The following is a 55,673-nucleotide window of genomic DNA, read 5'->3' on the forward strand; positions in this document are numbered from 1 at the left end:
GGGCGCGGACCGCAGACTGGCCTGGCAGGCGGGTCACGCTGTGCACGGCTGAGGGCCAGGGTGGGGCGGCGGAGTGAGCGGGACGCGTACGGGTCCGCACGGCCGGCTCGGCGGTGCGGACGGGAACGGCGGGTGCGGCGTCGAGGGGACACGGAGTGAACGGGATGCAGGGGGTCGACGGAGTTCGCGGCGCGGACATAGCTCGCGGGACGGGATGCACGGGTGAGCGGGACGCACGGGACGGGTCAGGGTGGGCGGGAGGCCGTTGTCTGGCGTAATCGGGCGCTGACCTTGTTCGACCGGGTCGCGGTGCCGGTCGCGGTGTGTGATGTGTACGGTGCTGTGCTGCTCGCCAATCCGGCGATGGCGGCGGAGTGCGGCACGTCGCCGGGGCGGCTTCGGGGGCGGGACGTGCTCGACCTGTTCCGCCCCGAGGAGGCGACGCAGGTGGACCGCATCGCCGAGGCCCTGCGCCTGCGGCACCGGTCGCGCTACCAGGTGTCGGTGCGCTGGCCCGGCCCCGACGGCGTGGAACGCCACGGTGAGCTGACGGCGGACCCGGTGAGCGACACCGTCGACGCGACGCCGGCCCTTCTGGTCATGCTGCGCGTCCTCGGCGACCGCGAGCCCCCGCCCGAGCCCTCCGCCTCCCCCGCCACCCCGACGGAGGCCCGCATCCTGGCCCTGCTCGCCGGCGGCGCGACGACCGCCCGAGCCGCCCGGGACACCGGGCTCACCCCGGACGGCGTGACGTACCACCTGCGCCGCCTGTCCACCCGCTGGAACGCGGCGAACCGGACCGAACTGGTCGCCCGCGCCTATGCGTTGGGCGTACTGACCCCGGGCGTCTGGCCCCCGGCCGCAGCCAAGGGGACGACGGAGCCGACGTAGGAAGCACCGCCCCCCTCCCCCGTCGGCAGCCGCGCCCGCCGGCGCCCCCGGCCTGGCGATCGCGCGGGTATGGGGGTTATGTAAATTCACTGGTTCTCTAATCTCTAGCCTACATATGCTTCACGAAAACCTAGCCTTCCTAGGCTAGGGCGGTATCGATCGCCGGTTCCGGCGTCCAGGAGGCTCCCCCATGAAGTCGCTCAGCGAGCGTGACATCCGCGGGTCGTTCGTCAACTGTTCCAAGGGGGAGGCCAAGCGGCTGGCCGTGCCGCGGGATCTCGGCGAGCGGCCGTGGGAGGACCTGGACTTCCTGGGGTGGCGCGATCCCGGCGCTCCCGACCGGAGTTATCTGGTCACCGAGCGGCGCGGGCGGCTCGTCGGCCTCACGCTGCGCTTCCCGGCCGCCCAGCGCGGCTTCCTGCACCGCAGCATGTGTTCGCTGTGCCTGACCACCCACCCCGGCGGCGGCGTCTCGCTGATGACCGCGCGCAAAGCCGGCGCCGCGGGCCGTGAGGGCAACTCGGTGGGCCTGTACATGTGCACCGACCTGGCCTGCTCCCTCTACGTGCGGGGCAAGCGCATCCCGGACGGCGGCCGCCGGTTCGAGGAGAGCCTCACGCTGGAGGAGCAGATCGCGCGCACGACCGCGAACCTCTCCGCCTTCCTCGACAAGCTGGACGTCTGACGTCCGGCCCGCGCGGCCGGATCCTTTCGGCGCCCGCCCCCATCAGGTCGCCGAAGAGACGTTCGAGGTACGTGAGGAACGGGAACTGGCCAAAGGATGGAAGAAGTACGTGAGCGCACCGCGCCGCTCGCACGGTTCGTCAAGCGCCATCGGGAACCCGTGGTCGTCAGGGCCCTGCGGTCCGCCGCCGCGGCGACGATCGCCTACGTCATCGCACTCCGGCTCAGCCCTGAGCCGGCCCCCCTCACCGCGCCGCTCACGGCGCTGCTCGTCGTCCAGGTCACCCTGTTCGCGACGCTCACCAACGGGGTGCGGCGCGTCAACGCCGTGGTGGCGGGCGTGCTGGTGGCCATCGCCTTCAGCCTGCTGGTCGGGCTGACCTGGTGGAGCCTCGCGCTGGTGATCGTGGCCTCGCTGGCCGTCGGGCATCTGGTGCGGGTCGAGGAGTACGTCCAGGAGGTGGCGATCAGCGCCATGCTGGTGCTGGGCGTGACCACCATCGGGAACACCGCGTGGGCGCGGGTGCTGGAGACGCTGATCGGCGCCGTCGTCGGCCTCGCGATCAACCTCCTGCTGCCGCCTCCGGTGTGGGTGGAGGAGGCCGGCCAGTCGATCGAAGGACTGGCGCGCGGCGTACGACAGTTGATGCTGCGCGTGGGAGAGCAGGCCGCCGGCCGTACGCCCGCCGAGGAGGCCGCCGCCCGGCTGCACGAGGCGCGCCGGCTCGACCACGACATCGTCGAGGTGGACGCAGCCCTGCGGCAGGCCGAGGACAGTCTGCGGCTGAACCCCCGGGTGCGGGAGGGCGTGCTGCACCGGGTGGTGCTGCGCACGGGCCTGGACACGCTGGAGATCTGCACGGTCGTGCTGCGGGTGCTGGCCCGCACCCTCACCGACCTGGCCAAGGAACGCGAGCCCGACCCCTTCACCGCGCCCGACGCGGAGCCGGAGCCGCTCTTCCCGCCCGAGACGGGCGCCGCCCTGGAGCGGCTGCTGGCGGAGATCGCCGACGCCGTGGTCAGCTTCGCCGTGCTGGTCACCACCCAGGTCAGCGCGAACGCGGACGCCGCCGAGGCCCGTCTGACGGCCGAGCTGCGGCAGGCCGCCGCCACCCGCGACAAGCTCGCCCAGCTCCTCCTCGAGCAGCTCCAGCAGGACGCCCGGCAGTGGCAGCTGCACGGCGCGGTGCTGACCGAGGTGAACCGCATCCTCGACGAGCTCGACACCGAGCACCGCTCCCGCCGGCTGCTGGAGGAACTCGACCGCGCCACCCGCGAGCAGCGCGGCCGCATGCCGTGGCTGTACCGGGCCCAGGACCGGCTGCACCGCGTGCTGCGCGTCCCCGACCGCCTGCGGCGGACCCGGACGAACGCGGCACAGCGCCCCGAATGACCGGCGCCCTCCCGGACGGCGTACCGCGCCCGTGGTGAGCCGTTCGCGTCACCCGTCGCCGTCCGTGCGCTGCCACTGAAGGGCGCGCGGGCACGCGGCGGCGGCCTGGCCGAGCAGGGCGTGCAGGCGCTCGGTGAGCTGGCCCAGGTCGTCGGCGGGCGCGTGGAAGGGCAGTCGTACGTCGCCGTGGGCGCGGGTCCGCTCGATGCGCAGCGTCAGTCCGTGCCGGTCGACGGCGAGCGGCTGGACGCGGACGACGCCGTGCAGGCTGTCGCTGCCGACGAGCCGGGTGAGCCGTTCGACGGCGTCCGGGTGCGCGTCCGCGAGATGCGTGAGCAGGTGGGACTCGGCGGTGGCGAGCGGGTCGGGCGCGGCCGCGGCGAACTCGTCGAGGTCGACGACGACCGCCCCCGAGGACTGCTTCAGTACGACGCGGGTGGCGTGGAAGGCGAGCCGGTCGCCGTCGGGAGCGAACCAGCCGGCCAGCCAGAGCCGGGCGCGGATCCGGCTGCGGACGGGAACGGGTGCGACGTCGGCGAACTCCAGCACGGCGGACGGCTCGCCGCGCGGCGCGCAGATCGCCGCCGTGAGCAGGGCGCTGTCCTCGGGCGGCCGCAGCAGGACCCGTCCGTCCTCGTCGACGGTGTGCGCGCCGACGAACTCCTCGCGTCCGCCGTCCGCGGTCACCGTGCAGGACCACGAGGCGGCGAGCACCGACCGGACCCGCTCGGCCGTGGCGGGCGCCGCGGCCCAGCTGTGGCTGTCACCCATCCCGAACCTCCTTAGGTAAGGCTTGCCTAAGCTATCGGAGATCCGGGCGTACGCCAACCAGGGGGGCCTCGGGGCCTCCTCGGAGCCCTGCGACGCCCACCCCGCAACCGTCCCTCATCTCAGTCCGCGATGACCCCGAGCAGCGCCCGCGCGCACAGCTCCCGCACCTGCTCACGCGAGGGCGACGGCGACGGCGACGGCCCCTGTGACTCCCCGCGCAGCCACTCCAGGCACACCGCCGTGATGAAGGCGAGCCAGCCCCGCACCGCCAGCCGCACGTCCGGCCGCTCCCCGAAGAGCGGCCCGAACTCGGGATCGGCGGCGAGCGCCGTCAGGATCTGCTCCTCCTGCGCGGCCAGGGCGCGCCGGTAGACGCGGCGCACCGCCAGGTCGCCCGCCGCGTCCGCGCGATGGAAGGCGCGGTAGCCGTGGGCGTGGGCGCGGACGTACTCCAGGTAGGCGTCGAGGCCGGCGGCCAGCTGCTCGCGGACGGGGACGCCGGGCACCGCCGCCGTCAGACGCAGCATGCGCTCGCTCTCCCGCTCGACGACCGCCGCGAAGAAGTCCCGCTTGGTCGGGAAGTAGTGGTAGAGCAGGCCCCGCGAGACCCCGGCGATCTCGGCCACCTGCTCGATCCACACCTCGTCGTAGGGGCTCTCCGAGAACAGGCGCGCGCCGACCGACAGGAGCTGTTCCCTGCGCTCCTCGGTGCTGAGCCGACGCCGTGCGCGCTGCCCCTGGTTGGCGGCCATGTCCGCACTTTACTTGACGCCGGTTCAGCGGCGGGACGACACTGAGCGCGCTATTGAACTCACGTACAACACGCTCGACCTGCCGCTGGATCAAGGGAGATCGCGTCATGGCGGAGACGACAGCAGGGGTGACCGGCGGGGCCGGGCCGACCGGGGGCGGGCCGGCCGGGGCCGGGCCGGCCGGGGCCGGGCCGGCCGGGGGCGCTCCGCCGACGGGGTTCCGCGGCGCCGAACTGGGGTGGCCCGAGCTGGACCGCCTCCCGCATCCGCCCTACCGGCTCCCGCTGCTCGGTGACGTGATCGGCGCGAGCCTGCGCACACCGCTGCAGGACTCGATGCGGCACGCCCGCCGGCTCGGGCCGGTCTTCCGGCGCCGTGCCTTCGGCCGGGAGTTCGTGTTCGTGTGGGGCGCACGCTATGCCGCCGACATGGCGGACGAGAAGCGGTTCGCCAAGCATGTGGGGCTGGGCGTCGCCAACCTGCGGCCGCTGGCGGGCGACGCGCTGTTCACGGCGTACAACCACGAGCCCAACTGGCAGTTGGCGCACGACGTGCTCGCCCCGGGGTTCAGCCGGGAGGCCATGGCGGCCTACCACCCCATGATGCTGGACGTGGCGGAACGGCTCACCGGCCACTGGGACCGCGCACTCGACGCGGGCCGACTCGTCGACGTGCCGGGCGACATGACCAAGCTGACCCTGGAGACGATCGCCCGCACCGGCTTCGGGCACGACTTCGGCTCCTTCGAACGCTCCCGCCCGCATCCGTTCGTGACGGCGATGGTGGGCGCGCTCAGTTACGCCCAGCGGCTCAACACCGTGCCCTCTCCCAGGCTGTTGAGAGGGGCCACGCGCCGCAACGAGGCGGACATCGCCTATCTCGACCGCACCGTCGACGACTTGGTGCGGGCCCGCCGCGACAGCGGTCCCGGCGGCGGTGACCTGCTGGACCGGATGCTGCAGACCGCGCACCCCGAGACCGGCGAACACCTCTCCACGCGCAACGTGCGTCGGCAGGTCGTCACCTTCCTCGTCGCCGGCCATGAGACCACCTCCGGCGCGCTCTCCTTCGCCCTGTACTACCTCGCCCGCCACCCCGACGTCGCCGCCCGCGCCCGCGCCGAGGTGGACCGGGTGTGGGGCGACGCCCCGGTGCCCGGCTACGACCAGGTCGCCAAACTCCGTTACGTCCGCCGGGTGTTGGACGAGTCGCTGCGGCTGTGGCCCACGGCGCCCGCGTTCGCGCGGGAGGCCCGCGAGGACACCGTGCTCGCCGGGGAGCATCCGATGCGGCGCGGCGGCTGGGCGCTGGTGCTGACGCCGATGCTGCACCGCGACCCCGAGGTCTGGGGCGAGGACGCCGAACGGTTCGACCCGGACCGCTTCGACGCCGGGGCGGTCCGCGCGCGTGCCCCGCACACCTACAAGCCGTTCGGGACCGGGGCCCGGGCCTGCATCGGACGGCAGTTCGCGCTGCACGAGGCCACGCTCGTGCTGGGGCTGCTGCTGCGCCGCTACGAGCTGCTGCCCGACCCGGACTACCGGCTGCGGGTCACCGAGCGGCTGACGCTGATGCCGGAGGGACTGCGGCTGCGGCTGGATCGGCGGTCCGCGCCCCGGCCCGTCGTGTCAGGGCCGCCCGGTCCAGTGGGCGGGCCGGGCGAGTGACCCCGGCAGCCTGGTGCCGGCGCTCCCCCGGGCCGCGTCGACCTGCGGCTGGGTCAGGAAGAGCGCGTCGGTCAGATCGGCGTCCGTCAGGTCGGTGTCCCGCAGGTCGGCGCCTATGAGGTCCGCGCCGCGCAGGTCGGCGGAGGTGAGATCGGCGGCTATCAGACAGGCGCCGCGCAGGTTCGCCCCGCGCAGGTCGGCGCCCTTGAGGCGGGCGCCCATCAGATCGGCGCCCCGGCGTTCCCGCCCGGCCCGCCCGGGTATGCCGGCACGCGCCAGCTCGCTGGTCCTCAGCAGCAGCACGTTGACGTCCTGCCGGTGTGCGGGGACGTCGAGGACGGCCAGTTCCTCGGGCGACAGCCGGGTGAGGTCGTCGATCGTCGTCAGCAGGGCGCGCAGTTCGCCGTGCACGGGGCGGGCCGCCGGGTGGGCGAGCGCCTCGGTCAGGTACCACAGCAGCTCGTGGAGCTGCCGGACCACGGGGAACGTCTCGGTCATACGGCGGATCTGCTCGCGCCCGCCCGTGCGCCAGTCCCGGCCGCCGAAGGTGACCTGGGAGACCTTCTGCCCCGCGCCGAAGCAGTCGTAGACCGTGCAGCCGGTGAAACCCTTCTGCCGCAGGCGGTCGTGGATCCCGCAGCGGTGGTCCTCGGCGAGGTTGGGGCAGGGCTTGCCGGCGTCCTTGTCGAGCGCGAAGTCCGAGGAGCGGGCGAACGGCAGGGCTACGCAGCACAGGCCGAAGCAGTTGGCGCAGTCGCCGCGGAGGTGTGCGCCGGGCGCCGTGTCTTCTCGCATTCGCCCGACTCTATAAGAGGCGGTTCCGGCAGCGCCGCCCGCGCCGGTGCTGCCGCCCCCCGCGCGACGCCATGCCCTCGCCGGCGCGCGCCGAAGCGCCGTCGTCCGCCGACCCGCCGTCGTGGCCGGTCGCGCAGTTCCCCGCGCTCCCTCACCGGCACCGCCGCACCCCGCCACTCAGCACCCTCGCCGCCCTTTCCTGCGGCGCCGGTCAGCGGGGGAACAGTTCGAAGGCCACCGCTGGGCGGTTGTGGAAGCGCTCGCCCACCGACTGGGCCACTTCCGTGAGGAAGTTGCGGGCGTAGGTTTCCGCGTCCTCGTCGGTCAGCGCCTTGATGTAGGAGCGGTGTTCCAGCAGGGAGGCCACGGCGCGGTCCAGGCCCGGTGCGGCGTCGACGGCGTGGGTGGGGGACGCGGAGCCCGCCACCGCGACCCAGCGGACGCCGTTCCAGGGTTCGAGGCCCTGCTCGACGAGGTCGGGGAAGATCCAGCGGTTCCCGGCGTCGCCGGCCGCGTCGAGCGTGGCGCGGCCGACGGCGACGTGGTCGGGGGTGTTCCACGCGATGCCGCCCCACGTGTCACGGTGGTTCAGCGTGATGACCAGCTCGGGGCGGTGCCGGCGGATCGCGGCGGCGATGTCGCGGCGCAGCGCGGTGCCGTACTCGATCACGCCGTCCCGGTGGTCGAGGAAGTCGACGGCGGTGACGCCGACGACGGCGGCGCTCGCCCGCTGCTCGCGCTCGCGCAGCGGGCCGCACTCGGCGGGCGGGACGGTGTCGATGCCCGCCTCGCCGCGGGTCGCCAGCACATAGGCGACCTCACGGCCGGCGTCGGTCCAGGCGGCGATCGCCGCGGAGCACCCGTACTCCAGGTCGTCCGGGTGCGCGACGACGGCGAGCGCGCGCCGCCAGTCCTCGGGCATGGGCTTGAGCTGGACGGTCGTCGGCTCGGTCATGTCCGCACACTAGACCTCGTCGCGTGCCAGGGCGAGGAGGCGGTCCAGGACGCGGGGTCCGCCGGCGCGGACGCCGTCGTGTTCGAACTCGTCGGTGACCCAGGTGCGCAGGCCGCGCACCGCGCGGGCCGTCCGCAGGGAGTGCGCGGTGTCGACGTACAGGTCGTCGTGGTAGATCGCCGCGGCCACCGGGACCTCGTTGGCGGCGAGGCGCGCCGTGTCGTACAGGGGCGTCCAGTCGGTGCGGGCGGCGAGCAGGCCGGCGGTCTCGCGCAGCGGGCGCAGCGCGGGGTCGACGTCGAACAGCCAGGGGTGGACGGTCTCGCCGGTGAGCGGCAGCGGGCCGTCGCCGGCGAGCGCCTTCGCCGCGTCGAACTGCGGGAACTCCGCGCGCACCCGCTCCGCCGCCCAGGCGGTGGGCCGGCTGTCCTGCCCGTAGATCGACTCGTGGACGAGGGCGTACAGGGGGTGGCTCGCGTACGACAGCAGGCCCTGGAGCTGTTCCTGGAACGCGTCGGACAGCTCCGGGCCCTGCGGGGTGGGGACGAAGGCGTCCTCCAGGAGGTGGTGCAGACGGTGGCTGCCCTCACTGCCGCCGAGGAGGGAGCCGAGGGTCTGGAAGGCCTCGACGGTCAGCCGGTAGCCGCCCGGGAGGGTCACCTCGTGGGTGAGGAGGTGGTCGGCGATCCGGCGGGCGCGTTCGACGTCCTGGGGGTAGCGGGCGTAGTGCGCGGCGGTCTTGCGCTCCATGCGCGGGTACGCGGCCCGGTAGACCTCGTCGGCGTGGGCGTCCAGGGAGGGCAGCCCGCCGGTGATCAGGGCGGCGGCCAGGCCCTCGGGGGCGAAGGACAGGTAGGTGACGGCGCAGAAGCCGCCGTAGCTCTGCCCGAGGACGGTCCAGGGGGCGCCACCGGTGACCTCGCGGCGGACCAGCTCGCAGTCGCGGACGATGGAGTCGGCGCGGAAGCGGGTGAGGTGGTCGGCCTGTTCGGCGGGGCCGCCGCGCAGCGGGAGCGTCTGGCGGTTGACGGGGCTGGAGTGGCCGGTGCCGCGCTGGTCCAGGAGGAGCACGCGGAACTCCTTCAGCGCGCGGCCGAGCCAGCCCGGCTTGCCGACGGAGCGGTCGGCGCCGAAGCCGGGGCCGCCCTGGAGGTACAGCAGCCACGGCAGGTCCTGGTGTTCCTTGTCGCTCGCGACGACCTCGCGGGCGTACAGCCCGATCGTCTCCCCGTCCGGGTCGGCGTGGTCGAGGGGCACGGTGAAGCGGCGGTCGGTGAGGACGACGCCGGGCTGACGGTAGCGGTGGGACAACAGGGGCTCCAGGGACGCTCGGTGTGTCTGGCCGCGACCCAGTTCAGCACACCGCCGGGCGTCGCCGGAGCCCAGGGATCACCGGCCGCCGCCGAAACGGCGCGAACACCGCTGCTGAACGGCCGGTCAGCGGGCCGAGAGGCTGGAGCGGCGGACGACCAGCTCGGGCTGCAGCACGACCCGGCGGTGTTCGTGACCGCTCCCGTCCTCCTCGGTCTCCTCCAGGAGCATCTCGGCGGCCAGGGCGCCCATGGTGACGGCGGGCTGGCGGACCGAGGTCAGGGGAACGGCGGCGGCGGCCGCGAACTCGATGTCGTCGTAGCCGACGATGGCCAGGTCGTCGGGGACGTTGACGCCCGCCGCGTACATGGCTTGCAGCACGCCCAGGGCGAGCAGGTCGTTGGCGCAGAACACGGCGGTCGGGCGGTCGGCGAGGCCGAGCAGGCGGGCGCCCGCGTCCCGGCCGGCGGCGACGTCGAGCCGCTCGGTGGGCAGCTCGCGCAGGTGCTCGGGGCCGAGGCCGGCTTCGGCGAGGGCGGCGAGCGCGCCGGTGCGGCGGTCGCGGACCTGGTTGAAGCCGGGCGGGCCGCTGACGTACGCGATCGAGCGGTGCCCGGCGTCGACGAGGTGCCGTACGGCGAGCGCGCCGCCGGCGACGTCGTCGACGGAGACCGAGCATTCGGTGGTGCCCTCGGAGACCCGGTCGACCAGCACGAAGGGGATGCCGTGCCGGCGGAAGGAGTCGATGTTGCGGCCGGTGGCGTCGGCCGGGGTGAGCAGCACGCCCCGCACGCGCTGCTCGGCGAAGAGGGAGAGGTACTCGGCTTCCTCGCCGACGCTCTCGGCGCTGTTGCAGACCATCACGCCGAGCCCCGAACGCCGGGCGGCCCGCTCGGCCCCGCGCGCGACGTCCACGAAGAAGGGGTTTCCCATGTCGAGGACGAGCAGCCCCATGATCCGGCTGCGGCCGGCGCGCAGTTGGCGGGCGGACTCGCTGCGCACATAGCCGAGCCGGTCTATCGCGGAGAGCACCCGGGCCCGGGTCTCGGTCGCGACGGTGTCCGGGCGGTTGATGACGTTGGAGACCGTGCCGACGGAGACTCCGGCGGCACGGGCGACGTCCTTGATACCCACCGACTGGGCCATCAGGCGGGGACCTCCAGGGGAAGGAAAGCGAGCGGGTGCGGCGGGAAGGCCTTCACAGTACCGTCCTCCCGCCGCGCTCCCGACCGGTCAGGCGGGCAGCCGGAAGTCGGCCACGTGGAGCGCCGAAGGGGTGGTCCCGGTCGACTTCTCCTGGTACATGAAGGACAGGACGCCGTCCTTCGCGACGCGGGTCTCGTCGACGACGACCTCGCCGAAGGCGTTGAGGCCGGCGCCGTCGAAGAGCAGCTTCCAGTCGGTGTACCCGGAGGCCTTGGACGCGCCGGCGATCCGCCCGAACGGGAAGATCGCGTAGGCGTTGTCGTACCGGTCCAGGACCAGCTTGGTGCGCTGGCTGGAGCCGAGCGGGACGGGTATCTCCGTCTTGCGCCAGCCGCCCGAGGCGTCCTTGCGGAGGTGGAAGGCGCGCCCGCTCGCGGTGCGGTCGGCGACGTAGTTCGTCGTGCACTGGCCGAAGCGGCCGGGGACGTAGGAGATGATGCCGTGCGGCCGACCGGCGGAGTCGGTGAACTGGCTCTCCTGGTTCATCAGGGAGTGGTCCGGGTTCAGCGGGTCCACGACCAGGCCCGCGTCGGTGACGGCCACCTTGTCGGCGCCGCCGGTGACGCCGACGACCGTGCCGGCGTCGTTGCGCCAGGTGCGGCCCCGGTCGTCGGAGTAGACGTAGCCGGTGTCGTGGTTGGTGATGCCGCCGCCGGAGCACATCACGGCGCCGTTCTGCTCGCGCCAGGTGAAGAGGGCGTGCAGCCTGCCGCCGACGCCGTAGTCGATGCCGTGCAGGTACATGTTGCGGGCGGTGCTGGAGCCGTGCTCGCTGGTGTAGGTGCCGGTGGAGCTCGACCACTCGCCCAGGTTCGTCCACTTGGCGCCGTCGTACTCGGCGAGCGCGTTGCGGCCGTTCCCGGAGACCGCGACGCGGTAGCTGAGCTGGAGTCTGCCCTCGGGCGTGGAGACGAACTGCGGGTAGGTGAACTGGGAGGTGAGGGCGAGGCCGTCGAGGGTGGACTGCGGTGCGCCGAAGCGGCTCGCGGTCCAGCTCAGCCCCGCGGGGTCGTCCATCAGCCCGGCGGCCGACTTGACGTACGTGAAGCCGTCGCTGTGCGAGTCCATGGTGAGGTGGAGCCGGCCGTCGGCCTTGGAGACGCCCATGGAGATGACGTTGTGGGAGTCGTCGTAGCGCAGGGTGTGGCCGACCTTGACGGTGGACCAGGTGGTGCCGCCGAGCACCCGGCGGCCGACGACCGCGTTGCGGTCGGCGGTGTACCAGACGGCGTACTGGTAGCCCTTGTACGTCAACAGCCCGTTCTTCTGGAAGGAGTTGTTGTTGACCAGTCCGTCGTAGGAGACGAAGAAGAGGGCCTGGCCGTCGAGGGTGGTGGTGCCGATGCGGGTGAGGGAGGGGCCCGGGTCGGCGGCCCGGGCGGTGCCGGCGGCCAGGGCGGGGGCCGCCACGGCCCCGGCGAGGGCGGCGCCGAGCAGGGTACGTCGGTTCATCGCGGGGACCTTCGTCGTCAGGCGAGGTGGAAGACCTCGGTGAGCGGTTTCATGGCCTCGTCCGGGCGGGAGCCGTCGAGGGATTCGAAGAACGGCGCCATCTCGGCCTGCCAGCGGGCGTTGACCTCGGCGGCCTCCATGCCGGCCAGCGCCGCCCGGAAGTCCTCCGTCTCCAGATAGCCGACCAGCAGTCCGTCCTCGCGCAGGAAGAGCGAGTAGTTGCGCCAGCCGGTGGCCGAGAGCGCCTGGAGCATCTCGGGCCACACGGCGGCGTGACGTTCGCGGTACTCGGCGATCCTGTCCTGGCGGACCTTGAGCAGGAAGCAGACGCGCTGCATGAAGTGCCGTCGCCTTCCTAGAAGTTGAACTGGTCGATGTTCTTGGCGTCGAAGACGGTGGGCTTGCCGAGGCTGATCACGCCGTCCTTGCCGATGGTGTACGAGGTCGTGCCGGCCTTGAAGGTCTCGCCCTCCTTGCCGGTGATCTGGCCGGAGACCAGCGCCACGGCCGTCTGCGCGGCCAGCGCGCCGAGCTTCGCCGGGTCCCACAGCTCGAACGCGTCGACGGTGCCGTTCTTGACGTACTTGCGCATGTCGTCGGGGGTGCCCAGGCCGGTCAGCTTGACCTTGCCCTTGTACTTGGAGCCCGACAGGTACTGGGCCGCGGCCTTGATGCCGACGGTGGTCGGGGAGATGATCCCCTTCAGGTTCGGGTGCTCTTGGAGCAGGCCCTGGGTCTGCTGGAAGGACTGCTGGGCGTCGTCGTTGCCGTACGCGATCTTGACGAGCTTCATGTCCTTGTACTTCGGGTCCTGGAGCTCCTTCTTCATGTAGTCGATCCACACGTTCTGGTTCGTCGCCGTCTGCGCGGCCGACAGGATCGCGATCTCGCCCTTGTAGCCGATCTGCTGGGCGAGCAGTTGCACCTCGGTGCGGCCGAGGTCCTCGGCGGACGCCTGCGAGACGAACGCGTTGCGGCACCCGGGGTTGGTGTCGGAGTCGTAGGTGACGACCTTGATGCCGCTGCTCATGGCCTGCTTGAGCGCGGTGCACAGGGCGCCCGGGTCCTGCGCGGACACGGCCATCGCGTCGACCCGCTGCTGGGTGAGCGTGTTGACGTACGACACCTGCCCGGAGGTGTCCGTCGCGCTGGACGGGCCCACCTCCTTGTAACCGGATCCCAGCTCCTTCAGGGCCGCCTCGCCGCCCTTGTCGGCGGAGGTGAAGTACGGGTTGTTGACCTGCTTGGGCAGGAAGCCGACGGTCAGGCCCTTCTTGGTCGCCGCGTTCGGGTCGGCCTTGCCGGCGGAGACGGCGGCGCCGGTGCTCTCGTTCTTCACGTCCTCCTTGGTGGTGCCGCCGCAGGCGGTGGCGGCGAGCGCGAGCGAGGAGACGGCGGCGAGGGCCGCGCAGGCACGAGGGAGGGATGACTTGCGCATGGTGGGTCCTTTACGGGAGGGAGCGGAGGTGAGCGGGGTTCTCAGGCCGTCGGAGCCGAGGCGGCGGCTCTACGGCCCGCTCGTGCGACGGAGATCTGGCGTGCGACCCGGGGGCCGAGCACGGAGACGACGAGCAGTACGCCGGTGACGACGATCTGCGACTGCGCGGAGACGTCCTGAAGGCTCATCACGTTCTGCAGCACGCCCAGCAGGAAGACTCCCGCGATCGCGCCGCCGAGGGTGCCCTTGCCGCCGTCGAAGTCGATGCCGCCGAGCAACACCGCGGCGATGACGGACAGTTCGAGGCCGGTCGCGTTGTCGTAGCGGGCGCTCGCGTAGTGCAGCGCCCAGAACACCCCGGTGAGGGACGCCACCAGGCCCGTCAGCGTGAACAGGATCAGCTTGTGCCGCTTGACGCGGACACCGGCGAACCGCGCGGCCTCCTCGCTCGCGCCGATCGCGAACAGCGACCGCCCGAACGGTGTGGCGTGCAGGACGACCAGGGTGATCGCGAGCAGCGCCAGGAAGGGGAGGAAGGCGTACGGGACGAACGTGTCGCCGATGCGTCCGGCCGCGAAGTCCAGGTACTGCGCGGGGAAGTCGGTCACCGCGTCGGAGCCCAGCACGATCTGCGCGATGCCCCGGTAGGCGGCGAGGGTGCCGATGGTGACGGCGAGGGACGGCAGCCCGAGCCGGGTCACCAGCAGCCCGTTGACGAGACCGCAGATCAGCCCGAGGACCAGACAGATCGGGATGATCGTCTCGATCGTCATGCCCTCGTTCCACAGCTTGCCCATCACCGCGCCGGACAGCCCCGCAGTGGAGGCGACCGACAGGTCGATCTCGCCGGCGACCACGAGCATCGTCATCGGCAGGGCGATCAGCGCGACGGGCAGGGCGCTGCCGATCAGGAACGACAGATTGAAGGCGTTGCCGAAGCCGTCGACGAAGGTGAAGGAGAACAGCAGCAGGACGATCAGGAGGGCGCCGACGGCCCCGTCCCACCGCATCGAGGCGGACCTCCGGATCGCGCGGCTCACCGGGGATCGGGAGTCAGGCATGGCGGGCGCTCCTCTTCTTCAGGGCCGACGCCACCCGCAGCGCGACGACGCGGTCCACGGCGATGGCGAGGATGAGCAGGATGCCGTTGATGGCGAGCACCCAGACGGAGCTGACGCCGAGGGCGGGCAGGACCCCGTTGATCGAGGTCAGCAGCAGAGCGCCGAGCGCCGCTCCGTAGACGCTGCCGGAGCCGCCGGTGAAGACGACGCCGCCCACCACCACGGCGCTGACGACGGTGAGTTCGTAGCCGGTGCCGGTGCCGGAGTCGACGTTGCCGAACCGGGCCAGGTACATCGCTCCGGCGAGGCCGGCGAGGGCGCCGCAGAAGGTGTAGGCGACGAGGATCCGCTTGCGGACCGGGATGCCGGCGAGGCGGGCCGCCTCCGGGTTGGAGCCGAGCGCGTACAGTTCGCGGCCGCCGCCGAAGTGCTTGAGGCAGTAGGCGGTGACGATCAGCACGGCGAGGGCGATCAGCGCCAGGTAGGGCACGGCGGAGACGCCGCCGGAGCCGAAGTCGACGAAGCCGCCGGGCAGGTCGGCCGCGGTGATCTGGCGGGAGCCGACCCAGATGGAGTCGACGCCCCGGATGATGTACATCGTGCCGAGGGTGACGACGAGGGCGGGCACCTGGCCGAGGCTGACCAGCAGGCCGTTGAGAAGCCCGACGCCGATGCCGAGGAGCACCGCCAGCGCGATCGCGACGACCGGGTCGCCGCCGCCGTTCAGGTAGGCGCCGGCGGCGAAGGCGGTGATGCCGAGCGTGGAGCCGACGGACAGGTCGACGTTGCGGGTGATGACCACCAGCGACTGTCCGGTGGCGACCAGGACCAGGATGGTCGCGTTCAGCAGCAGGTCCTTGACGCCCTGCTCGGAGAGGAACTGGCTGTTGCCGGCCTGGGTGATCGCGATCATCGCCAGGAAGACGACCAGGATGGCGAGTTCGCGCATCTTGAAGACGCGGTCGACCAGCCGGGTGCCGCTGGACGTGGTCACCTCGGCGGCGGGGGCGTGGTCGGGGGCGGTCACCGTCATGCGGCGGCCCTCCCCGTGGCTGCGGCCATCACGGTTTCCTCGGTGGCTCGGGAGCGGGGGATCTCGGCGGTGAGCCGGCCGTCGTGCATCACCAGCACGCGGTCGGCCATGCCGAGGACCTCCGGCAGATCGGAGGAGATCATCAGGACGGCGACCCCGTCGGCGGCGAGCTGGGAGAGCAGCCGGTGGACCTCGGCCTTGGTGCCGACGTCGATGCCGCGCGTGGGCTCGTCGACGATGAGCACCTTGGGGCCGGTGGCCAGCCACTTGGCGAGGACGACCTTCTGCTGGTTGCCGCCGGAGAGCGTGTTCACGGTGTCGGCGATCCGGGCGTATTTCACCTGGAGCTTGACGGCCCAGTCGAGGGACCGACTGCGCTCGGCGCCGCGGTCCATCAGCCCGGCCTTCACGGTCGTCCGCAGGCCGGTCAGGCCGATGTTGCGCTCGATGGACATGTCCATCACCAAGCCCTGGGCGCGCCGGTCCTCGGGGACGAGGGCGAGACCGGCGGCCATGGCGGTGGAGGGGGCGCCGTTCGTCAGCCGCCGCCCCTGGACCTCCACCTCCCCGGCGTCCCAGCGGTCGATGCCGAAGACCGCGCGGGCGACCTCGGTGCGGCCGGCGCCGACGAGTCCGGCGAGGCCGACGATCTCGCCGCACCGGACGTCGAAGGAGACGTCCGTGAAGACGCCCTCGCGGGTGAGCCGGCGGACGCTGAGGGCGACCTCGCCGGGCTCGACGTCCTGCTTCGGGTAGAGCTCGTCCAGGTCGCGGCCGACCATGCGGCGCACGAGGTCGTCCTCGGTCATCCCCTCGACCGGCTCGCTGGCGATCCAGGCGCCGTCACGCAGGGTGGTGACCCGCCGGCAGATCTCGAAGATCTCCTCCAGGCGGTGCGAGATGAACAGGACCGCGGCGCCCTGCTCGCGCAGGGTGCGTACGACGCCGAAGAGCCGGGCGACCTCGCTGCCGGTGAGGGCGGCGGTCGGCTCGTCCATGATCAGGACGCGGGCGTCGAAGGAGAGGGCCTTGGCGATCTCCACGATCTGCTGGTCGGCGATGGACAGGCCTCGGGCGGGCCGGTCGGGGTCGAGGTCGACACCGAGGCGCCGCATCAGGGCGGCCGTGGCCGCGTGGGTGGCCTTGTGGTCGATCCGGCCGAGGGCGCGGCGCGGCTGGCGGCCCATGAAGATGTTCTCGGCGATGGAGAGGTCGGGGAAGAGCGTGGGCTCCTGGTAGATGACGGCGATGCCGGCGTCGCGGGCGTCGCCGGGGCCGTGGAAGACGACGGGCTCGCCGTCGAGCAGCACCTGGCCGGCGTCCGGACGGTGCACCCCGGCGAGTGTCTTGATGAGGGTCGACTTGCCCGCGCCGTTCTCACCGGCGAGGGCGTGCACCTCGCCGGGGAACAGCTCCAGGGAGACGCCTCGCAGGGCGCGTACGGCGCCGAAGGACTTGGAGACGTCCTTCAGTGCCAGCACCGGGGCGGGTCCCGTGTCGGACGGGTGGGTCATGGGTGGCTCCTCGACGACGCTCGCGATCCGCTCCCGCCAGGGGCCGTCACGACGTCGTGAAAGGTTTCAATCGGATGGCCGGGACGTTAGGCACGGCGGCCATGTCACGTCAATGGGTCGACCTCGAAAAGTTTTCGATACTCGAAGGTCACGCGACGATCACGGAAGACACCCCTGGGCAGAGGGGTTGACACTCCCCCGGCGGCCTCATAACTTCCCCTTCTGAATCGTTTCATACGGTCGCTTCCGCTGAACACCTCACGGGCGCCTCCGCGGAAGCGTTCAGGACATGTCTTCCGACAGAACCCGACGTCACAGGAGCCCGAAGTGACCGACCTCGCCGCGGTGAAAGCCGCGCTGAAGACCCAGGCCGTCGAGACGCCGTCATGGGCGTACGGGAACTCGGGGACCCGCTTCAAGGTGTTCGCCCAGCAGGGCGTGCCGCGCACTCCGCAGGAGAAGCTGGACGACGCGGCGAAGGTGCACGAGTTCACGGGCGTGGCGCCGACGGTGGCCCTGCACATCCCCTGGGACAAGGTGGAGGACTACTCCGCACTTGCGAAACACGCCCGGGACCGGGGCGTGGGGCTCGGGACGATCAACTCCAACACCTTCCAGGACGACGACTACAAGCTGGGCAGCATCTGCCATCCGGACGCCAAGGTGCGGCGCAAGGCCGTCGACCATCTGCTGGAGTGCGTCGACATCATGGACGCGACCGGCTCCACCGACCTGAAGCTGTGGTTCGCCGACGGGACGAACTACCCCGGCCAGGACGACATACGGGGGCGGCAGGACCGGCTGGCGGAGGGGCTCGCCGAGGTGTACGCCCGGCTCGGGGACGGGCAGCGCATGCTGCTGGAGTACAAGTTCTTCGAGCCGGCCTTCTACACGACGGACGTGCCGGACTGGGGCACGGCCTACGCGCACTGCCTGAAACTCGGCCCGAAGGCGCAGGTCGTCGTCGACACCGGGCACCACGCGCCGGGGACCAACATCGAGTTCATCGTCGCCACGCTCCTGAGGGAGGGCAAGCTCGGCGGGTTCGACTTCAACTCCCGCTTCTACGCCGACGACGACCTCATGGTGGGCGCGGCCGATCCGTTCCAGCTGTTCCGGATCATGTACGAGGTGGCGCGCGGGGGTGGGTTCACCTCCGAGGTGGCGTTCATGCTGGATCAGTGCCACAACATCGAGGCGAAGATCCCGGCGATCATCCGTTCCGTGATGAACGTGCAGGAGGCGACGGCGAAGGCGCTGCTGGTCGACCGGTCGGCGTTGGCCGCGGCTCAGGTTTCCGGGGACGTGCTGGAGGCCAACGCGGTGCTGATGGACGCGTACAACACGGATGTGCGGCCGCTGCTCGCGCAGGTGCGGGGGGAGATGGGGCTGGACGCGAACCCTGTCGCCGCGTACAAGGCGTCCGGGTGGGCCGAGAAGATCGTCGCTGAGCGGGTGGGAGGGGAACAGGCGGGTTGGGGCGCGTAAGCGTCTGCCGGTTTCTGTCTTCTGCGGGGTGCGCGCCGTGTGCGGTTGATCGCGCAGTTCCCCGCGCCCCTGAGTCGGTGCACTCACCGCTCCTCTATGAGTAAGGAACGTTCATGTCCACCCATCCCGAAGCCGCTGCACTCCTGGCCCGGTCGAACCGGCTCGGCGCCGACCCCCGTAACACCAACTACGCCGGCGGCAACGCGTCCGCCAAGGGCACCGACGTCGATCCCGTCACCGGCGGCGATGTGGAGCTGATGTGGGTCAAGGGGTCCGGTGGGGACCTCGGGACGCTCACCGAGGCCGGGCTCGCCGTGTTGCGGCTGGACCGGATGCGGGCCCTTGTCGACGTCTATCCCGGTGTGGAGCGCGAGGACGAGATGGTCGCCGCGTTCGACTACTGCCTGCACGGCAAGGGCGGTGCCGCGCCCTCGATCGACACCGCGATGCACGGTCTGGTCGACGCCGCGCACGTGGATCATCTCCACCCGGACTCCGGCATCGCGCTCGCCTGCGCCGCCGACGGGGAGAAGCTGACCGCGGAGTGCTTCGGGGACACGGTCGCGTGGGTGCCCTGGCGCAGGCCCGGGTTCCAGCTGGGGCTGGACATCGCCGCGATCAAGGAGGCGAACCCGCGGGCCGTCGGCTGTGTGCTGGGCGGGCACGGGATCACCGCCTGGGGTGACACCGCCGAGGAGTGCGAGCGCAACTCGCTGCACATCATCCGCACCGCGGAGGCCTTCCTGGCCGAGAAGGGGAGGCCGGAGCCGTTCGGCCCCGTGATCGAGGGGTACGGGGCGCTGCCCGAGGCCGCACGCCGGGAGCGGGCCGCCGCGCTCGCGCCGTACGTCCGGGCGATCGCCTCGAAGGACAGGCCGCAGGTCGGGCACTTCGACGACTCCGACGTGGTCCTGGACTTCCTGGCGCGGGCCGAGCACCCCCGGCTCGCCGCGCTCGGCACCTCCTGCCCCGACCACTTCCTGCGCACCAAGGTGCGTCCGCTGGTGCTGGATCTGGCGCCGGACGTGCCCGTGGAAGAGGCGGTGACGCGGCTGAAGGAGCTGCACGCCGGATATCGCGAGGAGTACGCCGCCTACTACGAACGGCACGCCGGGCCGGACTCCCCCGCGATGCGCGGCGCCGATCCGGCGATCGTGCTGGTGCCCGGCGTGGGCATGTTCTCCTTCGGCAAGGACAAGCAGACCGCGCGGGTCGCCGGCGAGTTCTACGTCAACGCCGTCAACGTGATGCGGGGCGCGGAAGCCGTGTCCACGTACGCGCCGATCGAGGAGTCGGAGAAGTTCCGCATCGAGTACTGGGCGCTGGAGGAGGCCAAGCTCCAGCGGATGCCCGAGCCGAAGGCGCTGGCCACGCGGGTGGCGCTGGTGACCGGTGCGGGCAGCGGGATCGGGAAGGCGATCGCCCGCCGGCTGGTGGCGGAGGGCGCGTGCGTCGTCGTCGCCGACCTGAACGCGCAGAACGCGGCCGTGGTCGCCGAGGAGCTGGGCGGGTCGGACAAGGCCGTCGCCGTGACCGTCGACGTGACCTCCGAGGAGCAGATCGCCGAGGCCTTCCGGGCCGCCGCGCTCGCCTTCGGCGGAGTGGACCTCGTCGTCAACAACGCGGGGATCTCCGTGTCCAAGCCGCTGCTGGAGACCTCGGCGAAGGACTGGGACCTCCAGCACGACATCATGGCCCGCGGCTCGTTCCTCGTCTCGCGTGAGGCGGCCCGGATGATGATCGCTCAGGAGCTGGGCGGGGACATCGTCTACATCGCCTCGAAGAACGCCGTGTTCGCCGGGCCCAACAACATCGCCTACTCCGCGACCAAAGCCGACCAGGCGCATCAAGTGCGTCTGCTGGCAGCCGAGTTGGGCGAGCACGGCATTCGCGTGAACGGGATCAACCCGGACGGTGTGGTGCGCGGTTCAGGCATCTTCGCCGGCGGCTGGGGCGCGAAGCGGGCGGCCGTGTACGGGGTGGAGGAGGAGAAGCTGGGCGAGTTCTACGCCCAACGCACCATCCTCAAGCGGGAGGTGCTGCCGGAGCACGTGGCCAACGCCGTGTTCGCGCTGACCGGCGGCGAGTTGACGCACACCACCGGTCTGCACGTCCCGGTCGACGCCGGCGTCGCGGCCGCCTTCCTCCGGTGACCGCCGTGCGCTCGTACGCCGCGGTCGACCTCGGCGCGTCCAGCGGGCGCGTGATGGTCGGCCGGGTGAGCCCCGACTCGCTGGAGCTGACCGAGGCGCACCGGTTCGTCAACCGGCCGGTGCGGGTCGCGGAGGGGCTGCGCTGGGACGTGCTGGCGCTGTACGCGGGCGTCCTGGACGGGCTGCGGGCGGCGGGTGTGCGCTGCGGCGGGCGGCTCGACTCCGTCGGCGTGGACAGCTGGGCCGTCGACTACGGCCTGCTGGACGCCGACGGGGCGCTGCTCGGCAACCCGGCGCACTACCGCGACGCGCGCACGGACGGCGTCGCGGAGAGGGTGTGGGCCACCGTCCCGGCGGCGGAGCTGTACGCGGCGACGGGGGTGCAGTACGCGCCGTTCAACACCCTGTACCAGCTGGCCGCGGCACGTGACACACGTCAACTCGCCCACGCTGAGCGGCTGTTGCTCATTCCCGATCTGCTGACGTACTGGCTGACCGGCGAGCAGGGCACCGAGCTGACCAACGCCTCCACCACCCAGCTGATCGACCCCCGGACCGGGGACTGGGCGTACGACGTGGCCGCCCGGCTCGGCGTCGACCTGAGCCTGTTCGCGCCGCTGCGCCGGCCGGGGGATCCGGCCGGGCTGCTGCGGGCTCAGGTGCTGGAGGAGACGGGACTGGCCGGGCCCGTGCCGGTGACGGCCGTCGGCTCGCACGACACCGCGTCGGCGGTGGCCGCCGTGCCGGCGACGGGCGAGCGGTTCGCGTACATCTGCACCGGCACCTGGTCGCTGGCCGGGCTGGAGCTGGACGCGCCGGTGCTCAGCGAGGAGAGCCGGGCCGCCAACTTCACCAACGAGCTGGGGCTGGACGGCACGGTCCGCTATCTGCGCAACATCATGGGCCTGTGGCTGCTCCAGGAGTGTGTACGGGCCTGGGGTGACCCGGATCTGGGCGTGCTGTTGCGGGAGGCGGCCGGGGCGCCGGCACTGCGGTCGGTGATCGACGCCGGTGACGCGGCGTTCCTCGCCCCGGGGCGGATGCCGGAGCGGATCGCCGAGGCGTGCCGGGCGTCGGGGCAGCCGGTGCCGCGGACGCCCGGCGAGATCACGCGGTGCATCCTGGACTCGCTCGCGCTGGCCCATCGGCGGGCGGTCGAGGAGGCGCAGGAGCTGGCCGGTCACCCGGTGGACGTCGTGCACATCGTGGGCGGCGGCACGCGCAACGCGCTGCTGTGCCGGCTCACCGCCGACGCGTGCGGGCTGCCCGTGGTGGCCGGTCCGACGGAGGCAGCCGCGCTCGGCAACGTGCTGGTCCAGGCACGGGCGCACGGCCTGGTCGGCGACCGCCACGCCATGCGGCGGCTGCTCGTGCGCACCCAGCCCCTGACCCGCTACGAGCCGCAGGGCGACACCGGCCGCTGGCGCGAGGCGCAGGCCCGGCTCGACGCGTGACGGGACGGGGTCCCTCCGAGGGGACCCGCCCCACTACGCTGCACTCATCCGATGACAGACCCAGAGGAGCCGCGATGCGTGTCGCACTGTTCCTGACCTGTGTCAACGACACGCTGTATCCGGACACCGGCCGTGCCGTGGTGAAACTGCTGACCAGACTGGGCGTCGAGGTCGACTTCCCGATGGCGCAGACCTGCTGCGGCCAAGCCCACTACAACACCGGCTACCGGCATGAGGCCGAGCCGCTGGCCCGGCATTTCTCCGATGTCTTCGGCGAGTACGAGGCGATCGTGACGCCCTCGGGGTCGTGCGGGGCGATGGTCCGGGAGCTGTATCCGCGGATGGGCGAGCGGGCCAGGGCGGAGGGGCGCGGGGGCGCTCTCGCGGCGACGCTGGCACCGGTGGCGCCCAAGACGTACGAGCTGACCGAGTTCCTGGTGGACGTGCTCGGGGTGACGGACGTCGGGGCGTACTACCCGCATACGGTGACCTACCACCCGACCTGTCACGGGCTGCGCGGACTCGGCCTGGGCGAGCGCCCGGAGCGGCTGCTGCGGGCGGTGAAGGGGCTGGAGCTGGTGGAGCTGCCGGGCGCGGAGGAGTGCTGCGGGTTCGGCGGCACGTTCGCGGTGAAGAACCCCGACGTCTCGGCGGCGATGGGCGCGGACAAGGTGCGCAACGCGCAGGCGACGGGCGCCGAGGTGCTGTGCGCGGCCGACAACTCGTGTCTGATGCACCTCGGCGGCACGATGGCGCGGCTGCGGTCGGGCATGCGGCCGGTGCACATCGCGGAGATCCTGGCGAGCACGGAAGAGGAGCCGGCCCTGTGAGCGGGACGTTCGTGGGAATGCCCGCGTTCCCGGAGGCGGCGCGGAAAGCCGTCGGCGACCGCACCTTGCGCGGCAACCTCCGGCACGCCACCCACACCATTCGCGCCAAGCGGGCGAAGGCCGTGTCGGAGGTGTCCGACTGGGCGGAGCTGCGGGAGGCCGGCAAGCGGATCAAGGACCACACGCTGCGCCATCTGGACCGCTATCTGGTGCGGCTGGAGGAGGCCGTCACGGCGGCGGGCGGTGTCGTCCACTGGGCGGCGGACGCCGAGGAGGCCAACCGGATCGTCGTGGAACTCGTCAAGGAGACGGGCGAGTCGGAGGTCGTCAAGGTCAAGTCCATGGCCACGCAGGAGATCGGGCTGAACGAGGCGCTGGAGGCCGAGGGCATCCGCGCCTACGAGACCGATCTCGCCGAGCTGATCGTGCAGTTGGGCAAGGACAAGCCCTCGCACATTCTCGTGCCGGCGATCCACCGCAACCGCGGTGAGATCCGGGACGTCTTCCGCGCGGAGATGGGCGAGTGGGGCCGGCCCGCCCCCGAAGGGCTGACCGACACGCCGGCCGAACTCGCCGAGGCGGCCCGGCTGCACCTGCGGGAGAAGTTCCTGCGAGCCAAGGTCGGCGTGTCCGGGGCCAACTTCATGGTCGCCGAGACCGGCACACTGGTCGTCGTGGAGTCGGAGGGCAACGGGCGGATGTGCCTCACCCTGCCCGAGACGCTGATCTCCGTCGTCGGCATCGAGAAGGTGCTGCCGACCTGGCGGGACCTGGAGGTCTTCCTGCAGACCCTCCCCCGCTCCTCCACCGCCGAGCGCATGAACCCGTACACGTCCATGTGGACGGGCACGACCGACGGCGACGGCCCGCGCGTCTTCCACCTGGTGCTGCTGGACAACGGCCGCACCGACACCCTCGCCGACGAGGTCGGCCGGCAGGCGCTGCGCTGCATCCGCTGCTCGGCCTGCCTGAACGTGTGCCCGGTGTACGAGCGGGCCGGCGGGCACGCCTACGGGTCGGTGTACCCGGGCCCGATCGGCGCCATCCTCAGCCCCCAACTGCGGGGCACGCAGTCGGAGATCGACGCCTCGCTGCCGTACGCGTCGTCGCTGTGCGGGGCCTGCTACGAGGTGTGCCCGGTCGCCATCGACATCCCGGAGGTGCTGGTGCACCTGCGCGAACGGGTCGTCGAGGGGGGCCCGGCGACCCGGGACGGCAACAAGGTCGTGCTCAAGCCCGCCAAGGGCCACGCCGGCGAACGGGCGGCGATGCGCGCGGCCCGCTGGGCGTTCGCCCGCCCCGGGGCCCTGCGCGCCGGGCAGCGGCTGGCGTCCCGTACGCGCCGCTTCCATCCGCGCAGCCTGCCCGGCCCCGGCAGGGCGTGGAGCGCTTCGCGGGAGCTGCCGGCGGTGCCCGCCGAGCCGTTCCGCGACTGGTGGCAGCGGACCCGTGGCGGCGAGGAGGGCTCCAAGTGAGCAGCAGGGAACGGATCCTGGGCCGGGTGCGGCGCGCGCTGGCGGACGTACGGCCCGACGACGCGCCGTACGAGCGGGCGGTGACGCGTGACTACGCGCGCGAGCACGGCGCTCTGAGCGCCTCGCAGGCGGTGGAGCTGCTGGCGGAGAACCTGGCCGACTACCGGGCGGTCGTGCACCGCTGCGCGGCCGACGAGCTGTCGGCGGCCGTCGCGGGCGTGCTGGCGGCGCGCGGGGCGCGCACGGTGCTGGTTCCGCCGGGACTTCGGCCCGAGTGGCTCGCGGCGGCGGACGTCGAACGCGTCCCGGACCTGCCCGGCACCACACCGCACGAGCTGGACCTGGTCGACAGTGTGGTGACGGGGTGCGCGGTGGCCATCGCCGAGACCGGCACGATCGTGCTGGACGGCTCTCCCGACCAGGGGCGCCGCCGGATCACGCTCGTCCCGGACCACCACGTCCTCGTCGTCCGCGTGCCCGACCAGGTCGTGTCCTCCGTGCCGCAGGCTCTCGAACGGCTCGATCCGGCCCGTCCGTCGACATGGATCTCCGGCCCTTCGGCGACCAGTGACATCGAACTGGACCGGGTGGAGGGGGTGCACGGGCCGCGCACTCTGGAGGTCATCCTCGCCGGCTGACCGGGGAGGGCGCACCGGGTCAGGAGTACACCAACGGGCAGCCGTGCCGCAGGGAGTACTGGGCGGCGCGCAGGTAGAGCGCCGTGTAGAAGGCCGCGTCCAGGTCCTCGCTCCACGGTCCGGGCCGGGACTCGGCGGCCTTGGCGGCCCCGCCCTCGAAGAACCAGAAGGTCAGTTCGAGGTTGCCGCCCGTCGCCGGTATGAGGTCGAGGGGCAGGCCGACGGCCGTGGCCAGCCGCTCCGCGGGCGCGAGGACCTGCGGGGCGCCCGCGATCACCGCCTCCTCCCAGTACCCCGAGCCGAAGGGCAGTTCGACGTGCTTCTCCAGGGAGGGCGGCACGAGGACGGTCCAGCCGTACAGCGCGTCCCGCTCGGACTCGCTGAGATGCTCCCGGCACCAGGCCTCGAACCCGTCCATCGGCGGGAAGACCTTCTCCTCGAACCAGCCGCCGGCGGACGGGGATCCGGCCCCCGGCCCGCCGACGCCGTCGTACGGCGGCAGACCGCGCCGCCGAAGCTCCTCGTTCAGGGCGGAGGCGACGGCCGCGTGCCCGCCCTCGTCCTCGCCGAACCACTCACGTCCGTCGATGCTCACCAGGTATACGCCCATGACCGGACGGTACCGGGAGGCACTGACAGCGCCCCGCGTCCCCGTGGCCGTCCGCCGCAAGCGTCCTCAGCCGGGGGCGGGTTCGATGTTCTGGTTGGCGTGGAAGAGGTTGTCCGGGTCGTAGGTCCGCTTGACCTGGGCGAGCCGGTCGTAGTGTCCTCGGTAGGTGGCGCGGACGCGGTCCTGCCGTTCGTCCTGCCCCATGAAGTTCACGTACGAGCCGCCCATGGAGTACGGGTGGCTCTCCTCCCAGTAGTCCACGCACCACTGCCGCAGGACCTCGGCGTTCGCCGGGTCGGGGTCGACTCCGGCGAAGACGCCGGACCAGACGGCGTCCCGGTAGCCCCACGCGGTGTCGTCCGGTGCCACCCGGTGGGCGGCGGCGTCGACCGGGTACAGGTGCATCAGGGAGAGCGGCGTGGGCAGGTTCTCGCCGTACTTGAGGTGCACGTCCACGGCGGCGTCGGGGATGCGGTCGAAGAAGTCGCCGCGCCAGTACCACTGGTAGCCGGTGGGGATCAGCTCGTCGAACATGCTCTGCAGCGCGGTGTACGGCATCGGCGCGGTGAAGTGGAAGGCGGGGCGGGCGGGTTCGTCGACCACGGCGAGGACGTCCCCGGTGCGCTCCGGGTCGCCGGTGTGGCACCACACGACCGCGCACATCTTGTGGCCGTGGAGGTCCTCGGGGAACGGCGGGGCCGGCGGGACCGTGAGCAGGGCGAAGAAGCCGTAGACGTCCTCGGGGGCCTGCGGGAGGAACTCCCGGTACCAGCCGAGCACTTCGCGGGTGTGGTCGACGGGCCAGACGGTGATGCCGGCACCGACGGTGTCCACGGGGTGCAGACGGTACGTGAAGGCGGTCACGACGCCGAAGTTCCCGCCGCCTCCGCGCAGGGCCCAGAACAGGTCGGGGTGGTGGCTCTCGTCGGCGGTGACGAAGCTGCCGTCGGCGAGGACGACGTCGGCGGCGATCAGATTGTCCATCGTCAGGCCGTACTTGCGGGTCAGGTATCCGTGGCCGCCGCCGAGGGTCAGACCGCCGACGCCGGTCATCGACACGATGCCGGTGGGCGTGGCGAGTCCGAAGCCGTGCGTGGCGTGGTCGAGGTCGCGGAGCTGGCTGCCGCCGCCCACCTGGGCGGTGCGCGCGACGGGGTCGACGCGCACCCACCGCATCGGCGACAGGTCGACGGTGACGCCGTCGTCGACCAGGCACAGTCCGGGACCGCTGTGGCCGCCGCCCCGGACGGCGAGTTCGAGACCGCTGTCGCGGACGTGGTTCACCGCCGCCATCACGTCCGCGGCGTCCGCGCACCGCACGAACGCGGCGGGACGCTTGTCGATCATCGCGTTGTACACGCTGCGGGTCCGCTCGTACTCCGCGTCCCGCGGACCGATGACGGGTCCGCGCAGAGAGGTCTTCATCGCGTCCAAGGCCGCGCTGTCCATGGTGGTCTCCTCGGGGAGGGCACTCTGCCGAGCACCGGGCGCGGGACCGCAGGAGCGGCGCCCGGCGGAAGAGCGACCGCACACCGTGCCGGCGTGCGGTCACCGCCTTGCGGTCAGCCCTCCTCGGTCTTCGCGTACTCCGTGGCCATCTGTCCCGCGAAGTCGTACACGATCACCTGCTCGTCCCCGACCACCCAGGCGTCGTGGCCCGGCGGGCACACGAACACGTCGCCCACGCCCACTTCGCTCTCGCCGCCGTCGTCCATGCGGATGTGCATACGGCCCTGTACGACCAAGCCGTTGTGGTGCACCTGGCAGGTGTCGGTTCCCGCGAGCGGTCCCACGGACTCGGTCCAGCGCCAGCCGGGTTCGAACGTCGCCACGGCGAAGTCGAGCCCCGTCATGTGGACGGCTTCCAGGTGGCCGCGCGGGAAGTCGCGCCGCTCGTCCGGCTTGTCGAGCGTCTTCACTTCCAGCATGACGCTCCTCCCTTCCGGCCGCGCACGCCCGCGGCCGGGGCCGGTCCCCCGGCGGCCCTGGACGTCACCGGTGGGGGCCGGTCCCCACCCCTCCATCGTCCGCCCGCGTCCGGGGGCCCGCCATCCGGGGGACGGCGGCGTACGACCGCGGGGTCCTTGCTCCGGACCGCGGGGGCCTTGCGCCGGACCGCGGGGTCATTGCTCCGGACCGTGGGGCCCTTGCACCGGACCACGGGGTCATTGCTCCGGACCGTGGGGTCCTTGCTCCCGGCCGCGGGTACGGCCTTCGACTCGTGATCAGACGGCGGCCCCGCCGCAGAGCTGCGCGAACCTGTCCGCGTCGACGTTGCCGCCGGAGACGATCACTCCGACCCGGCGCGGCAGTCCTTCGATCCGGCCGGACAGCAGCGCGGCCAGCGGCGTCGCCCCGCTCGGCTCCACGACGATCTTCAGCCGCTCGAAGGCGAACCGCATCGCGGCGCGGATCTCGTCGTCGGAGACCAACGCGATCGCGTCGACGAGCCTGCGGTTGACGGAGAAGGTCAGTTCACCGGGAATGTGCAGCGCCTGACCGTCGGCGATGGTGCGCGGCACCGGCACACTCACCCGCCGGCCCGCCTCCAGCGACCGCTTGGTGTCGTCGCCGGCCTCCGGTTCGACGCCGACGATCCGGATGCCGTCGTACAGCGCCTTGGCCGCCGTGGCACTGCCCGCGATCAGCCCGCCGCCGCCGACCGGGGCGAGCAGCGCACCCAACTCCCCTGCCTCTTCGAGCAGTTCCAGAGCGGCGGTGCCCTGCCCGGCCATGACGTGGGGGTGCTCGTAGGGCGGGATGAGGGTGAGGCCTCGTTCGGCGGCGAGAGCCTCGGCGATGGCCACCCGGTCGCCGTCGTAGCGGTCGTACGTCACGATCTCGGCGCCGTAGCCCTCCGTGGCCGCCCGCTTGGAGCGGGGGGCGTCCTCGGGCATGACGATCACCGCGGTGGTCCCGAGTTCCCGGGCGGCCAGGGCGACGGCCTGGGCGTGGTTGCCCGAGGAGTAGGCGGCGATGCCGCGCGCGAGCTGCTCCGGGGTCAGCCGGGAGGCCGCGTTGTAGGCGCCGCGGAACTTGAAGGCGCCCACACGCTGGAAGTTCTCGCACTTCAGCAGCACCTCCACGCCCACGATCTCGTCCAGCGTCCGGGAGTGGAGCACGGGGGTGCGGTGCGCGACGCCCTTGAGCCGGGCCGCCGCGTCACGGACGTCGTCGAGGGTGATCGGCGCGGGTGCGGTCGTCACGGGGTGTCTCCCTGAGGGGTGTCGGGGCTGGGGCGGTCGGGCGCCTCGGGCGCGTCACGGCTGGGCAGGGCCGTCGGGGGCTTCACGGCCGGGGCGGTGGCCGTCGCGGGCTTCACGGCCGGGGCGATGGCCGTCGCGGGCTTCACGGCCGGGGCGATGGCCGTCGCGGGCTTCACGGCCGGGGCGGTGGCCGTCGGGGGTCCCGGCCGCTCTGGCTTGGGACAGGTAGCTGTAGGCGGAGGCCCGGGAGATGCCCAGGCGGGCGGCGACCTGCTCGACAGCCCGCCGCACGGCGAAGACTCCACGCTCGTCCAGCCCCCGGAAGAGGGCCAGGCGGCGGTCCCGGTCGAGAGCGGCCCAGGTCTCGTCCTGCCGCGCCAGATGGGCGTCGAGGAGGGCGTCGACGACGGAGTCGACGTCGTCGCCGAAGGTGGTCACGGGCGTGTCCGCGGGAGGAGCGCCGGCCCCGGACAGCGCGGCGAGCAGGCTTCGCGCCCGGTCGACCTCGGTGACGTCCACATTGACGCAGAGGGAGCCGAACACCGCGCCCGCGCTGTCGCGCAGCATCATCGTGGACGCCTTGACGAGGCGACCGGAACCGGTGCGGGTGACGTAGTTGAGTTCGTCGGCCGCCTCGTCACCACGGGCGAGGAGCCGCATGCCGATCTCGCTCATCGCGCCGCCCACCGTGCGCCCCGTCACGGTCCCGGCGACGGCGACCACGGAGCGCTCCGGCCGCCGGTAGTCGTGCAGCACGACCTCGCAGACGGGACCGAAGGTGGCCGCGATGCCGTCGACCACGGGGGTCAGCGCCCGCAGGATCGCGTCCCGCTCCGCCTCGCGCGCCGCCGTGCGCGGCTCCTCGCCCGTCATCCGGCCTCCCGCTCCGCCACCCGTCTGCGTGGACATCGCCCGTACTTCACCGAGCACCGATTAGACCACACATCCAACCTCTGGACACCCAGTCCAGATGATCACTCCACGGCCCCACCCGAGTCCCGCCTTCAGGGGAACCGTAGATCAAGGGGTGGCATCGCCAATTGCCGTTTCCCTAGGATGTGTTGTCGACCGCGCCGGTCCGCGGCACGGCTCGGATCTGGGGGAAGAGATGCAGCCTGGCAAGCAGCTGTCCACGTCGATCGACGCCACGGTTCCCACCGCTGCGCGCATGTACGACCACTACCTGGGCGGCAAGGACAACTACGCGGCGGACCGCGCCGCCTGCGAGGAGCTCGACAAGGTCGTCCCCAGCACCCGAGCCCTCGCGCTGAACAACCGGCGATTCCTCCAGCGGGTGGTCCGCACGCTGACGCAGGAGCACGGCATCCGGCAGTTCCTCGACCACGGCTCCGGCCTGCCCACGCAGGACAACGTCCACCAGGTCGCGCAGCGCGTCGACCCGACCGCGCACGTCGTCTACGTGGACAACGACCCGATGGTGCTCGTGCACGGCCGGGCCCTGCTGGAGCAGGACGAGCGCACCACCGTCATCCACGCGGACCTGCGCGAGACCGAGGCGATCTTCACCCACCCCGACACCGAGCGCCTGATCGACTTCTCCCAGCCGGTCGCCGTGCTGTTCAACTCGGTGTTCCACTGCATCCCGGACAGCGAGACCGACGGCCCGCAGGCGGTGGCCCGCAGTGTGACCGAACGCCTCTCTCCCGGCAGCTTCCTGGTGATGTGTCAGCTCGTGAGCGAGGACCCCGAGGTCAGGGACTTCGTCACGAACTTCATGGACCAGGCCACACAGGGGCATTGGGGCCGGGTGCGCGAGGAGAAGGACGTCGCAGCGCTGTTCGACGGTCTGGAGATCCTTCCTCCGGGGCTGGTGGAGGTCTCCACGTGGCGCCCCGACACCGAGGTGGCGCCCCGTCAGCTGACGCAGGAGTGGATCGAGTTCGGCGGAGTCGGCCGGCTTCCGTGACGGGTCAGGAGCCGGGGTAGCGCTGGTCCATCGTCTCCGTGAGCAGCTTCAAGGAGTCACGAGGGTCCAGCGCCTCGTCGGCCAGCCGGTCCAGTGAGACCCGGTACTCCTCCGTCTCGTCCCGGTCCTCCAGGAACGTGGCGCTCCTGATCTGCTCGAGGTAGACCACGTCGGGCAGGTCGGCGCCACCGAACCGGAGGTAGGTGACCGGAAGGGCCGGAGCGGAGGCGTGGGTGACGTCCAACGGCACTACCTGGACGGTCACATGGGGCAGCCGCGCCATCCTGACGAGGTGGGCGAGCTGCTCGCGCATCACCTCACGGCTGCCGAGGACGCGCAGCAGCACCGACTCGTCGAGGATCGCCCACACCTGCGGCGCGTCGGCCCGGCCGAGCAGCTCGGTGCGCCGCGTCCGCAACTCCACCCGGCGCTCGACCTCCCGGTGGGACGCCATGGGCAGCCCGCGCTCCACGACCGCGCGCGTGTACGCGGGGATCTGCAACAGGCCCGGGACGTACTGGATTTCGAAGGTCCGGATCGCCGTCGCCGCCTCCTGGAGCCCGACGAGCCGGTCGAACCACTCGGGCATCAGCCGCTTGTCGTAGCGCTGCCACCAGCCCGGCTCCCCCGCCTGCCGCAGCAACTGCAGCAGTACGGCGCCCTCGTGCTCGTCGCACTCGTACAGGCCGAGCAGGGCGCGGACGTCGGCCTCCGCGGGCGGACGACGACCCTTGCCCGCCTCGATACGTGACAACTTGGCCGGACTGAAACCGAGTTTGCGCGCGGCCTGCTCCTGAGAGAGGCCGGCGTCCTCCCGGATGCCCGCCAACTGCACACCGACCAGCATTTTCAGCAAGGTCGGGGCGGGCTCGGCCCGGTTCAGATAGGGTTCGAGACGGGAGACGCGAGGCGACTCGGCAGGCATCCTGACTCCCCGTGGACCGGCAGACGACAAGCTCATTATCGCACCCCGGGACCTCCGGCCGCACTCCTCGACGGAATTGACCGTGCTCCGCACCGGGTCCGAGGCAGGCGCACCACTCCCCCTCAGAGCAAGTGATCGAATTCCCCGCCCTTGGCCCCGGCCAGGAACGCGGCCACCTCGGCCGGCGTGTAGATCAGCGCGGGCCCCTCCGGATCACGGGAGTTGCGCATCGCGACGCCTCCCCCTTCCAGGGCCGCCACCTCGACACAGTTGCCCTCGGCGTTGCTGTGACTGCTCTTCATCCAGCGGACGCCCAGCTCGCTCGCCCGCACTCCGTTCGGCACTGACGACACTGCACTCTCCTCGGACTTGCGCGCAATTTCCCGTGAAATTGCACGAGGCCATCGTCAGCGTGGATAATAACCATGTCGTCAACCGCAGTTCAGCCGTTCCGTCCAGCGTTGCGTGCAGCCGTACCGTCCTGACGTCGCCTCAGATGCCCCAGGGAGATGCCGTGTCATCACCTGCGCAGTTCCGCAACCATGAGCCAGTACGCGACTCGTCGCCCAGAACCGCCGTGCTGCACCTCACGGGCAGCCGGAGGGGCTTCGCGGAGGCCCGGGACTTCACCCACCGCACGCTGGACGCCTGGTCCCTGAAGCACCGCGCGGACGACGCGCTCACCGTCGTCACCGAACTCGCCGCCAACGCCGTCCTGCACGCCCTGGCAGAACTGCCCGAGCCGACGGGCGAGCGGCAGGGCGCAGCCGCCGGCGCACGGCTTCGACTCAGCCTGCGCCGCCACCACCTGGTGTGCGCCGTCACCGACCCGAGCGACGTCCCACCGGTGTACGCGCACGCCGACGACCCGTTGCTGGAGCACGGCCGCGGACTGCACATCGTCGAAGCCCTGTCGGAGCACTGGGGTTGGACCCGCCGCTCCCCCGTGGGCAAGACCGTCTGGGCCATGCTGCCGACCCGTCCCTCACCACTGACATGACTGCCATAAACAGACCCGTACCGCTCGAGGACCTGGGACACGTGCCGTGGCCCGAGATCAAGGACTCCACCGGTTCCGCCGAGGCCATCCCCACCCTGCTGACCACCGTCGCCCGCGGCGACGCCGACACCGCGGGGCCCGCGCTCGGCCAACTCCGCCAGCGCATCTGCCAGTACGGCTTCGTCGTCGGCCAGGCGACTGCGGCCACGGTGCCCTTCCTGTGGGAACTCGTCCGGCTCCCCCAGGTCACCTGCCGCGTCGAGATACTGCATCTGCTGAAGAGCATCGCCGTCGCCCGACAGTGGGAGACCACGGCCACCGCCTACCCCAAATTGCTGCGCCGCCGCGACAACTACGTCCAGTGGGAACGCGACGCCCGGCACGCCGTCCACGCCCAGAGCGCCGTCCTGCGCCAACTGCTCGACGAGACGGACGGAGAGATCGTCCGCGCGAGCGAGGACCTCGCGGCCACGCTGGGCGGCCGCTGAAGCGGAACGCGGGAGGAGCGGGCCCGGGGTGCGGCGCACGGGCACGGCGGGCGCTAGGTTGGGCGCCATGAGCAACCTTGACCGCGCGCCGGTACCGAGCGTGTGCGGCGGCCGCGGATTCGTCGTCGCCGAGCCCGTCCGCGAACTGCTGAACCCCCGGCACGTCAAGCTCGGAGAGGCGACCGAGGTACGCCGGCTGCTGCCCAACCTGGGCCGCCGCATGATCGGCGCCTGGGCCTTCGTCGACCACTACGGTCCGGACGACATCGCCGACGAGCCCGGCATGCAGGTCCCGCCGCACCCGCACATCGGTCTGCAGACGGTGAGCTGGCTGCACGAGGGCGAGGTGCTGCACCGCGACTCCACGGGCAGCCTCCAGACGATCCGCCCGCGCGAGCTGGGACTGATGACGTCGGGGCGCGGGATCAGCCACTCCGAGGAGAGCCCGAAGGCACACGCGCGGTTCCTGCACGGCGCTCAGCTGTGGGTGGCACTGCCCGACGCCCACCGGCACACCGAGCCCCACTTCGAGCACCACGCCGACCTGCCCGGGGTCACAGCTCCCGGCCTCACCGCCACGGTGATCCTCGGCGACCTCGACGGCTCCGTCTCCCCCGGCACGGCGTACACCCCGATCGTCGGCGCCGACCTGACCCTCGCCCACGGCGCCGACGTCCGCCTGCCCCTCGTACCCGACTTCGAGTACGGCGTGCTGTCGATGTCCGGCGAGGTGCATGTGGACGGCGTGCCGGTACTGCCGGGCTCGATGCTCTACCTCGGCTGCGGCCGAACGGAGTTGCCGCTGCGCGCCGAGTCCGACGCAAGCCTGATGCTCCTGGGCGGCGAACCCTTCGCGGAGGAGCTCATCATGTGGTGGAACTTCGTCGGGCGTACGCAGGACGATATCAAACAGGCCCGGGAGGACTGGATGAGCGGGTCGCGTTTTGGAGTCGTGAAGGGTTACGACGGGGATCCTTTGCCTGCCCCGGAGCTGCCTCCGGTGCCGCTGAAACCACGGGGTCGAGTGCGCTGAGCAGGCAGTTTCCTGCTCGGCGCACACCTTGCGGGGCGAAGGGGAGCACACCTCGACCGGTTCACTCAGATCAAGCGAGCAAACCCCCTTCGCGCCCCTCGTTTCACCCCACCTCAAGGTGCAGGTTTCGCCAGCCGTAGTCAGCTTTGGTCGGACTGATGCTGACCCTTTGCTGACTTTACTGACATGCAGTCAGGTATCTGCAGGGAGCTCTGCTCGCACTCCCGCACCCCTCTCACCACCGCGTTCTCCAACTCGATCCGCGAGCCCGCCGGCAGGGCTCCCTTCCCTGAGTGAGTGCGGAACCCCACCCTCTTCGGAACCATGCTGACCTCACGCCTCCGGTTATGGGACCCCCACAAAGGCAGCGCGTGACGCGTCCTGGCGTTCTGCCACTGCGCAACACCTACCAATTCCGTCCCAGCCGACGTCGACACCCTGCACAACGTCCATACAGGCCAAGCCACCACATCCCACCCACCTCGGCACCCAGCGCGACATGGTTCAGCTACACCTCATGTCTTGGAGCCGCAAGACTTGACCGCCTCTCACCCACAACTCTTGACTATTGCTCGGATCGAATCCTTGCCGGATGGTGGTCGGGGCTGCCACATCGTGGTGTTTGGCCTGGTCGGCGCCACGCGGCTTCGTGCTCAAATCCCGCTTGTCGCGCCTCGTGCCGGCCCGTCCGCTCACGCATCGCGCACGCATGAAGGGGTGGGCGCGGGCGCCCTGCCGGCCTCCTGGGCAGGAATGGGGGCCTGCGGGTGGCCGGGCACCGTGCGCGGATCACTCTGGCCTGCCTGCCCGGGCCGGATGCCACCTCAGGAGGCGACGGCCCGTCGTTCCCGGGGCAGTGCGCCGTGCGCCCGCCAAGGACGGGTCAGGAATACCACCGCGAGTGCGGCGCAGAGCAGGGCGCTCAGCATGATGAACGCCATCGGCAGGGGACTGCCGGTGCCGAGCACGCCGACGAGCGGGGAAGCGAGGGCGCCGAAGAGGAACTCCACCCCGCCGAGCAGCGCCGAGGTGGCTCCGGACGCCTTCCGGCCCAGTGACTGGCCAAGGGACATACTGGCCGGGAAGACGATCCCGATGCCGAACAGAGAGATGAACAGGCAGGCCCAGGTGGCTGCCAGACCGCTGCCGCCCGCGGCGAACAGAGTCACGTGCAGCAGCGCGCCCGCGAGCGCTACCGCAACGCCGGCCGTGAGCAGTGCCCCCACCGGCAGACGTCGGGAGAGAGCCCCGAAAACCCAACCGGCAAGCACCATGCCCGCCGCGTTGGCCGCGAAGATCAGGCTGTACCTCGTCGCGGACATCGCGTACAGGTTCTCGAAGACGAAGCTGGAGCCGGCGATGTACGTGAAAAGCGCCGCGGCGCTGAACGCCTGGGCCAGCACGCAGCCGACGAACGCGCGGTGGCAGAGCAGTCGGCCCATGGCCCGGAACGTGAGGCGAGCACCGCCCTGGCGGCGCCGCTCCGAAGGCAAGGACTCACGGACGCCGAACAGCGCGGCCAGGAAGAGCAGGATTCCGATGAACGCGAGCACGACGAAGACGGCCCGCCAGCTCGCCACCGACAGGATCGCACCGCCGAGCAGCGGGGCTGTGACGGGTGCCAGGCCCAGCACCATCGACAACAGTGAGAAGTAGCGAGGAAGTTCGGGGCCTTGGAACCAGTCGGTGACCACTGCCTGCGCAAGCACCATTCCGGCAGCCCCGGCGACGCCCTCCAGGAACCGCACAGCGATCAGCGTCTGAACGTCGGGGACGAGCGCGCACACCAGAGACAGCACGGCGAACAGCGCGGTACCGGGCAGGAGCAGGCGGCGGCGTCCGAGGCCATCGCTGAGCGGCCCGATGACCAGCTGCCCCAGGACGAGCCCGGCAAGGAAGGCGGTCATGGACAGCTGTACGGCCGACTCCCTCGCATGCAGGGCCTGCCCCAGCTCGGGGAAGCCGGGCACGTACATGTCGGTGGCCAAGGGGGCCACGGCGGTGAGCGCGCCGAGAACCGCGATCAGGACGCCGATCCTCCGGGGCGGGCCGGTGCCGGTCGGGAGCGGCGCGGAGCGGTACGCCCGGACTCGCCACGACCGCACCTTGTCGGCCGGCGACCGAGGCGGCTCCGCGCCGTGCTTCCAGTACCGAGGTCTTGTGGGGCCGTCGCCTCGACGCCGAGGACTGGCGCGGCGCCTCGAGCGTCCTCGCGTGGCGGCGAGCTGCCGCAGCTCCATCCAGGCTGGTCAGCAGGGGTGGGCATGACGTATCAGGGCGTCGAACAGGTGTTGCTGATAGGGAGCCTGGTGAGCGGTGTCCTCCGGGTGCCACTGCACTGCCACGAACCAGCCTCGTGCGGTGGGTAGTTCGAGGGCTTCGGTGGTGCCGTCCTCGGCTGTGGCGGCCACGGCCAGGCCGTCGCCCAGGCGGTCGACCTGCTGGTGGTGATAGCAGGATGCCTCGATCTTGTCGGCGCCCAACGCCTGCGCCGTCAGCGTTCCAGGACGGATGGTGACCGGGTGCAGCAGATGGCGGTGCTCGTGGTCGGGGCCGCCCATGTCCTGGTGGAGGGTGCCGCCGAGGGCGACGTTGACGACCTGGAGGCCGCGGCAGATCGCCAGCAGTGGCAGCCCTGTCTCCAGGGCCACGCGGACGACTTCGAGGTCGAAGGCGTCCTGGAGGTCGTCGACGTCGTAGACGCTGGCGTGAGCGTCCACTGCGCCGTAGCGGTCCGGGGCGAGGTCGCCGCCGCCGGGGAGGAGGACGCCGTCGAAGCGGGTGAGCCGGGCGGCGACGTCGGTGTCGGCGGGGTCGGACGGGTGGATGCTCACCGGTTCGCCGCCGGCTCGCCAGACGGCCTCGACGAGGGCTCGGGCGTTGACCTCGGCGGCGTACCGCAGTGCGGAGGTGGTGGCGGCGAAGCGGGCCGGGATGGCTATCAGCGGGCGCGTCACAGCTGGATCCAGGTGGTTTTGAGCTCGGTGTACTTCTCCAGGGCGTGGGCGGACTTGTCGCGGCCGTTGCCGGACTGCTTCATGCCGCCGAAGGGCACGGTCAGGTCGCCCTCCTCGTAGCAGTTGACCCAGACCGTGCCGGCCTTCAGCGCGCGGGAAACCTGATGGGCGGTGGACAGGTCGGAGGTCCACAGGCCGGCGGCGAGGCCGTGCTCGGTGGCGTTGGCCAGGCGTACCGCCTCGTCGAGGTCGTCGAAGGTGAGGACGGACAGGACGGGGCCGAAAATCTCCTCGCGGGCCAGCCGCATGCCGGGGTCGACACGGTCGAAGACGGTGGGCTGGAGGTGGCTGCCGCCGATGGCGGTCGGGGTGCGCTCCCCGCCGACGCGGAGTCGGGCGCCTTCCGCCCGGCCGGTGGCGATATGGCCGAGGACGCGGTCCAGGTGGGCTTCCGAGACCAGGGCACCCATCTCGGTCGCGGGGTCGAGGGGGTCGCCCACCTTCAGTTCGCGCGCCCGCCGCACGACGGTCTCGGTGACCTGCTCGGCGATCGAGGAGTGCACGAGCAGCCGGGACGGGGCGGTGCACATCTCGCCCTGGTTGAAGAAGATGCCCCAGGCGGCGGTGGCGGCGGCCTGCTCCAGGTCGGGCGCGTCAGGCAGGACGATGTTGGGCGACTTGCCGCCCAGCTCCAGCCAGACCCGCTTGAGGTTGGAGTCGGCGGAGTAGCGCAGGAAGTGCCGGCCCACGGCGGTGGAGCCGGTGAAGGCAAGGACGTCGACGTCGGGATGCAGGCCGATCGCCCGCCCGGCGGTCGGGCCGTCGCCGGTGACGACGTTGAGGACGCCGGGGGGCAGTCCGGCGTCGGTGCCGATGCGGCCCAGCAGCAATGCGGACAGCGGGGACGACTCGGACGGCTTCAGGACCACGGTGCACCCCGCGGCGAGGGCCGGGGCGATCTTCCAGCCGGCCAGGGTGAGCGGGAAGTTCCACGGTACGACCGCGCCGACGACCCCTGTGGGTTCGCGGGTGACAAGGGCGAGGGCGTCGGGGGCGGTGTGCGGGGACTCGTCGGTGAGCTTGTCGGCGAGCTGCCCGTACCAGCGGAAGGTGTTGATGACGGCGCGCAGTTCGATGTCGTACGCGTCCGTGATGGGCTTGCCCATCTCCAGGCTGACTGTCAGCGCCAGTTCCTCGCGTCGTTCTTCGAGGAGTTCGGCGATCCGCAGCAGGATCCGGCCGCGGTCGGCGGGGGCCAGGCGTGGCCAGGGGCCGGAGCCGAAGGCGCGACGTGCGGCCGCGACCGCGAGATCGACCTCAGCCGCGCCCGCATCGGCCACGTGGGCGAGGATCTGTCCGTCGCGGGGCGCGACGACGGGGAACGTGGCTCCACTGCCGCTTTCGGCCCGGCCGTCGATGAGGTGCTGGGTGGGCAGGTCGACTTCTTTGGCCCGGGCCAGCACCTCCTCATGGGTGAGGTGGCGCATGGGTGTCTCCGTATTGCTCTCTACTCGGCGCCGGAGGTGCCGGACTCCAGCAGTCGGCCGCCGTCCCAAACGACACCGACCTGGCGGTAGTACGCGGCGATCGGCTCGCGGATCTCCAGGCGGGCCAGTTCCTCGGTGGGTGCCTCGAACAGTTCCAGCTCGGCGTCGCCGACCCAGGGCCGGCCGCCCTCGAAGGAGGCGGCTCCGGTCTCGATCAGCTCGTCGAGTGCCAGGCCCTTGCCCTTCTCGATGGAGGGCAGCCAGCGGTGGTGGGCCATCGGGTGGGCGTTGACGAAGCCGTTGGTCTCAGAGGGCTCGCGCAGAGTGACCACGGCCTGGGCCAGGCGCCGGTCGGCGGCGGCGAGGGTCGCGCCGAACCGTGCGCCGGTCTCGATCCGCGGGGCGGGCCCGTAGGGGTGCGGGCGGGTCTGGTGGATGGAGCCGAGCTTCTTGGGGTAGCCCTGGTGCAGTCCTCGGGCGATCGCGAAGTCCTTGTCGACCCAGATGTACACGCAGCGGGTGTAGGTCTGGCCCCGGTACTTGCAGCGGACGACGGCGAACGCCTCCTTGTACTGGGCGAGCACCGGATCCAGCAGCTCGGCGCCGGTGGTTGAGCAGGACTGCCAGTCGGCCCAGATGAGCGCGACCGCACCGGGGTCCTCGTCGGCCAACTCAAGTGGCTCGGGCAGCAGTTCCCGTACCCGGGCCGGGTCGGTGCGGTACTCGACGGTGAGCAGGTCGCCGGAGTAGCGCCAGGGCGGGGAGGGGATCAGCGACGAGGCGCCCGTCGCAGTCTTGGGGTGGAAGTAGCCACGGACACCGGACATGTCGTCACGCTCCAGAGAGATCAGCAGGGGCAGGCACGCCACCTGAGAAAGTCGCGGCGGACGGAGGAAAGGGAAGCGCCGTCGCGTGAGGTCGGGGCGGGCGCCCGGCTTCCGTCTCACCACCGGCCGGGCCGCGGTGAGCCGGTGACGCCCGGGGCGGTCAGGAGCGGGCGAGCTGCTCCAGCCGATGGTGCAGGTCCTCGACGTACGTCTCGGATTCGGGCTTCATCAGAACGCTGCGCAGGATCCGCGCGCTGTCGGTGTCCGCGGTGATCTTCGGGTGGCGGGCGGTGAAGCGCTCGGCGCCGACCCGGAGTGTGCTGAGGAAGACCGGGTCCTGGCTGTCGGCCATGCCCTCCTGCAGGATCCGGTTGCTGGCCGCGTCGATCTGCGACAGCGAAGCGTCGGAGGTCACCGGGAAGTAGCTGACGATGTCGAGGTGCGGGGGCTGGTAGAGATCCAGGTGCTCGGAGTGCTCGATCAGTTCCGCCCAGCGCAGCGCCGCCCGTCGGCCGGCCGCCAGTACCTGGCCCAGTCCTTCGCGAGTGGGCGGCAGCAGCTGGAAGGTGAGCCACAGTGCGGCAGCCGCCGCGCCCGCGCGGGAGCACTCCAGGCTGATCTCGCCCAGGTGCAGTTCGTCGGAGGTGAAGTACGTGTACGGCGAGTCGTGCAGGTAGAACCGGCCGACTTCAGGGTCGCGGAAGAGGACCGCTCCGCAGCCGTAGGGCTGCAGACCGTGCTTGTGCGGGTCCACGACGATGGAGTCGGCCTGGGCGACGGCCTGCCAGGGCTCGGCGGGCAGGCCCTCGGGGCCGTCCGCGCCGGCCAGCAGCGTGAAGAACCCGCCGTACGCGGCGTCGACGTGGATGCGCACGCCGTACCGCTCGCGCAGCGCCAGCGCCTCGTGGACCGGCTCGATCGCGCCGAGCCCTGTCGTGCCGGTGGTGAGGACGACCGTGCCGACCCTGCCGCCGCGCAGCAGCTCCTCCAGCGCGTCCAGGTCCATGCGGCCGAGGTCGTCGGTGGGGACGGGGAAGCCCTCCATCCCCAGGACACCGCACATGCGGCCGTGTGTGTAGTGCGCTTCGGTGCTGTAGGCGACGCCCTTGCCCGGGTGCAGTTCGCGGGCCACGAAGAGGGCTTCGAGGTTGGCTATGGTGCCGCTGGTGGTCAGGTGCCCGAGGTGGGTGTCGTAGCCGAACATCGCAGCCAGCTGCTGGACCACCTCGCGTTCCATCGCAGCGGTGGCCGGCCCGCCGTCGAGCGCGTGGTTGTTGGGGTTGATCAGCATCGCGGTCAGGTAGCCGACCACGGCTGCCGGGTGCGGCGGCTTGAGCATCTGGCCGGCGTAGCGGGGGTGGAAGAAGGGGTAGTTGTCCTTCAGCCGCTCGGTGAAGACCTCGAACGCGGCGCCGAACCTACTGTCGTCCACGGCCAGCGCCGGGTGCGGGTCGAAGGCGCCGAAGGCCGTCGCCCACTCGGCGTTCGACGCGACCGCCTCGGCCAGCCACTTGTTCAGATCCATCTCGTCACTCCTTCGTCATCTCACATATCGACGTCGTTCGGGCTCAGCGCTTGGGCGGGCGGATGCCGCGGAACTCCCAGTCGCCGCCGAGGGCGGTGGACAGCACTTCCTCGGACTCTGTGGGCTGGGCGCCGACGTCGCTGCGGATGGCGGTCGGGCCGGTGACGATGTGGTTGGTAAGGCGGCCGAGGCCCTCGACCTCGACCTCGACGATGTCGCCGGGCCGGACGGGGCGAGAGTTGGCGGGGGTGCCGGACAGAAGTACGTCCCCCGGGTAAAGGGTGATGGTACGGGCGATGTCGGCGACGAGATAGTGCATGTCCCACTGCATCTCGTCCGTCGAGCCGTCCTGGACGACCTTGCCGTTGACGTACGTGCGCAGCGCCTTGCCGTGGAAGTCCCAGTCGGTGACCAGGCCGGGGCCGAGGGGGCAGAGGGTGTCGGAGCCCTTGACGCGGAGCATGGAGCCGGCGTCGGTGTCGCGGAAGTCGTGCAGGCCGTAGTCGTTGGCGATGGTGTAACCGGCGATGTGCTCGCCCGCCTCGGCCGGGGAGATGTTGCGGGCGGTCCTGCCGATGACGACGGCGACCTCGCCCTCGTAGTTGAGCCACTTGCAGCCCTCGGGGCGGACGATCGCACCCTTGTGGGAGTTGAGGGACGAGGTCGGCTTGTGGAAGTAGGTGGGGGTGGCCGGGAGATCGATCCCGAACTCGTCGACCCGGCTGCGGTGATTGAGGTGGACGGCGATCACCTTGGACGGAACGACCGGGGGCAGGTGCCGGGCCTCCTCCGTCCGGACACGGCGACCGTCCCCGGCGACGAGTTCTTCACCGTCGACGGTGACCTGGACAGCGGCGCCGTCGAGGAGGATGCGGCGGTACTCGGGCATGGCGGGCCTTTCTAGGAACGGCTGTGCGGGGTGCGTGGGGACGGGGACGCGGGCAGGCCGGTACCGGTCCAGCCGTCGGCGGGGCGGTCGAACCAGAGGTGGACCTGGCCGGTGCCGACGGAGTTCTCGTACTCGCCGTACTGTCGGGCCTTCGCCACGCACGCCTGCTCGCCGAGGGCGCCGGCCATCATCAGGTAGTGGAAGAACTTCGCCTCGGGCTTGAACTTCCAGAACTCGTCCATGGTGTCGAGGACCTTGCCGTGGCGGCCTTCCTTGAACCAGGCGATGCGCTCCTCGTCGGCCGCGCGCGCCTCGGGGGTGAAGATGTGGCCGGGGTCGCTGGCCTCGTGGTCCCGGATCACACGCAGCGGCCAGAAGGTGTGCGAGAGGGCGCCCGAGGCGATGATGAGGACCCTGCGGCCGGGGGTGGCGGCGATCCCGTCGGCCAGGGCCCGGCCGAGGCGGAGGTGGTCCTCCATGTCGCCGGTCTGGCAGACGCCGATGGTCACCCACCGCTTGTCGGGCAGGCCCTCGCCGAGGAACTTCCAGAGGTTGATCGTCGCGTAGTAGATCGGCAGGTACGCGTCGTCGATCGCCGTGATGAACGTGCCGTGCTTGTCGGCGAACATCTCGACGTTGTGGGCGAGCTCGGGGTCGCCGGGGAAGTCGTACGACATCCGACACATGCCGCGGGGTAGCTCCTCGGAAGTGAACAGCCCTGCCCGCCGGTTCTGCGCCGTCACCACGAACTCCACGGTGGTGGCCCAGTGGGAGTCCAGTACCACGACCGTGTCGTAGTCGTCTCGTTCGAAGACGTCCTTGCGGAGCTGGTGGAGGCCGGTGACGAGGGTGATCTCCTTGCCCTCGTTCAGCTCCAGCCGCTCCCCCTTCGGGAGCACGATGGTGGGGACGTGGGCGAGCAGGCCCGCCCCGATGATCTCACCCATGGTTCGTCCATCCGTTCGGCGCGATCACGGTGTTCTTCAGGTCGCAGTAGAAGTCGAAGCTCCAGGTGCCGCCTTCACGGCCGACACCGGAGTGGCGGGAGCCGCCGAAGGGCGCCTGCAGGTCCCGTACGAAGAAGCAGTTGATCCACACCGTGCCCGCGACCAGCTGACCGCTGACGCGCTCGGCCCGCTCCGGGTCACCGGTGGCGACGGTGGCGGCCAGCCCGAAGCGGGTGCCGTTCGCCAGCCGCACGGCCTCGTCCTCGGTGGCGAAGGTCTGCAGGGTCAGGACCGGGCCGAAGACCTCCTCCTGGACGATTTCCGAGTCCTGGGCGACATCGGTGAGCAGGGTCGGCGCGTAGTACTGGCCGTCCTCGCGGTGCCCGCCGATGACCGCGCGGGCCCCGGCCGCGAGCGCCCGCTGCACGAAGCCGTCGATCTTCTCCGACTGCCGGGGGTGGATGGTGGGGCCGATGTCGGTGGCCTCGTCGCGCGGGTCGCCCTGCTTCAGAGTGCTCGCCCTGTCCACGAAGCGGCGCGTGAACTCCTCGACGATCGGCTCCTCGACCAGCAGCCGCGTGCCGGCCAGGCATACCTGGCCGGCGTTGTCGTACTGCTCCACCGCCAGGTCGACCGCGAGGTCCAGGTCGGCGTCGGCGAAGATCAGCAGCGGGGACTTGCCGCCGAGTTCGAGGCTGAGCGGGGTGAGGTTGGCGGCGGCCGACTCGGAGATCCGCTTGGCCGTGGGCACGGAGCCGGTGAAGCTGATGCGGCGTACGTTCGGGTGCGAGGTCAGGGCGTCGCCGATCTCGGAGCCGTACCCCTGGACGACGTTGAGGACACCGGCGGGCAGCCCGGCCTCGGCGGCGATGTCGGCGAGGAGCGAGGCGGTCAGCGGGGACCACTCGGCGGGCTTGAGGACCACCGTGTCGCCGGCCGCGAGGGCTGGGGCGATCTTCCAGGTGGCCAGCATCAGCGGTGCGTTCCACGGGGTGATCAGCACGCAGGGGCCCGCCGGGTCCCAGCTGACGTGGTTGGTGTGACCGCGGGTCTCGAAGTCCTCGTGGTCCAGTGTCAGCAACCAGTCCGCGAAGAAGCGGAAGTTGTGCGCCACCCGGGGCATCACACCGCGCCGGTGAGAGCGCAGCAGGGCGCCGTTGTCGCACGTCTCGACGATCGCCAGGTCCTCCAGCCGTTTCTCCACGCCATCGGCGATCGCGTGCAGGATCCGGGCTCGCTCGGCGCGCGAGGTGGCGGCCCAGCCGGGGAAAGCGGCCTTCGCGGCGGCCACCGCGGCGGCGGTCTCCCTCGCGGTGCCCCGGGCTATCTCCCCCAGAACGCTGCCGTCGATCGGCGAGATGTCGGCGAACGTCTCGGCCGAGGCGACGCGCTCGCCACCGATCCAGTGCCGGGTGTCGACGGTGACACCGGCGATGACAGCTGCTTGGGGCTCGCGGGTCATGTCCCCACCTCCATTTCATTTGGCCCCAAATAAACAGCCGAGTCATGGCGATGTCAAGGGTTGCCCCAAATTTCATTTGGGCCCAAACATTTAAGGGGAAGGTCACCCTGCCACGGCAGCGGGCCGACATCCGGGAGGGCGCACGCACCGTCTCTGGCGGTGAGCGCGACTCCCGGGGGCGGGCGCGTCGCGGGAGGCCGGGGGCCCGACGGCGCGACTACGGGCGCGGGCGACGGCCGGATCGCCGCGGGGCCAGGTCCTCACCGGCGAGCAGCTCCCGCCGGCGCTGCTCGCCGTGCTCCTCGAGCCGGCTGACGACGGCGCGCAGACTGTCGGCGAGCTGGAGGCACTGCTCGGGGCTCAGTGGGGCGGAGACGAACGCCTCCTCCGCATTGAAGGCCGGGAACAGGTCCTCCATGAGCGCCTCCCCTTCGGGGGTCAGGGAGAGCAGGACCCGGCGGCGGTCCTCGGGGTGGGGCGAGCGGGCCACGAGGCCGCGCGACTCGAGGGTGCGCGAAATGCCGGTCAGCGTCCCCTTGGAGATGCCCGCCTCCTCCGCCACCGACCAGGTCTCCGCCTCGCCCCAGATCCACAGCACCCACAGCACGACGAAGCTGGTCCACGTCAGCTCGTGCGGACGCAGCACCGAGTTCTCCAGATGGCTGCGGACGGCCGCGGCGGCCCGGTGGATGTTTCCCACCGCCGCCATGGCCTCGCGCTGCAGCGTCAGGCCGCCCAGCCGCTTCTGTATGGCCTGCTCGGTCTCGTTGATCGATCGGCGGGGCCCGGGCACAGGCTCCTCCTCGGCGTCGGGGCGGCGCGGGGCCGCCGACAGGTTCATTTGCGGCCAAATGTATCCCGCGGCGTGTCGGCCGGTGGCCTTCGGCCACGGGTGAGCATCGGCAAAGAATCCGTTTGACACCTTGTGGGCGGTGCAGCCGACTCTTATCGTTTGGCATCAAATGATTCCCTTGACGTGACCGACAGCCATGAAGCCGCACAGTTTCGCGCGGGCAAATCAGACAGAATGCAACTCATCGCCGCACCACTGGAGCATCCCTTGAGCGCCCACACAGACCCCAAGGTCCGACAGACGATGGAAGCCCTGGACGCCAAGAAGATCGATGTTCTCCGCGTCGCCTACCCGGACCTGATGGGTTCCGACCGCAGCCGGGACATCCTGCTGCACCATCTGCCGCACGCGGCCGGACACGGCCTCGCCTTCAGCCGCGCCGTCTACCACACCGGTGCCCTGGGCGATCACTCCGACATCGCCGGCGGCGTGGAGGCGGGCATGCCCGACGTCCTGGTGCGCCCGGACCTGGACACCGTCGTCCCGCTGCCCTGGGAGCCGAACGTGGCCTGGTGCATCGGCGACGTCCGGGACCCCGCCACCGGCCGGAGCGTGCCCGAATCACCCAGGGACCTGCTGCGCCAGATCCTCACCCGTCTGCACGACATGGGCCTGACCGCGGTCGTCGGCCCGGAACTGGAATACGTCCTGCTGGAGCCGGACGCCGACACGCCCACCGGGTGGAAGCGCTACGCCCCTGCCCCGGGCAACGTCTACACCACCGGCCGCCGGGCCGACCCGGACGGACACCTCCTGCGCACCGCGCGCGCCCTGCACGCGCTCGGCCTGGACGTCAGCGGCGGCAACCGCGAGTTCGACGGCGGACAGTTCGAGATCAACCTCAACCACTCCGAAGCGCTGGACGCCGCTGACCGCGCCTTCCGGTTCAAGGCCGCGATCAAGGAACTGGCCCGCGCCGAGGGCCGGTTGGCGACGTTCATGGCCAAGCCGTTCAATGACGGCGGCGGCTCGGGATTCCACCTGCACGTCTCTCTCGTCGACGCGGACGGGACCAACATCTTCGACGCCCCCCACGACGCCCACGGCCTCTCGGCCACGGCCCGCCACGCCCTGTCCGGCGTTCTCGAACACGCTCCGGCTCTGTCCGCGCTGCTCAACCCCACCGTCAACTCCTACAAGCGGTTCGGCCCGGACACCACCGCCCCCTGGCTGATCAACTGGGGCCTGGACAACCGCAACGCGATGGTGCGCATCCCGCCGGAGCGCGGTGGCGCCTCCCGGCTGGAAGTCCGCCTCGGTGACGCCACGGCCAACCCGTACCTCGCCATCGCCAGCCTCCTGGCCGCCATCCATCTCGGCATCACCACCGCCACCGAGCCCCCCGCACCGGCGACCGGCCACGCCGCCGACACCGGCGCCGCGGCCAAGCTGCCCACCGACCTCGGCCAAGCCCTCGACGCCCTCCAGGCCGACGACCAGCTCACCGACGTCCTCGGCAAGTCCTTCGTCGACGCCTTCCTCACCTTCAAGCGCGACGAACTCGCCCGCTTCCACAAGCACGTCACCGACTGGGAGTTCCGCGAGTACGCCCAGATCAACTGACACCGCACCGCTTTCCGTTCGACCACCTGGTGCCGCTGCCTGCTCGGCGCCTCACCCTCCTTTCACCTGCTTCCCTCCAGGCCGACCGTCGCCGAAGCGCAGCCTCGGCATGCCTTCCGCGCTCTTTCCCTGCCCCGCCGCACTGCGCGGGCCGGGCCTTCGACACACCCCGTCGCAGCGGGGTGCCGTGTCCGTACGTCAGCCCACCCCTTGCGAAGGACTCCGCACATGGCATTTCGTACGCCGACCGACAGCAGCACATCCCACCCGTCAGACTCACCCGACGAGGACTGTCCCCAGCCCGGCGGCCCCGTCCTGGGCACCGGCCTCAAACGGCGCCACGTCACCATGCTGGCCATCAGCGGCGCCATCGGTGCCGGCCTCTTCCTCGGCGCCGGAGCGGGCATCCAAACCGCCGGACCCGGCATCCTGATCTCCTACTCACTGGCCGGCCTGCTCATGGTCCTCGTCATGCGCATGCTCGCGGAAATGGCCGTCGCCCAGCCCAACAGCGGATCCTTCTCCGTCTACGCCGAGAAGGCCTTCGGCCGCTGGGCCGGCTTCACCGTCGGCTGGCTGTACTGGTGGCTGCTGGTCGTCGTCGTGGCGGCCGAAGCCACCGGAGCGGCCGCCATCGCCCACAGCTGGCTGCCGGCCGTACCCCAGTGGGCCTACGTCCTGGCCTTCATGGCCGTCCTCACCGCCGTCAACCTCTTCAACGTCGGCCACTTCGGTGAGTTCGAGTTCTGGTTCGGCGCCATCAAAGTCACCGCCGTGGTCGCCTTCCTCATCCTGGGCGCCCTCGCCGTCTTCGGTCTGCTGCCCGGCAGCCACCCCGTGGGCCTGACCAACCTCACCACCCACGGCGGCTTCCTCCCGCACGGCATCAGCGGCGTGCTGACCGGGCTCCTCGCGGTCATCTTCTCCTTCGGCGGCATGGAACTCGTCACCATCGCCGCAGCCGAGTCCCCCAACCCATCCCAGGCTGTCGCCAAGGCCACCCGCACCGTCATCGTCAGGCTGCTGCTGTTCTACATCGGCTCCGTCGCCCTCATGGTGCTCCTGCTGCCCTGGAACTCCGCCTCCGCCGCCACGAGTCCCTTCGTCAACGTTCTGCAGCGCATCGGCATCCCCGCCTCCGCGGGCCTGATGAACGCGGTCGTCCTCACCTCCCTGCTCTCCGCCCTCAATTCCAATCTCTACGGCGCCTCCCGCATGGCCTTCTCCCTCGCCCAGCGCCGTGACGCCCCCCAGAGCCTGCTGCACGTCTCCCGCGGCGGTGTCCCCCGGCGCGCGGTCCTCGCCTCCGTCTCCTTCGGCTTCATCGCCGTCATTCTCAACTTCCTCGCCCCAGAACGCGTCCTGCCTTTCCTCCTCAACACCATCGGCGCCATCATCCTCGTGGTCTGGATCGCCATCGCCCTTTCCCAGCTGCGTCTGCGCCAGACCACCGCACATACGCCCGGCCGGACGCCGACCGTGCGCATGTGGGGCCACCCCTGGCTGAGTTGGACCGCCCTGGCCGGCATGACCGGCGTCCTCGCTCTGATGTGCACCGAGCCCGACGCGCGCACCCAGTTGCTCTCCACGGCTGCCCTCACCGCACTCATCCTGCTCGCCGCAGCCATACGCACCGCCTGGGCGAAGAAGCAGGTCGAGCCGTAACACGCAGTCACTCACATCAGCATGAACGCTGATCAGATGCCCTCTTAGGCACCCTCGCCCTCGCTCAACCGCCATGACAATCCGCCATATTGAAGCTGGCTGGCACTCAGGCGATGACGAAGGCCGGTAGACGCTCGCTCTCCCAGACATCACGGGGAAGGGAAAGACCGAACCGGGTCTCTATGAGCCCCAGTGTGTGACGATCTCGGTCCCGGTAGGACTCGCCTTCTGGTCGGGCGTACGCGCCGTCGGAGTGCAACACACCGGCCGCTACCAGCTCAGGCAGCAGGAGGTCAGGCTGATCGCCCCACCGCCAGACCTCTTCGCCAATTCCAAAGCTACAGACGTCCACACCGTCTCTTGCATAGGAGAACATCCGCGGCGGATGGTCCACCGATGGGGCGAGATGAACCGCCTCAGCTCCGCTCCGGGAAATGTCGGCCAGCCGTTCTGCACCGTTCCCCAGCCCGTACTCAACGGCGAAGGACCACCCACCCTGCGCACCGACGCGCACGACATCATCGTCGTCGGTCGCCAGGTCAAGCACCATGTTCCATGCCTCGGCGTCGGTGATCGGCGAAACGACCGAACCCCGAGGGCCCCCCATACGCAGCCCCAGCTCCTCGGGCGTGATGCCTCGCGCAAAAATCACGTCGTGTTGCCAGTCATCCTGCTCTACAAGCCGCTGAATGCCGCCACTCACAACGCTTATCCTCCCCTAAGGGCTATGCCTGAGTGATCACCCTAGCGAAGAGGAGTGACAAGGCTGCTGTCACAGGGTCTGACCTGGTGAGTCCCCCGCCGTCACGAAATATCTGCCACAGCCGCGACCTTCCCCAGTCCGTTGAGAACCGGACAGAGTGGGAGTGTCCCTGGTCGTTTTCAGGAATCGCCATCAATGCTCAGCAACTCACGCCGTACGCTGCGCTACCGGCGGCTGCGCGGCCGCTGATGCGTAGCTGGCCCTCTGAGCGCGTTCCGCCGGGCCGGATGGGCTCAGTCGTTCGATTCGTCGACAAGGGCCACGTCCGCTGGAGTGGTGTATCGACGGCCACTCGGTGATCTCGTATTTGAGGCTATGCGGTGAGTTCGGTGGGCAGGACGGTCTCGTCGGTTTCTGACTCGATCGGGTGGAAACGGGCTTTTGCGAGGAGTTCGCGGCCCATGTAACGCCGGGCCTCGGTCCACTCGTCGTTCTGCTCGGCCAGGACCGCGCCGACCAGGCGGATCACGGCGGTGCGGTCGGGGAAGATGCCGACCACGTCGGTGCGGCGCCGGATCTCCTTGTTCAGCCGCTCCTGCGGATTGTTCGACCAGATCTGCCGCCAGATCTCACGTGGGAACGCGGTGAAGGCCAGCAGGTCGTGCTGGGCGGCGTCCAAGTGGGCTGCCGCCTTGGGGAACTTGGCCTCCAGCGCGTCCAGAACGTGCCGCATCTGAGCCCGGACGGCGTCGGTGTCGGGCTGTTCGAAGACAGCCCGGAGCAAGGTGGCCACCCACGGCTGAGCAGACTTGGGGACCTGGCTCAGCAGATTTCGGGTGTAATGGGTGCGGCATCGCTGCCAGGACGCGCCCGGCAGGACCGCGCCGATCGCGTTCACCAGGCCGGTGTGAGCGTCGGAGACGACCAGCTGGACGCCGGACAGGCCGCGGGTGGTCAGCGAACGCAGGAAGGCGAGCCAGCCGGCGCCGTCCTCGGCCGTGGCGACGTCGATGCCGAGGATCTCCCGGCGGCCGTCGGCGTTGACGCCGACCGCGATCAGGGCGTGGACGTTGATGATGCGGCCGCCCTCGCGGACCTTCTGGGTCAGTGCGTCGACCCAGACGAAGGCATACGGCCCCGTGTCCAGGGGCCGGTTGCGGAAGGCTGCGACCTGCTCGTCCAGGTGCTTGGCCATCGCGCTGACCTGAAACTTCGACAGCTGGGTGACGCCCAGGGACTCGGCGAGCTTCTCGACCCTGCGCGTGCTGACGCCCAGCAGGTAGGCGGTGGCCACCACCGAGATGAGGGCCTGCTCGGCCCGCCGCCTGCGTTCGAGAAGCCAGTGCGGGAAGTAACTGCCCTGCCTCAGCTTGGGGACGGCGAGTTCGACTGTCCGGAACTTCGTCGGGCGCAGCCAGAACGATATCAAACAGGCCCGGGAGGACTGGATGAGCGGGTCGCGTTTTGGAGTCGTGAAGGGTTACGACGGGGATCCTTTGCCTACCCCGGAGCTGCCTCCGGTGCCGCTGAAACCACGGGGTCGAGTGCGCTGAGCTGCCAGTTTCCTGCTCGGCGCAGACCTTGCGGGGCGAAGGGGAGCACACCTCGACCGATTCACTCAGATCACGCGAGTAAATCCCCTTCGCGCCCCTCGTTCCACCCCACCTCAAGGTGCAGGTTTCGCCAGCCGTAGTCAGCTTTGGTCGGACTGATGCTGACCCTTTTGCTGACTTTACCGACATGCAGTCAGGTATCTGCAGGGAGCTCTGCTCGCACTCCCGCACCCCTCTCACCACCGCGTTCTCCAACTCGATCCGCGAGCCGCCGGCAGGACTCCCTTCCCTGAGTGAGTGCGGAACCCCACCCTCTTCGGAACCATGCTGACCTCACGCCTCCGGTTATGGGACCCCCACAAAGTCAACGCGTGACGCTTCCTTGCGTTCTGCCACTGCGCAACACCTACCAATTCCGTCCCAGCCGGCGGATGCCGACACCGTGCACAACGTCCACACCCGACCCGGCCACCACATCCCACCCAGATCGGCAGTCAGCGCGACGTGGCCGCCTCGTTCCGGTTCAGGGGCCTGAAGGGAACACGGCCCAACCAGCGTGGAGGACTCGGCTTTCACGGCCCGTTCCGGAGACCGGTCAACCTGTTCACCCCCACCTCTCGGGGCCGCGAATGCCTCCTCCGGGCACACTCTCGACCTGCCCAGCCACGCTCTCGGCCAGCAGCGGAATACCCGTAAGTTGCTTTCGATTGCATCTCTTGTAGTGATCGTGGGAGGGGGCGCTCGTGGCCGAGCTGATGTTGTTCCGGCGAGAAGCGGACGGGCAAGACGTCGAGCTGTCCGGCTCGACGGTGGCCCTGGAGGTCGAGCTGCAGCGGCGGGTCGAGGCTGGCCTGGAGCAGATGCTCGGCATCCGGTTCGTCGCGTCGGAGTACCCGACCGGTCCGTGGCACCGGGGGCGGATCGACACACTCGGACTGGACGAGAACGGCTGCCCGGTCGTGATCGAGTTCAAGAAGGGCGCCGACAGCGGGGTGCTGTCCCAGGCGATCTCATACCTGTCCTGGCTGGACTCGGCGCATCATGAGTTCGAGGCGCTCGTCCGGAGAGTGTTGGGCCCTGAGGCCGCAGAGTCCATCGACTGGCGCCGCCCGCGGATGGTCTGCATCGCGGCCGGCTTCTCGCACCACGACCGTGTGGCCGTGAAGCGGCTGCCCGAGCGGATCGACCTGGTGCGCTACCGCGTCTTCGAGGGCGGGTTGCTGAGCCTGCTGCTCGTGGATTCCTCTCCCGTCCCGCCGAACGCCACTTCGTCCCGGCGGGGTCGGGAGCGGGACGCAGCGGTCGAGAGCGCGTCGGCAGCACTGGCGGCTCCCCCGCCTGCGGGCACCGGCCTCGTCCCGGATTGCCTGCGGGATCTGTACGCGGAGCTGGACGACGCGCTGACGGCGTGGGGCGAGGTCGAGGTGGCACCGCTGCGGCACTACATCGCCTACCGGCGGCTGGTGAACGTGGCGTCGGTGCTCTTCCGTCCGAAACGCGAGGCGATCTTGGTGTATCTCAGACTCGATCCGGACAGGGTCGCCCTGGAGGAGGGCTTCACGAGGGACATGCGCGGCATCGGGCACCTGGGGACCGGGGACCTGGAAGTGCGCCTTGTCTCGGCGGCTGACCTGGAGAAGGCAACGCCGCTGATCCGGAGGGCATTCGAGGCAGCCTGACGCAACGAGAAAGGCGGCTGACGCATCGGTTTCTCGATGCGCCAGCCGCCTTTCGGCGTCTGCGGCCCGCTGGCCCCGGGCTCTCCGCTGGGCGGCCGGCACGCCCTGGCAGTTCTTCACCGACCACACCGACCCCGAATTCGCGGAGGCCGCTTCGATCTCATGATCATGCTTCCGGTCCGGCCAGGGCGAAGTCGTCCTTCGTCAGCTCGGCGCGGAGTCGCTGTTCGGCCACGTCGGCGTAGTGCGAGGACAGTTCGATGCCGACGAAGCGGCGCCCCTCGCGCAGGGCGGCGACGCCCGTGGAGCCGCTGCCGGTGAACGGGTCGAGGACGACGCCGTCTTCGGGACAGATCTGTACGAGCTGCTGCATGATGTCGACGGGCTTCTGGGTGATGTGAACCCGGTCCTTACGCGGCTGGGAGGCGGTGAAGTGGCCAGGGAGGTAGAGATCACGGTCCTTGGCGAGGCTGCCCTTGACGCCCCAGGTGATGAACTCGGCGGACTGCTTGAAGCCGCCCTTGCGGGGCCGGCTGGCGGGCTTGATCCAGGGGATCGTGCCGCTCCAGGTCCACCCGGCCATCTGCAGGGCGTCGGACGTGGTCGGCTCCTGACGCCAGTCGGAGAAGACGACGGCGACCGCGTGCTCGGTCGAGGCCCGGTAGGCCTCTGTGAGCAATTCGGTGAGCCAGGAGCGGTAGGAGCGCTGGTCGCGGTTCTCTCCGGGGAAGTCGGCGAGGTCGTGAGCTGAGTTGCTGGTGATGTACTTGGCTCGCGCAGTGCGGCCGGTGCGGTCCGAACTGGTCCGTCCCCCTGAGTTGTACGGCGGGTCGGTGATCACAGCGTTGACGCTCTCGTCCGGGAGGGACTTCAGCACGGTCAGGGCGTCGCCCCTGTGCAGCGTGTAGCTCATGGGAAGGGCCCCCTTCAGGGCATGGCGGGTGTGGGCCCGCTCCAGGCAGTGCTCAACGGCAGTCGCCCGGGGCGCGGTTGTGCCGGAGGTTAGCGGCGGTCTCCGGCCGCGCCTAACGAGGTGGGACGTGCTGTGAGCCCGGTGCAGGAGCCGTTTGGTGCGGCCGGGATGCCGGTCTACTGTCTCGCCGTGTCACCGGGCCGGAGCCTCGCTTCGCCGCAGCTGACCTGCGCTTATCCGTGTCACCTCGTCCTGCGAGCGGTGCGGGAGGCACGAAGTCCACACTCTTCCGTCCGCCGTCAGGGGCCCCTTTGTACTGCCTGAGATTACGAGCGCGGCTGACTGCCGCGCCTGAGAAGAGACCGGCGTCCTGGAGTGCCAACTCTCTGCCCCGGGCCCGCCCGAGAGGCGAATGAAGTTCGGCGCGGTGCCGACGGCTTTGCACGGGAAGTCGGCACCGCGCCTTCTACGAACACCGAGGAGCCGCTGCGGTGCAGCCTGCCCTGACACGTCCGCGTCCCGACCCGCCTGGCCGGCACCGCCGCCTCAGTGGATGGCGGCGGCGATGAAGAAGACCACCGCAGCCGTACTCGGGCTTTGTGCCTCCGGTCCGCTGCTGCTGGCCGTTCCGGTTCTCGCCTTCGGTGCCGCGACCGCCTCGGCTTCCTGCTCGACCGCCGATGCCCAGGGCGTGGATACCGCCGCCGTCGCCGCCCAGGTGAAGGCCATTCTGGACGGCAGTGCCCCGAGCTCGGTTTCCGTGCGGGGCCTGGACGACCCAGCCGAGCAGGTGCCCAACGCCAAGGCGATCCAGGCCACCGGCGTAGCGATGAACATCCCGTCCCGGGGGCAGGTCGTTGCTCTGGCGACCGCACTGCAGGAGAGCGGCCTGCGGAACCTGACCTACGGCGACCGCGACTCGCTGGGTCTCTTTCAGCAGCGGCCTTCGCAGGGCTGGGGCACGGCGAACCAGATCCTCGACCCTGTGCATGCCTCGACCACGTTCTACGAGAAGCTGGAGAAGGTCTCAGGCTGGCAGTCCGTGTCGATCACTGAGGCCGCCCAGGCGGTGCAGCGGTCGGGCTTCCCCGAGGCGTACGCCAAATGGGAGCCGTTGGCCACCGCCCTGCAGAAGGCCATCGAGCCCGTGCTGCCGACGGCCGGTGCCCCGGCGCCGAGTCTTGCGCTGTCCGGCTCGGCGAGCACCGGCAGCACTTCGCCCGGTATGGCGGGCGGCTGTTCGGCGGGCGGGGACGGGAGCGGCTTCGGCGCAATCCCGCCCGTCGCCCTGCCGGCCGAGTACAAGATCCCCGCCGACGCTCCGCGAAAGATCCAGACGGCGATCCGGTGGGCTCTCGGCCAGCTCGGCACGCCGTACCAGTGGGGCGGGAACTGCAATGACTCTCATGGCAGGGACCCATTGGGCCGGTGCGACTGCTCCTCCCTGATGCAGCAGGCGTACAGGGCAGCCGGAATCACCCTGACGCGGACCACGTACACCCAGGTCAAAGACGGCAAGACGGTATCGGCCGACGCCCTTCAGCCGGGTGACCTCCTCTTCACCGAGGGGTCGGCCGACGCGCCCGAGCACGTCGGCATGTTCATCGGGCAGGGCCTGATCGTCCACGCCCCGCACACCGGTGCTGTGATCCGCATCGCGACCCTCGCGTCGTGGAAGCCAGGCATTCTCGCGGCCCGCCGAGTCGCCTGACCGGGGCTCCCCCTCTCCCCCTCCACCCTTCCTCGCACCGCCGCATCGCCCCCCAGCGGGCTACGACGTGCACTTAATCAAACTGGAGTTCGAATATGTATCTCGCCGACCAGGTCATCCAGCTCGCCTACGATCCCGGGATCAAGCCGAACGAGGGCGGGCTGCCGGGCCTGAACGTCCTCAAGCAGGTGATGGGCTCGATCAACCTCTTCGCACTCATCGCCGCGGTCGGTGCCCTCGCCGTCAGCGCCGGCGTGTGGGCATGGGGCCACCACTCCGGCGGTCATCAGGCGGAGGCCAACGGCAAGAAGGGCGTGCTGGTCAGCGCCGGCGCGGCCCTTCTGCTGGGCGCGGCCAACGGCGTGGTCGCCTTCTTCAGCACGCTCGGGACGCAGGTCCGCTGATGGTTGCGCACGCCGCCCACCCCGGCAGCTCCTCTCGGGTGCGCCGCCGGGCGCTGCTCGGCACCGCAGTCCTGGCGGCGCTCGTCGCCCTCGCCGGCCTGGCCGCCTACCTCGCCCGCGACGGCAGGAGCGTCCCCGAAAACCCTGCCTCCAAGCCGTACATCCGTCCCCGCGCTCTCCTGATCGCGCCGAAGACACGCGACCCGATCGCGTACGGGAGGGCAGCCGCAGCAGCGCTGTGGTCCTACGACACCCGCGCGTACTCGCAGAGCGAGTTGCGCAAGGCTCTGCATGGATGGCTGACAGCGGAGGCGCAGTACGCCGACCCGGCCTCGGTCGACAAGGCCGTCCCCTCGGCCGTGCTGTGGCAGGAGATGGCGGCCAA

Annotated in this window: 50 protein-coding genes and 3 pseudogenes (2 of these 53 cut by a window edge); 22 read left to right on the top strand and 31 right to left on the bottom strand. The window is 70.9% G+C overall.

The features are described from left to right. The 4 genes from ACIRS4_RS10500 to ACIRS4_RS10515 form a co-directional block, all read left to right on the top strand. Positions 1-52, top strand: the end of a protein-coding gene (locus tag ACIRS4_RS10500) for an HD domain-containing protein (RefSeq protein ID WP_404192866.1). The gene continues 545 nt to the left of window position 1, outside the view; the window shows 52 of its 597 coding nt (coding positions 546-597); the start codon falls outside the window, past its left edge; its stop codon occupies positions 50-52. 170 nt (positions 53-222) lie between these two features. Beyond that, positions 223-891 carry a PAS domain S-box protein gene (locus tag ACIRS4_RS10505; RefSeq protein WP_404192869.1) on the top strand — a complete coding sequence of 223 codons (669 nt, stop codon included), beginning with the start codon at positions 223-225 and terminating at the stop codon, positions 889-891. A 190-nt stretch (positions 892-1,081) separates the two neighbouring features. Then, on the top strand, positions 1,082-1,576 hold the full coding sequence (locus tag ACIRS4_RS10510) for an FBP domain-containing protein (RefSeq protein WP_404192872.1): 495 nt from the start codon (positions 1,082-1,084) through the stop codon (positions 1,574-1,576). Positions 1,577-1,672: 96 nt separating this feature from the next. Then, positions 1,673-2,968: an aromatic acid exporter family protein gene (locus tag ACIRS4_RS10515; protein ID WP_404192875.1), complete on the top strand. Its 1,296-nt coding sequence runs from the start codon at positions 1,673-1,675 to the stop codon at positions 2,966-2,968. Between the two features lie 48 nt (positions 2,969-3,016). Here ACIRS4_RS10515 and ACIRS4_RS10520 read toward each other — a convergent pair whose 3' ends face one another. Both ACIRS4_RS10520 and ACIRS4_RS10525 read right to left on the bottom strand, forming a co-directional pair. After that, positions 3,017-3,739 (bottom strand): DUF2470 domain-containing protein, encoded by a 723-nt coding sequence (locus ACIRS4_RS10520; RefSeq protein WP_404192878.1) that lies wholly within the window; start codon positions 3,737-3,739, stop codon positions 3,017-3,019. 119 nt (positions 3,740-3,858) lie between these two features. Next, positions 3,859-4,491: a TetR/AcrR family transcriptional regulator gene (locus ACIRS4_RS10525; RefSeq protein ID WP_404192881.1), complete on the bottom strand. Its 633-nt coding sequence runs from the start codon at positions 4,489-4,491 to the stop codon at positions 3,859-3,861. Positions 4,492-4,598: 107 nt separating this feature from the next. Here ACIRS4_RS10525 and ACIRS4_RS10530 point away from each other — a divergent pair, with 107 nt between their 5' ends. Beyond that, positions 4,599-6,158 carry a cytochrome P450 gene (locus tag ACIRS4_RS10530; RefSeq protein WP_404192883.1) on the top strand — a complete coding sequence of 520 codons (1,560 nt, stop codon included), beginning with the start codon at positions 4,599-4,601 and terminating at the stop codon, positions 6,156-6,158. Here ACIRS4_RS10530 and ACIRS4_RS10535 read toward each other — a convergent pair. The 10 genes from ACIRS4_RS10535 to ACIRS4_RS10580 form a co-directional block, all read right to left on the bottom strand. Then, positions 6,120-6,953: a pentapeptide repeat-containing protein gene (locus ACIRS4_RS10535; RefSeq protein WP_404192885.1), complete on the bottom strand. Its 834-nt coding sequence runs from the start codon at positions 6,951-6,953 to the stop codon at positions 6,120-6,122. The two genes, ACIRS4_RS10530 and ACIRS4_RS10535, sit on opposite strands and share 39 nt — an antisense overlap. A 211-nt stretch (positions 6,954-7,164) precedes the next feature. Then, positions 7,165-7,908 carry a PIG-L deacetylase family protein gene (locus ACIRS4_RS10540; RefSeq protein WP_404192888.1) on the bottom strand — a complete coding sequence of 248 codons (744 nt, stop codon included), beginning with the start codon at positions 7,906-7,908 and terminating at the stop codon, positions 7,165-7,167. Between the two features lie 9 nt (positions 7,909-7,917). Further along, positions 7,918-9,219 carry an alpha/beta fold hydrolase gene (locus ACIRS4_RS10545; RefSeq protein WP_404192891.1) on the bottom strand — a complete coding sequence of 434 codons (1,302 nt, stop codon included), beginning with the start codon at positions 9,217-9,219 and terminating at the stop codon, positions 7,918-7,920. A gap of 126 nt (positions 9,220-9,345) precedes the next feature. Continuing rightward, the gene (locus ACIRS4_RS10550; protein WP_404192894.1) at positions 9,346-10,365 is read right to left on the bottom strand and encodes a LacI family DNA-binding transcriptional regulator; all 1,020 of its coding nucleotides are present in this window, start codon (positions 10,363-10,365) and stop codon (positions 9,346-9,348) included. Positions 10,366-10,452: 87 nt separating this feature from the next. Continuing rightward, a complete protein-coding gene (locus tag ACIRS4_RS10555) occupies positions 10,453-11,877 on the bottom strand; it encodes a BNR repeat-containing protein (RefSeq protein WP_404192897.1) in 1,425 nt (474 codons plus the stop codon). 17 nt (positions 11,878-11,894) lie between these two features. Further along, positions 11,895-12,215: an L-rhamnose mutarotase gene (locus ACIRS4_RS10560; protein WP_404192900.1), complete on the bottom strand. Its 321-nt coding sequence runs from the start codon at positions 12,213-12,215 to the stop codon at positions 11,895-11,897. 17 nt (positions 12,216-12,232) lie between these two features. Continuing rightward, positions 12,233-13,315, bottom strand: coding sequence for a rhamnose ABC transporter substrate-binding protein (rhaS, locus tag ACIRS4_RS10565; RefSeq protein WP_404192902.1), 1,083 nt, complete (start codon positions 13,313-13,315; stop codon positions 12,233-12,235). A gap of 41 nt (positions 13,316-13,356) precedes the next feature. Continuing rightward, the gene (locus ACIRS4_RS10570) at positions 13,357-14,376 is read right to left on the bottom strand and encodes an ABC transporter permease (RefSeq protein ID WP_404192904.1); all 1,020 of its coding nucleotides are present in this window, start codon (positions 14,374-14,376) and stop codon (positions 13,357-13,359) included. Further along, entirely contained in the window at positions 14,369-15,409 is a 1,041-nt protein-coding gene (locus ACIRS4_RS10575; RefSeq protein WP_404192907.1) for an ABC transporter permease, read from the bottom strand. The genes ACIRS4_RS10570 and ACIRS4_RS10575 overlap by 8 nt, the downstream gene beginning before the upstream one ends. Then, positions 15,406-16,923 carry a sugar ABC transporter ATP-binding protein gene (locus ACIRS4_RS10580; RefSeq protein WP_404192910.1) on the bottom strand — a complete coding sequence of 506 codons (1,518 nt, stop codon included), beginning with the start codon at positions 16,921-16,923 and terminating at the stop codon, positions 15,406-15,408. Before ACIRS4_RS10580 ends, ACIRS4_RS10575 begins: the two co-directional genes overlap by 4 nt. Positions 16,924-17,250: 327 nt before the next feature. Between ACIRS4_RS10580 and rhaI the strand changes: the two genes are divergently transcribed. From rhaI to ACIRS4_RS10610, 6 genes are all read left to right on the top strand, one after another. Beyond that, entirely contained in the window at positions 17,251-18,411 is a 1,161-nt protein-coding gene (gene rhaI, locus ACIRS4_RS10585) for an L-rhamnose isomerase (protein ID WP_404192913.1), read from the top strand. Positions 18,412-18,524: 113 nt separating this feature from the next. Beyond that, positions 18,525-20,564 carry a bifunctional aldolase/short-chain dehydrogenase gene (locus ACIRS4_RS10590; protein WP_404192916.1) on the top strand — a complete coding sequence of 680 codons (2,040 nt, stop codon included), beginning with the start codon at positions 18,525-18,527 and terminating at the stop codon, positions 20,562-20,564. 5 nt (positions 20,565-20,569) lie between these two features. Further along, entirely contained in the window at positions 20,570-22,018 is a 1,449-nt protein-coding gene (locus tag ACIRS4_RS10595; RefSeq protein ID WP_404193112.1) for a rhamnulokinase family protein, read from the top strand. A gap of 74 nt (positions 22,019-22,092) precedes the next feature. Then, complete coding sequence (locus ACIRS4_RS10600) at positions 22,093-22,848, top strand: (Fe-S)-binding protein (RefSeq protein WP_404192918.1); 756 nt, start codon at positions 22,093-22,095, stop codon at positions 22,846-22,848. Next, positions 22,845-24,323: a LutB/LldF family L-lactate oxidation iron-sulfur protein gene (locus ACIRS4_RS10605; RefSeq protein ID WP_404192921.1), complete on the top strand. Its 1,479-nt coding sequence runs from the start codon at positions 22,845-22,847 to the stop codon at positions 24,321-24,323. The genes ACIRS4_RS10600 and ACIRS4_RS10605 overlap by 4 nt, the downstream gene beginning before the upstream one ends. Beyond that, positions 24,320-24,961, top strand: coding sequence for a lactate utilization protein C (locus ACIRS4_RS10610; RefSeq protein ID WP_404192923.1), 642 nt, complete (start codon positions 24,320-24,322; stop codon positions 24,959-24,961). Before ACIRS4_RS10605 ends, ACIRS4_RS10610 begins: the two co-directional genes overlap by 4 nt. 19 nt (positions 24,962-24,980) lie before the next feature. Here the strand turns inward: ACIRS4_RS10610 and ACIRS4_RS10615 are convergent, their stop codons facing one another. The 5 genes and pseudogenes from ACIRS4_RS10615 to ACIRS4_RS10635 all read right to left on the bottom strand — a co-directional run. Next, positions 24,981-25,571 (bottom strand): hypothetical protein, encoded by a 591-nt coding sequence (locus tag ACIRS4_RS10615; protein ID WP_404192925.1) that lies wholly within the window; start codon positions 25,569-25,571, stop codon positions 24,981-24,983. Between the two features lie 66 nt (positions 25,572-25,637). Continuing rightward, positions 25,638-27,020 (bottom strand): FAD-binding oxidoreductase, encoded by a 1,383-nt coding sequence (locus ACIRS4_RS10620; protein WP_404192927.1) that lies wholly within the window; start codon positions 27,018-27,020, stop codon positions 25,638-25,640. A gap of 113 nt (positions 27,021-27,133) precedes the next feature. Next, the gene (locus ACIRS4_RS10625) at positions 27,134-27,499 is read right to left on the bottom strand and encodes a cupin domain-containing protein (protein ID WP_404192930.1); all 366 of its coding nucleotides are present in this window, start codon (positions 27,497-27,499) and stop codon (positions 27,134-27,136) included. Between the two features lie 297 nt (positions 27,500-27,796). Next, positions 27,797-28,777: a pyridoxal-phosphate dependent enzyme gene (locus ACIRS4_RS10630; protein WP_404192932.1), complete on the bottom strand. Its 981-nt coding sequence runs from the start codon at positions 28,775-28,777 to the stop codon at positions 27,797-27,799. Positions 28,778-28,957: 180 nt separating this feature from the next. Beyond that, positions 28,958-29,650, bottom strand: a pseudogene (locus ACIRS4_RS10635) (transcriptional regulator); the annotation flags it as partial. A 235-nt stretch (positions 29,651-29,885) separates the two neighbouring features. Between ACIRS4_RS10635 and ACIRS4_RS10640 the strand changes: the two are divergent. After that, a complete protein-coding gene (locus ACIRS4_RS10640) occupies positions 29,886-30,704 on the top strand; it encodes an SAM-dependent methyltransferase (protein WP_404192935.1) in 819 nt (272 codons plus the stop codon). Between the two features lie 4 nt (positions 30,705-30,708). Here ACIRS4_RS10640 and ACIRS4_RS10645 read toward each other — a convergent pair whose 3' ends face one another. Further along, entirely contained in the window at positions 30,709-31,629 is a 921-nt protein-coding gene (locus tag ACIRS4_RS10645; protein WP_404192938.1) for a helix-turn-helix domain-containing protein, read from the bottom strand. Positions 31,630-31,751: 122 nt separating this feature from the next. Continuing rightward, on the bottom strand, positions 31,752-31,982 hold the full coding sequence (locus ACIRS4_RS10650) for a DUF397 domain-containing protein (protein WP_404192941.1): 231 nt from the start codon (positions 31,980-31,982) through the stop codon (positions 31,752-31,754). 161 nt (positions 31,983-32,143) lie between these two features. On the opposite strand from ACIRS4_RS10650, the gene ACIRS4_RS10655 reads away from it, so the two are divergent. The 3 genes from ACIRS4_RS10655 to ACIRS4_RS10665 all read left to right on the top strand — a co-directional run bounded on the left by ACIRS4_RS10655 (position 32,144) and on the right by ACIRS4_RS10665 (position 34,150). Continuing rightward, positions 32,144-32,629, top strand: coding sequence for an ATP-binding protein (locus ACIRS4_RS10655; RefSeq protein WP_404192943.1), 486 nt, complete (start codon positions 32,144-32,146; stop codon positions 32,627-32,629). A gap of 41 nt (positions 32,630-32,670) precedes the next feature. After that, on the top strand, positions 32,671-33,117 hold the full coding sequence (locus tag ACIRS4_RS10660; protein WP_404192946.1) for a hypothetical protein: 447 nt from the start codon (positions 32,671-32,673) through the stop codon (positions 33,115-33,117). A 67-nt stretch (positions 33,118-33,184) separates the two neighbouring features. Further along, positions 33,185-34,150: a pirin family protein gene (locus ACIRS4_RS10665; RefSeq protein ID WP_404192949.1), complete on the top strand. Its 966-nt coding sequence runs from the start codon at positions 33,185-33,187 to the stop codon at positions 34,148-34,150. An 824-nt stretch (positions 34,151-34,974) separates the two neighbouring features. Here ACIRS4_RS10665 and ACIRS4_RS10670 read toward each other — a convergent pair. The 9 genes from ACIRS4_RS10670 to ACIRS4_RS10710 all read right to left on the bottom strand — a co-directional run bounded on the left by ACIRS4_RS10670 (position 34,975) and on the right by ACIRS4_RS10710 (position 45,037). Next, on the bottom strand, positions 34,975-36,255 hold the full coding sequence (locus ACIRS4_RS10670) for a multidrug effflux MFS transporter (protein WP_404192952.1): 1,281 nt from the start codon (positions 36,253-36,255) through the stop codon (positions 34,975-34,977). 144 nt (positions 36,256-36,399) lie between these two features. After that, positions 36,400-37,107, bottom strand: coding sequence for a gamma-glutamyl-gamma-aminobutyrate hydrolase family protein (locus tag ACIRS4_RS10675; RefSeq protein WP_404192955.1), 708 nt, complete (start codon positions 37,105-37,107; stop codon positions 36,400-36,402). After that, positions 37,104-38,594 carry an aldehyde dehydrogenase gene (locus ACIRS4_RS10680; protein ID WP_404192958.1) on the bottom strand — a complete coding sequence of 497 codons (1,491 nt, stop codon included), beginning with the start codon at positions 38,592-38,594 and terminating at the stop codon, positions 37,104-37,106. The genes ACIRS4_RS10675 and ACIRS4_RS10680 overlap by 4 nt, the downstream gene beginning before the upstream one ends. Positions 38,595-38,614: 20 nt before the next feature. Then, positions 38,615-39,421 (bottom strand): acetoacetate decarboxylase family protein, encoded by an 807-nt coding sequence (locus tag ACIRS4_RS10685; RefSeq protein ID WP_404192961.1) that lies wholly within the window; start codon positions 39,419-39,421, stop codon positions 38,615-38,617. Between the two features lie 160 nt (positions 39,422-39,581). Beyond that, positions 39,582-40,946 (bottom strand): pyridoxal phosphate-dependent decarboxylase family protein, encoded by a 1,365-nt coding sequence (locus ACIRS4_RS10690; RefSeq protein ID WP_404192963.1) that lies wholly within the window; start codon positions 40,944-40,946, stop codon positions 39,582-39,584. 43 nt (positions 40,947-40,989) lie between these two features. Next, entirely contained in the window at positions 40,990-41,835 is an 846-nt protein-coding gene (locus ACIRS4_RS10695; protein ID WP_404192966.1) for a fumarylacetoacetate hydrolase family protein, read from the bottom strand. 11 nt (positions 41,836-41,846) lie between these two features. Next, positions 41,847-42,782: a 3,4-dihydroxyphenylacetate 2,3-dioxygenase gene (locus tag ACIRS4_RS10700; protein ID WP_404192969.1), complete on the bottom strand. Its 936-nt coding sequence runs from the start codon at positions 42,780-42,782 to the stop codon at positions 41,847-41,849. Beyond that, positions 42,775-44,244, bottom strand: coding sequence for an aldehyde dehydrogenase (locus ACIRS4_RS10705; protein ID WP_404192971.1), 1,470 nt, complete (start codon positions 44,242-44,244; stop codon positions 42,775-42,777). The genes ACIRS4_RS10700 and ACIRS4_RS10705 overlap by 8 nt, the downstream gene beginning before the upstream one ends. Before the next feature lie 217 nt (positions 44,245-44,461). Beyond that, a complete protein-coding gene (locus ACIRS4_RS10710) occupies positions 44,462-45,037 on the bottom strand; it encodes a MarR family winged helix-turn-helix transcriptional regulator (RefSeq protein ID WP_404193115.1) in 576 nt (191 codons plus the stop codon). 267 nt (positions 45,038-45,304) lie between these two features. Here ACIRS4_RS10710 and ACIRS4_RS10715 point away from each other — a divergent pair, with 267 nt between their 5' ends. Then, positions 45,305-46,660, top strand: coding sequence for a glutamine synthetase family protein (locus tag ACIRS4_RS10715; protein ID WP_404192974.1), 1,356 nt, complete (start codon positions 45,305-45,307; stop codon positions 46,658-46,660). 228 nt (positions 46,661-46,888) lie between these two features. After that, positions 46,889-48,325, top strand: coding sequence for an amino acid permease (locus ACIRS4_RS10720; RefSeq protein ID WP_404192976.1), 1,437 nt, complete (start codon positions 46,889-46,891; stop codon positions 48,323-48,325). 106 nt (positions 48,326-48,431) lie between these two features. Here the strand turns inward: ACIRS4_RS10720 and ACIRS4_RS10725 are convergent, their stop codons facing one another. Beyond that, complete coding sequence (locus ACIRS4_RS10725; RefSeq protein ID WP_404192979.1) at positions 48,432-49,028, bottom strand: DUF6461 domain-containing protein; 597 nt, start codon at positions 49,026-49,028, stop codon at positions 48,432-48,434. A 373-nt stretch (positions 49,029-49,401) separates the two neighbouring features. After that, positions 49,402-50,433, bottom strand: a pseudogene (locus tag ACIRS4_RS10730) (IS256 family transposase); the annotation flags it as partial. Between ACIRS4_RS10730 and ACIRS4_RS10735 the strand changes: the two are divergent. Both ACIRS4_RS10735 and ACIRS4_RS10740 read left to right on the top strand, forming a co-directional pair. Further along, a pseudogene (locus ACIRS4_RS10735) lies at positions 50,426-50,581 on the top strand (pirin family protein); the annotation flags it as partial. The pseudogenes ACIRS4_RS10730 and ACIRS4_RS10735 overlap by 8 nt on opposite strands. 743 nt (positions 50,582-51,324) lie before the next feature. Then, a complete protein-coding gene (locus ACIRS4_RS10740; RefSeq protein ID WP_404192982.1) occupies positions 51,325-52,260 on the top strand; it encodes a DUF5655 domain-containing protein in 936 nt (311 codons plus the stop codon). A 166-nt stretch (positions 52,261-52,426) separates the two neighbouring features. Here the strand turns inward: ACIRS4_RS10740 and ACIRS4_RS10745 are convergent, their stop codons facing one another. After that, the gene (locus ACIRS4_RS10745) at positions 52,427-53,173 is read right to left on the bottom strand and encodes a DNA-methyltransferase (RefSeq protein WP_404192985.1); all 747 of its coding nucleotides are present in this window, start codon (positions 53,171-53,173) and stop codon (positions 52,427-52,429) included. Positions 53,174-53,738: 565 nt separating this feature from the next. Between ACIRS4_RS10745 and ACIRS4_RS10750 the strand changes: the two genes are divergently transcribed. The 3 genes from ACIRS4_RS10750 to ACIRS4_RS10760 form a co-directional block, all read left to right on the top strand. Further along, positions 53,739-54,884 (top strand): C40 family peptidase, encoded by a 1,146-nt coding sequence (locus ACIRS4_RS10750; RefSeq protein ID WP_404192987.1) that lies wholly within the window; start codon positions 53,739-53,741, stop codon positions 54,882-54,884. Positions 54,885-54,979: 95 nt separating this feature from the next. Next, positions 54,980-55,288, top strand: coding sequence for a DUF6112 family protein (locus tag ACIRS4_RS10755; RefSeq protein WP_404192989.1), 309 nt, complete (start codon positions 54,980-54,982; stop codon positions 55,286-55,288). Next, positions 55,288-55,673, top strand: the 5' portion of a protein-coding gene (locus ACIRS4_RS10760) for a hypothetical protein (RefSeq protein WP_404192992.1). Its footprint extends 250 nt past the window's final position; 386 of the gene's 636 nt are visible here — the first part of the coding sequence; its start codon is at positions 55,288-55,290; the stop codon falls past the right edge of the window. Before ACIRS4_RS10755 ends, ACIRS4_RS10760 begins: the two co-directional genes overlap by 1 nt.

This window comes from Streptomyces sp. NPDC101166, from assembly GCF_044768125.1.
GTDB lineage: Bacteria > Actinomycetota > Actinomycetes > Streptomycetales > Streptomycetaceae > Streptomyces.

Excerpts from the sequence above, each read along its gene's own strand:
- ACIRS4_RS10510 (WP_404192872.1), top strand. The coding sequence starts at position 1,082 with ATGAAGTCGCTCAGCGAGCGTGACATCCGCGGGTCGTTCGTCAACTGT.
- ACIRS4_RS10515 (WP_404192875.1), top strand. The coding sequence starts at position 1,673 with ATGGAAGAAGTACGTGAGCGCACCGCGCCGCTCGCACGGTTCGTCAAG.
- ACIRS4_RS10520 (WP_404192878.1), bottom strand. The coding sequence starts at position 3,739 with ATGGGTGACAGCCACAGCTGGGCCGCGGCGCCCGCCACGGCCGAGCGG.
- ACIRS4_RS10525 (WP_404192881.1), bottom strand. The coding sequence starts at position 4,491 with ATGGCCGCCAACCAGGGGCAGCGCGCACGGCGTCGGCTCAGCACCGAG.
- ACIRS4_RS10530 (WP_404192883.1), top strand. The coding sequence starts at position 4,599 with ATGGCGGAGACGACAGCAGGGGTGACCGGCGGGGCCGGGCCGACCGGG.
- ACIRS4_RS10535 (WP_404192885.1), bottom strand. The coding sequence starts at position 6,953 with ATGCGAGAAGACACGGCGCCCGGCGCACACCTCCGCGGCGACTGCGCC.
- ACIRS4_RS10540 (WP_404192888.1), bottom strand. The coding sequence starts at position 7,908 with ATGACCGAGCCGACGACCGTCCAGCTCAAGCCCATGCCCGAGGACTGG.
- ACIRS4_RS10550 (WP_404192894.1), bottom strand. The coding sequence starts at position 10,365 with ATGGCCCAGTCGGTGGGTATCAAGGACGTCGCCCGTGCCGCCGGAGTC.
- ACIRS4_RS10555 (WP_404192897.1), bottom strand. The coding sequence starts at position 11,877 with ATGAACCGACGTACCCTGCTCGGCGCCGCCCTCGCCGGGGCCGTGGCG.
- ACIRS4_RS10560 (WP_404192900.1), bottom strand. The coding sequence starts at position 12,215 with ATGCAGCGCGTCTGCTTCCTGCTCAAGGTCCGCCAGGACAGGATCGCC.
- rhaS (WP_404192902.1), bottom strand. The coding sequence starts at position 13,315 with ATGCGCAAGTCATCCCTCCCTCGTGCCTGCGCGGCCCTCGCCGCCGTC.
- ACIRS4_RS10570 (WP_404192904.1), bottom strand. The coding sequence starts at position 14,376 with ATGCCTGACTCCCGATCCCCGGTGAGCCGCGCGATCCGGAGGTCCGCC.
- ACIRS4_RS10575 (WP_404192907.1), bottom strand. The coding sequence starts at position 15,409 with ATGACGGTGACCGCCCCCGACCACGCCCCCGCCGCCGAGGTGACCACG.
- ACIRS4_RS10580 (WP_404192910.1), bottom strand. The coding sequence starts at position 16,923 with ATGACCCACCCGTCCGACACGGGACCCGCCCCGGTGCTGGCACTGAAG.
- ACIRS4_RS10590 (WP_404192916.1), top strand. The coding sequence starts at position 18,525 with ATGTCCACCCATCCCGAAGCCGCTGCACTCCTGGCCCGGTCGAACCGG.
- ACIRS4_RS10600 (WP_404192918.1), top strand. The coding sequence starts at position 22,093 with ATGCGTGTCGCACTGTTCCTGACCTGTGTCAACGACACGCTGTATCCG.
- ACIRS4_RS10615 (WP_404192925.1), bottom strand. The coding sequence starts at position 25,571 with ATGGGCGTATACCTGGTGAGCATCGACGGACGTGAGTGGTTCGGCGAG.
- ACIRS4_RS10620 (WP_404192927.1), bottom strand. The coding sequence starts at position 27,020 with ATGGACAGCGCGGCCTTGGACGCGATGAAGACCTCTCTGCGCGGACCC.
- ACIRS4_RS10625 (WP_404192930.1), bottom strand. The coding sequence starts at position 27,499 with ATGCTGGAAGTGAAGACGCTCGACAAGCCGGACGAGCGGCGCGACTTC.
- ACIRS4_RS10640 (WP_404192935.1), top strand. The coding sequence starts at position 29,886 with ATGCAGCCTGGCAAGCAGCTGTCCACGTCGATCGACGCCACGGTTCCC.
- ACIRS4_RS10645 (WP_404192938.1), bottom strand. The coding sequence starts at position 31,629 with ATGCCTGCCGAGTCGCCTCGCGTCTCCCGTCTCGAACCCTATCTGAAC.
- ACIRS4_RS10665 (WP_404192949.1), top strand. The coding sequence starts at position 33,185 with ATGAGCAACCTTGACCGCGCGCCGGTACCGAGCGTGTGCGGCGGCCGC.
- ACIRS4_RS10680 (WP_404192958.1), bottom strand. The coding sequence starts at position 38,594 with ATGCGCCACCTCACCCATGAGGAGGTGCTGGCCCGGGCCAAAGAAGTC.
- ACIRS4_RS10685 (WP_404192961.1), bottom strand. The coding sequence starts at position 39,421 with ATGTCCGGTGTCCGTGGCTACTTCCACCCCAAGACTGCGACGGGCGCC.
- ACIRS4_RS10690 (WP_404192963.1), bottom strand. The coding sequence starts at position 40,946 with ATGGATCTGAACAAGTGGCTGGCCGAGGCGGTCGCGTCGAACGCCGAG.
- ACIRS4_RS10695 (WP_404192966.1), bottom strand. The coding sequence starts at position 41,835 with ATGCCCGAGTACCGCCGCATCCTCCTCGACGGCGCCGCTGTCCAGGTC.
- ACIRS4_RS10700 (WP_404192969.1), bottom strand. The coding sequence starts at position 42,782 with ATGGGTGAGATCATCGGGGCGGGCCTGCTCGCCCACGTCCCCACCATC.
- ACIRS4_RS10705 (WP_404192971.1), bottom strand. The coding sequence starts at position 44,244 with ATGACCCGCGAGCCCCAAGCAGCTGTCATCGCCGGTGTCACCGTCGAC.
- ACIRS4_RS10720 (WP_404192976.1), top strand. The coding sequence starts at position 46,889 with ATGGCATTTCGTACGCCGACCGACAGCAGCACATCCCACCCGTCAGAC.
- ACIRS4_RS10745 (WP_404192985.1), bottom strand. The coding sequence starts at position 53,173 with ATGAGCTACACGCTGCACAGGGGCGACGCCCTGACCGTGCTGAAGTCC.
- ACIRS4_RS10750 (WP_404192987.1), top strand. The coding sequence starts at position 53,739 with ATGAAGAAGACCACCGCAGCCGTACTCGGGCTTTGTGCCTCCGGTCCG.
- ACIRS4_RS10755 (WP_404192989.1), top strand. The coding sequence starts at position 54,980 with ATGTATCTCGCCGACCAGGTCATCCAGCTCGCCTACGATCCCGGGATC.